This is a genomic window from Nostoc sp., from assembly GCF_036917515.1.
In the GTDB taxonomy this organism is placed as follows: domain Bacteria; phylum Cyanobacteriota; class Cyanobacteriia; order Cyanobacteriales; family Nostocaceae; genus Nostoc.
Map to the genome: position 1 here is coordinate 1 of NZ_JBALDE010000171.1, position 57,671 is coordinate 57,671.

41 protein-coding genes (1 of these 41 running past the window's edge) are annotated in these 57,671 nt (G+C 41.6%); 24 read left to right on the forward strand and 17 right to left on the reverse strand.

Annotation, left to right across the window (positions count from 1 at the left end; genetic code table 11):
• Nucleotides 1-293: 293 nt before the first annotated feature.
• On the forward strand, nt 294-1,487 hold the full coding sequence (locus V7K89_RS21875; RefSeq protein WP_335190839.1) for a Coenzyme F420 hydrogenase/dehydrogenase, beta subunit C-terminal domain: 1,194 nt from the start codon (nt 294-296) through the stop codon (nt 1,485-1,487).
• Between the two features lie 143 nt (nt 1,488-1,630).
• Here the strand turns inward: V7K89_RS21875 and V7K89_RS21880 are convergent, their stop codons facing one another.
• The 3 genes from V7K89_RS21880 to V7K89_RS21890 form a co-directional block, all read right to left on the reverse strand.
• Nucleotides 1,631-1,990: a VOC family protein gene (locus V7K89_RS21880; RefSeq protein ID WP_335190841.1), complete on the reverse strand. Its 360-nt coding sequence runs from the start codon at nt 1,988-1,990 to the stop codon at nt 1,631-1,633.
• Nucleotides 1,991-2,111: 121 nt separating this feature from the next.
• Nucleotides 2,112-3,761: a hybrid sensor histidine kinase/response regulator gene (locus tag V7K89_RS21885; protein ID WP_335190843.1), complete on the reverse strand. Its 1,650-nt coding sequence runs from the start codon at nt 3,759-3,761 to the stop codon at nt 2,112-2,114.
• Nucleotides 3,758-8,869 (reverse strand): PAS domain S-box protein, encoded by a 5,112-nt coding sequence (locus tag V7K89_RS21890; protein ID WP_335190845.1) that lies wholly within the window; start codon nt 8,867-8,869, stop codon nt 3,758-3,760. Before V7K89_RS21890 ends, V7K89_RS21885 begins: the two co-directional genes overlap by 4 nt.
• Nucleotides 8,870-9,098: 229 nt before the next feature.
• Here V7K89_RS21890 and ldpA point away from each other — a divergent pair, with 229 nt between their 5' ends.
• From ldpA to aroF, 7 genes are all read left to right on the forward strand, one after another.
• Nucleotides 9,099-10,259 carry a circadian clock protein LdpA gene (gene ldpA, locus V7K89_RS21895; protein ID WP_335190847.1) on the forward strand — a complete coding sequence of 387 codons (1,161 nt, stop codon included), beginning with the start codon at nt 9,099-9,101 and terminating at the stop codon, nt 10,257-10,259.
• Between the two features lie 83 nt (nt 10,260-10,342).
• Entirely contained in the window at nt 10,343-12,076 is a 1,734-nt protein-coding gene (locus tag V7K89_RS21900) for a R3H domain-containing nucleic acid-binding protein (protein WP_335191031.1), read from the forward strand.
• A gap of 471 nt (nt 12,077-12,547) precedes the next feature.
• Nucleotides 12,548-12,727, forward strand: a complete 180-nt coding sequence (locus V7K89_RS21905; RefSeq protein ID WP_335190850.1) for a high light inducible protein — start codon at nt 12,548-12,550, stop codon at nt 12,725-12,727.
• Nucleotides 12,728-12,906: 179 nt separating this feature from the next.
• A complete protein-coding gene (locus V7K89_RS21910) occupies nt 12,907-13,230 on the forward strand; it encodes a hypothetical protein (RefSeq protein WP_335190852.1) in 324 nt (107 codons plus the stop codon).
• Between the two features lie 702 nt (nt 13,231-13,932).
• Nucleotides 13,933-14,202: a 30S ribosomal protein S15 gene (rpsO, locus tag V7K89_RS21915; RefSeq protein ID WP_041565894.1), complete on the forward strand. Its 270-nt coding sequence runs from the start codon at nt 13,933-13,935 to the stop codon at nt 14,200-14,202.
• An 11-nt stretch (nt 14,203-14,213) separates the two neighbouring features.
• Entirely contained in the window at nt 14,214-14,684 is a 471-nt protein-coding gene (locus tag V7K89_RS21920) for a PAM68 family protein (RefSeq protein ID WP_335190854.1), read from the forward strand.
• 336 nt (nt 14,685-15,020) lie between these two features.
• A complete protein-coding gene (gene aroF / locus V7K89_RS21925) occupies nt 15,021-16,079 on the forward strand; it encodes a 3-deoxy-7-phosphoheptulonate synthase (protein ID WP_335190856.1) in 1,059 nt (352 codons plus the stop codon).
• 390 nt (nt 16,080-16,469) lie between these two features.
• On the opposite strand, the gene V7K89_RS21930 is transcribed toward aroF, so the two are convergent.
• Nucleotides 16,470-16,721, reverse strand: a complete 252-nt coding sequence (locus V7K89_RS21930; protein ID WP_335190858.1) for a hypothetical protein — start codon at nt 16,719-16,721, stop codon at nt 16,470-16,472.
• Between the two features lie 453 nt (nt 16,722-17,174).
• Nucleotides 17,175-18,431: an HhoA/HhoB/HtrA family serine endopeptidase gene (locus tag V7K89_RS21935; RefSeq protein ID WP_335190860.1), complete on the reverse strand. Its 1,257-nt coding sequence runs from the start codon at nt 18,429-18,431 to the stop codon at nt 17,175-17,177.
• A 178-nt stretch (nt 18,432-18,609) separates the two neighbouring features.
• Between V7K89_RS21935 and V7K89_RS21940 the strand changes: the two genes are divergently transcribed.
• Nucleotides 18,610-19,506, forward strand: coding sequence for an ATP adenylyltransferase family protein (locus V7K89_RS21940; protein WP_335191033.1), 897 nt, complete (start codon nt 18,610-18,612; stop codon nt 19,504-19,506).
• 454 nt (nt 19,507-19,960) lie between these two features.
• Nucleotides 19,961-20,779, forward strand: coding sequence for a hypothetical protein (locus tag V7K89_RS21945; protein WP_335190862.1), 819 nt, complete (start codon nt 19,961-19,963; stop codon nt 20,777-20,779).
• A gap of 477 nt (nt 20,780-21,256) precedes the next feature.
• Here V7K89_RS21945 and bioD read toward each other — a convergent pair whose 3' ends face one another.
• A complete protein-coding gene (bioD, locus tag V7K89_RS21950) occupies nt 21,257-21,946 on the reverse strand; it encodes a dethiobiotin synthase (RefSeq protein WP_335190864.1) in 690 nt (229 codons plus the stop codon).
• A complete protein-coding gene (locus V7K89_RS21955) occupies nt 21,946-23,685 on the reverse strand; it encodes a protein kinase domain-containing protein (RefSeq protein WP_335190865.1) in 1,740 nt (579 codons plus the stop codon). Before V7K89_RS21955 ends, bioD begins: the two co-directional genes overlap by 1 nt.
• A gap of 1,064 nt (nt 23,686-24,749) precedes the next feature.
• Between V7K89_RS21955 and V7K89_RS21960 the strand changes: the two genes are divergently transcribed.
• Both V7K89_RS21960 and V7K89_RS21965 read left to right on the forward strand, forming a co-directional pair.
• Nucleotides 24,750-25,766: a ribose-phosphate pyrophosphokinase gene (locus tag V7K89_RS21960; protein WP_334916774.1), complete on the forward strand. Its 1,017-nt coding sequence runs from the start codon at nt 24,750-24,752 to the stop codon at nt 25,764-25,766.
• Nucleotides 25,767-25,992: 226 nt separating this feature from the next.
• Nucleotides 25,993-26,682 (forward strand): Uma2 family endonuclease, encoded by a 690-nt coding sequence (locus V7K89_RS21965; RefSeq protein WP_335190866.1) that lies wholly within the window; start codon nt 25,993-25,995, stop codon nt 26,680-26,682.
• Between the two features lie 242 nt (nt 26,683-26,924).
• On the opposite strand, the gene V7K89_RS21970 is transcribed toward V7K89_RS21965, so the two are convergent.
• The 5 genes from V7K89_RS21970 to V7K89_RS21990 all read right to left on the reverse strand — a co-directional run bounded on the left by V7K89_RS21970 (nt 26,925) and on the right by V7K89_RS21990 (nt 36,199).
• Complete coding sequence (locus V7K89_RS21970) at nt 26,925-30,548, reverse strand: response regulator (protein WP_335190868.1); 3,624 nt, start codon at nt 30,546-30,548, stop codon at nt 26,925-26,927.
• Between the two features lie 1,016 nt (nt 30,549-31,564).
• Nucleotides 31,565-32,476 carry a hypothetical protein gene (locus V7K89_RS21975; RefSeq protein WP_335190870.1) on the reverse strand — a complete coding sequence of 304 codons (912 nt, stop codon included), beginning with the start codon at nt 32,474-32,476 and terminating at the stop codon, nt 31,565-31,567.
• Nucleotides 32,477-32,534: 58 nt separating this feature from the next.
• On the reverse strand, nt 32,535-32,813 hold the full coding sequence (locus V7K89_RS21980; RefSeq protein ID WP_099101768.1) for a GlsB/YeaQ/YmgE family stress response membrane protein: 279 nt from the start codon (nt 32,811-32,813) through the stop codon (nt 32,535-32,537).
• A gap of 389 nt (nt 32,814-33,202) precedes the next feature.
• The gene (gene rsmI / locus V7K89_RS21985) at nt 33,203-34,063 is read right to left on the reverse strand and encodes a 16S rRNA (cytidine(1402)-2'-O)-methyltransferase (RefSeq protein ID WP_335190872.1); all 861 of its coding nucleotides are present in this window, start codon (nt 34,061-34,063) and stop codon (nt 33,203-33,205) included.
• Between the two features lie 228 nt (nt 34,064-34,291).
• Entirely contained in the window at nt 34,292-36,199 is a 1,908-nt protein-coding gene (locus tag V7K89_RS21990; RefSeq protein ID WP_335190874.1) for a heavy metal translocating P-type ATPase, read from the reverse strand.
• 148 nt (nt 36,200-36,347) lie between these two features.
• On the opposite strand from V7K89_RS21990, the gene V7K89_RS21995 reads away from it, so the two are divergent.
• The 4 genes from V7K89_RS21995 (at nt 36,348) to V7K89_RS22010 (ending at nt 46,169) form a co-directional block, all read left to right on the forward strand.
• Nucleotides 36,348-36,521: an AAA family ATPase gene (locus V7K89_RS21995; protein WP_335190876.1), complete on the forward strand. Its 174-nt coding sequence runs from the start codon at nt 36,348-36,350 to the stop codon at nt 36,519-36,521.
• Between the two features lie 27 nt (nt 36,522-36,548).
• Nucleotides 36,549-37,655, forward strand: coding sequence for a precorrin-8X methylmutase (locus V7K89_RS22000; protein WP_335190878.1), 1,107 nt, complete (start codon nt 36,549-36,551; stop codon nt 37,653-37,655).
• A gap of 438 nt (nt 37,656-38,093) precedes the next feature.
• Nucleotides 38,094-42,107, forward strand: a complete 4,014-nt coding sequence (locus tag V7K89_RS22005; RefSeq protein WP_335190880.1) for a DUF4912 domain-containing protein — start codon at nt 38,094-38,096, stop codon at nt 42,105-42,107.
• Between the two features lie 870 nt (nt 42,108-42,977).
• Nucleotides 42,978-46,169 (forward strand): beta strand repeat-containing protein, encoded by a 3,192-nt coding sequence (locus V7K89_RS22010; protein ID WP_335190883.1) that lies wholly within the window; start codon nt 42,978-42,980, stop codon nt 46,167-46,169.
• Nucleotides 46,170-46,220: 51 nt separating this feature from the next.
• Here the strand turns inward: V7K89_RS22010 and V7K89_RS22015 are convergent, their stop codons facing one another.
• Entirely contained in the window at nt 46,221-46,388 is a 168-nt protein-coding gene (locus V7K89_RS22015; protein ID WP_335190885.1) for a hypothetical protein, read from the reverse strand.
• Between the two features lie 258 nt (nt 46,389-46,646).
• Between V7K89_RS22015 and V7K89_RS22020 the strand changes: the two genes are divergently transcribed.
• The 3 genes from V7K89_RS22020 (at nt 46,647) to V7K89_RS22030 (ending at nt 49,613) form a co-directional block, all read left to right on the forward strand.
• Complete coding sequence (locus tag V7K89_RS22020; protein WP_335190887.1) at nt 46,647-48,677, forward strand: FAD-dependent oxidoreductase; 2,031 nt, start codon at nt 46,647-46,649, stop codon at nt 48,675-48,677.
• A gap of 280 nt (nt 48,678-48,957) precedes the next feature.
• On the forward strand, nt 48,958-49,284 hold the full coding sequence (gene clpS / locus V7K89_RS22025; protein ID WP_335190889.1) for an ATP-dependent Clp protease adapter ClpS: 327 nt from the start codon (nt 48,958-48,960) through the stop codon (nt 49,282-49,284).
• 5 nt (nt 49,285-49,289) lie between these two features.
• Nucleotides 49,290-49,613 carry a DUF2103 domain-containing protein gene (locus V7K89_RS22030; RefSeq protein ID WP_335190891.1) on the forward strand — a complete coding sequence of 108 codons (324 nt, stop codon included), beginning with the start codon at nt 49,290-49,292 and terminating at the stop codon, nt 49,611-49,613.
• Between the two features lie 27 nt (nt 49,614-49,640).
• Here the strand turns inward: V7K89_RS22030 and V7K89_RS22035 are convergent, their stop codons facing one another.
• From V7K89_RS22035 to V7K89_RS22045, 3 genes are all read right to left on the reverse strand, one after another.
• Nucleotides 49,641-49,961, reverse strand: coding sequence for a hypothetical protein (locus tag V7K89_RS22035; protein ID WP_335190893.1), 321 nt, complete (start codon nt 49,959-49,961; stop codon nt 49,641-49,643).
• A gap of 542 nt (nt 49,962-50,503) precedes the next feature.
• Complete coding sequence (locus tag V7K89_RS22040) at nt 50,504-50,932, reverse strand: hypothetical protein (RefSeq protein WP_335190896.1); 429 nt, start codon at nt 50,930-50,932, stop codon at nt 50,504-50,506.
• Complete coding sequence (locus tag V7K89_RS22045) at nt 50,929-51,783, reverse strand: FAD-binding domain-containing protein (protein ID WP_335190898.1); 855 nt, start codon at nt 51,781-51,783, stop codon at nt 50,929-50,931. Before V7K89_RS22045 ends, V7K89_RS22040 begins: the two co-directional genes overlap by 4 nt.
• Before the next feature lie 220 nt (nt 51,784-52,003).
• Here V7K89_RS22045 and V7K89_RS22050 point away from each other — a divergent pair, with 220 nt between their 5' ends.
• From V7K89_RS22050 to V7K89_RS22070, 5 genes are all read left to right on the forward strand, one after another.
• On the forward strand, nt 52,004-53,851 hold the full coding sequence (locus V7K89_RS22050; protein WP_335190900.1) for a serine/threonine-protein kinase: 1,848 nt from the start codon (nt 52,004-52,006) through the stop codon (nt 53,849-53,851).
• 153 nt (nt 53,852-54,004) lie between these two features.
• Entirely contained in the window at nt 54,005-54,484 is a 480-nt protein-coding gene (bcp, locus tag V7K89_RS22055; RefSeq protein WP_335191034.1) for a thioredoxin-dependent thiol peroxidase, read from the forward strand.
• 109 nt (nt 54,485-54,593) lie between these two features.
• A complete protein-coding gene (locus V7K89_RS22060; RefSeq protein ID WP_335190902.1) occupies nt 54,594-55,250 on the forward strand; it encodes a type I restriction endonuclease in 657 nt (218 codons plus the stop codon).
• A 75-nt stretch (nt 55,251-55,325) separates the two neighbouring features.
• On the forward strand, nt 55,326-55,952 hold the full coding sequence (locus tag V7K89_RS22065) for a type I restriction endonuclease (RefSeq protein ID WP_335190904.1): 627 nt from the start codon (nt 55,326-55,328) through the stop codon (nt 55,950-55,952).
• A gap of 3 nt (nt 55,953-55,955) precedes the next feature.
• A complete protein-coding gene (locus tag V7K89_RS22070; RefSeq protein WP_335190906.1) occupies nt 55,956-57,113 on the forward strand; it encodes an IscS subfamily cysteine desulfurase in 1,158 nt (385 codons plus the stop codon).
• Nucleotides 57,114-57,155: 42 nt separating this feature from the next.
• On the opposite strand, the gene V7K89_RS22075 is transcribed toward V7K89_RS22070, so the two are convergent.
• A protein-coding gene (locus V7K89_RS22075) for a hypothetical protein (protein ID WP_335190908.1) crosses the window boundary here: on the reverse strand, nt 57,156-57,671 show its 3' portion. Its footprint extends 420 nt past the window's final position; 516 of the gene's 936 nt are visible here — the last part of the coding sequence; the start codon falls outside the window, past its right edge; the stop codon is at nt 57,156-57,158.

Consider the following 57,671-nt stretch of genomic DNA (forward strand, 5'->3'; position numbering starts at 1 on the left):
TGCTGAAGTATTCAATTCGATTATTACTTCATTACTTGAAGTACGGGAAAATACCCGTGTTAACCTGATTCATCCCGCACTTATGCAACGCCGTATTTCTATAGTTCCTTATCAAAGCCTCAGTACAATATTTAATTAATTCGTAGCGAAATAAATTAGGCAAAACTCTGCATTACTTTGTGTCTCTGTGCGTTTCAAAACATTACAATGTCTTGTTTAATCTCTATCGTCAAGTTCATAGCCAGTGAAGGTATTGTAATAAAAGCGATTCCTGAATAAAACAAAAAGTTTATATGACCTCAGTTTCTCCTCACAAAAAAGCCAGAGCCTTAAAACCTACCAGTCGCCGCCCAGCCAAAGAACTTTGTAGCGAGTGCGGACTATGCGATACATATTATATTCACTATGTCAAGGAAGCCTGCGCTTTTATTAATCAGCAAATAGGCGAACTTGAAGAAGAAACGCACACGCGATCGCGCCATCTCGAAAACCCCGATGAACTCTACTTTGGTGTTCATCAAGACATGATAGCGGCGCAGAAACAACAACCCATAGAAGGCGCACAATGGACGGGTATTGTTAGCAGCATTGCCATTGAAATGCTTAATCGCGGTTTAGTTGAAGGTGTCGTCTGCGTGCAAAACACTAAAGAAGACCGCTTTCAACCCATGCCCATTATCGCCCGGACTCCAGCTGAAATACTAGCAGCACGAGTAAATAAACCAACGCTTTCTCCGAACCTTTCCATATTAGAACAGGTAGAAATATCAGGGATGAAGCGGCTGTTGGTAATTGGTGTTGGTTGCCAAATCCAGGCATTACGAGCCGTAGAAAAACAACTTGGTTTAGAAAAGCTGTATGTTTTGGGTACGCCCTGCGTAGATAACGTTAACCGCGCCGGACTGCAAAAATTCTTAGAAACCACCAGCCGATCGCCTGATACAGTTGTGCATTACGAATTCATGCAAGACTTCCGGGTTCACTTCAAACATGAAGATGGCTCATCAGAAACAGTGCCTTTCTTTGGTTTGAAAACCAACAAACTCAAAGATGTCTTTGCCCCATCTTGTATGAGTTGCTTTGATTACGTCAACTCCCTAGCTGATTTAGTTGTTGGTTATATGGGCGCACCCTTCGGTTGGCAATGGATTGTAGTTAGAAATGACATTGGTAAGGAAATGCTGGATTTAGTGAAAGACCAGTTAGATACTCAAGCAGTGATGTCTAAAGGCAACCGCAAAGAAGCCGTACAGCAAAGTATTCCTGCTTACGATAAAGGCGTTACCCTCCCAATGTGGGCAGCAAAACTGATGGGTGTGGTTATCGAAAAAATCGGCCCCAAGGGTCTAGAATATGCGCGATTTTCCATCGATTCTCACTTTACTCGCAATTATTTGTATGTGAAGCGGAATCATCCAGAGAAATTAGAGGCACACGTTCCAGAGTTTGCCAAGCGTATTATTGGGCAATATAAGTTACCAGAATAGAAGAGGGACTGAGGCATTGGCCAAACAGGGCATGAAGAAGAGACAAGGTAGACGAAGAAGAGGGGGAGGCAGAAGGCAGAAGTTCTTTAATTTTGAATTTTGAATTGTTTATCCCCCTTGTCCCCCTTGTCCCCTGCTCCCTCTCATTGCTGACTCAACTCGATAATATTCCCATCCGGGTCTTGAGTGAACAGGGCAGCGCGACCGGAGGCGCTAGCTTGAATGGGATAATTGTGATTAAGGAATTCTTGTTTGGCGGCGTTTAAGTCAGCTACTGTGAAGGCGACGTGGGGATTACGTCCCCATTTTTCGTTTGGGTTTTCCGTGGGGACAGTGGTTGCAACTATCAGGTGAATTTGATAGTCGCCGACTTGATACCATGCACCAGGGTAGTTTAGGGAACGATCTATTTTGGATAATCCCAATACTTTCCCATAAAAATGTTCAGAGCGTTCTAAGTCAGTCACAAGAATCGCTGTATGAAGACTTTGGGTAATCTGCATTGTCGGTAAGATGCGATCGCGTTTATTTAAATTTTGGCGTAGTTTGAACTCTTTCGGTGAGTGAGGGAGGCACGAGGAGAAGAATTAATAACCAACGCCTAATGACAAAGGACAAATACCATCACAGACTTAAAGGCAGCTGAACTGTAAACGTTGTCCAGCCCTGAGAACTGGTAACTTCAATCGTGCCTTGGAGATATTCTACTAACTTCTTAACTAATGTTAAACCTAATCCTGTGCCACTCTGTTGCCAGCGTTCCCGTTTCGGGTTGCTGTAGGCATCGCTTTCAGGAATCCGGTAAAACGGCTCAAAAATTCGAGATTGTTCTTTTTTCGGAATTATCACCCCAGAGTTACTAATTGTGATTTGAAAATAAGGAACTTGAAAACTATGTAATGAACCAAATTTAGCATCCTCATTTATCAGACTTTTTATGATGTAAATTAGCTGAACGTTTAACACAATCTGTCCATCAGGCGGAGTGTATTTACAAGCATTGTTGAGTAATTCTGAAATAATTTCAGTCAAACTAGCCAAGTCTGAAACTAAAGGTGGTAAATTTCGAGAAACACTAACTTGAAAAGACTGTTCTCTGGCTTGAGCGCGTTCCTGAAAATACTCGGCAACGTGAGGCAGCCAGTTTTGGAGTTGAATTGAAGTTAATTCCAATGGATAGACATCTGCATCAATCATTCGTAGATGCAGCAAATTATCTACCAAATCCAGTTCTTGTTCACACTGCTCGCGCAAAATAGTTAAGTAGCGAGCTACAGATTCAGATGAAGAAAGTGTGTTTGAATTTAAGATACCCTGCCGATCAAGAATATTTTCTAGCACGGAGATTGCCATTTTGATGTTTGACAAGGGCGTTCGCATTTCATGAGAAGTGGTTGCCAAAAAATCCTCTTTTAATTGGTTCAGGCGTTGAAATTCTGCCACTCGAACCTTTAGTTGTTGGGCACGTTCAGCTGCGAGATTACGTTCTTCGGTTAACCGTCGTTGCGTGTCATCCCGGAAAACAAATACAGCTCCTGTAATTACACCACTGTTATTTCTCAGAGAAGTAGCACTATCAGCTATTGGTATAGTTGTCCCGTCTCTAGCAATTAGTAGGACACCACTGCCTAAATATATAGTATTTTCTTGTTGGAGGGCTGTAATAATTGGATTCTCTATTGGTAGCTGAGTTTGTTCATCAATGATTTTGATAACTTCAGTTAACATCTTGTCTTTAGCTTCATTCCATTGCCACCTTGTTAGAGCTTCAGCTACCTGATTGATGTATTTAATATTTAATTCAGTATCGACTACAATTACTCCATCTCCCATTCCCCCAAGCACAGAACTCAAAAATTGCTCGCGATTGTAGCGATTTAGTGCTGTATGAATCGCAACGTAAAGTTCTTGCTCCTTAATGGGTTTGAGAATATATCCAAAGGGGGATGTCAGTGTTGCTCGCTCGACAGTATACCGATCGGAGTGACCTGTGACGTAGATAATTGGAATTTGCAAACGATGCCAAATTTGCTCTGCTGCCTGAATACCGTCCATTTCACCCCGTAACCTGATATCCATTAAAATCAAGTTTGGGCGTAATTCACTTGCTTTTGTAATTGCCCCTTCGGCAGAATCAGCAATATCTAAAACAACATATCCTAAAGACTCTAAACTTTCTTGTAAGTTGATGGCAAGGATATATTCATCTTCAACAACAAGGACTCGAATTGTCTCCTTTGTCTGCGTGTTTGATGAGATGCTAGTTATGTTCATACCCGGCTGTTTATAAAAGTAATTTCGAACTCTGTACCCTGTTGAGAGTTAATTTCAAGCTTTCCCCTTAGCTGCTTAACTAAACCCTGGACAAGGGTTATACCCAGCGTTTTAGTTTTTTTGCTATCAAAATTTTCAGGTAAGCCAACACCATTATCTCTAATAATGAGTGTCAAAGTAGATTCAAATTTTTGATAAAACTTAACCTCAATTTTGCCTTCATGATTACCAATAAAGGCGTATTTCAAAGCATTGGAAACCAGTTCGTTGATAATTAAGCCGCAAGGAATGGCGGTTTCGATGTCGAGACTAGCATTATCAACTTGAATATTTAGTTGAATTTGGCTGGAACTAACATTATAGGAATCAAATAAATGAGTTGTTAAATCTGGAATGTATTGAGCGAAATCAATATCAGCGAGGTCTTCAGAACGGTATAGTTTTTCATGAACTAGAGCAATGGAAGCAATGCGGTTTTGACTATCACGCAAAATAGCTGTCACCACAGGATCTTGTGTACGTCTGCATTGCATTTGCAGCAAACTGCTGACAATTCCTAAATTGTTCTTAACACGATGATGAATTTCTTTGAGTAATACTTCTTTTTCTTTTAGAGAGGCTTTAATTTTTTCTTCCGCTTGCTTTTGTTCGGTGATATCTTGTTGGATAGCGACAAGGACGCTTCCATACTCAGGATGTTCAAAAACGGAAGCGGTAGCGCTACACCAAAATGGAGTGCCATCTTTTTTAATATTATGGACTTCATAGGTTGCTTCACTGCGTTCCAAAATAGCAGTGCAAATCTCCTGACTAACATCTTTAGGTGTATTATTTTCATTACCGTAGTTGACAATCGATACATGCTGACCAATTAATTCACCAAGGTCATAGCCAAACATCTGCTCGAATTTAGGATTGGCATAGACAAATACGCCATCTATAGCACGAACTAGGCAAATTCCTTCTGCCATGTTGCGGGTGATGACTGCTTGCAACTCTAACATTTGTTCGGCGCGTTTGCGATCGCTAATTTCAACTACCACAACGCCTATGCTAATAGGTTGATTGGCTTCAGACTGAATTGGAAAGTAGGAAGCTAGCCAAGTCCTGATTACACCTGGAATTTTTGGGGTTTCTCCACTGATCTCCAAATCCAAAATCGGTTCACCCGTTGTTAAGATATGTCGAAAGACTTGCTCTTGCTTCTGTGCTATATCAGGGACAATCTCCCATGGTGTCTTGCCAATATGTGCCGCTGCGGGAATGCCATTAATTTCTGCTAATGCTTCATTAATTAATGAATAACGTAGTTCCCGATCCATAATCGTTATACCAACAGGTGCATTATTGATGAAGGTATCCAATAGCTTTTGCTTGTGAGCTAGTTCTCGCTCTAGAATCTTGCGTTCTGTAATGTCAATTGCCACCCTACCCACTAGCTTTTGTTCAGACAATCCCAGAATCAAAAACTTGTATACCAAGAACTCACCAAGAGTACCGTCTGGTCGAGGAGCAACGTCGATCGCCTCAATTACCTGATTTGTCTCTATGACTGTGCGAATGTGCTCGAAATGCTGCCGAGCAATTTCATCTGGGTAGAGGTCAGAAATGGATTGCCCAATCACCTGTTCGGGTTGTAATTTAAATGTCCGCAGGTATGTTTGATTTAAATAAAGTACACGCCCATCTGTATCAGTAATCCAAGCTAGCACTGGGCTGTTGTTCATAAATGCCTGGAACCGAGCTTCACTTTCTTGCAAGGCTGCTTCTGCTTGTTTACGCTCAGTTGTATTAATAATTACTCCTAACATCCGTACGGGATCACCTGCTTCGTTGTAAACGCCACGTCCTTTCCCCGTCAACCAGTGAATCCTGCCATCGGGAAAAATCACTCGATATTCACCTTGAAAATTAATATGTTGTGCCAGTGCATTTGATACAGCCTGTTCAATTCGGTCAACATCCTCTGGATGCACGCGATCGCGCCATAGTTGATAGCTGGCTGCTGATATTTCTGGCTCTAAACCTAACAAACGATAATGGTTGTCGTTCCAGGTAACTTCGCCTGTTTGAACATTCCAATCCCAAATACCAATGTGGTTAAATTCCAACGTTAGTCTCAATTGTTCTTCACTTTTGGCTAAGGCTGCTTCGGCTTGTTTGCGTTCGCGTAGTGCGGCTTGTCGATCGCTGATATCCCGATGAGTACCAGTCATTCGCAGAGGATTACCATCTGCATGTCGCATCACAACCTTACCGTAGTTGGCAATCCATTTGCATTCACCCGACTTAGTTCGGAGTCGATAGTCAAATTTGTACTGTACTGAACTATCCTTGAGGTGAGCTGCCAAGATTTTCTCCACCCAAGGTAGATCGTCTGGATGAACTAATCCCTCCCAGGTACTAAAATCCTGTGGGAGTTCATCAAAGCGGTATCCAAGCATTTCTAAATAGCGAGGGCTGTAATAAACCTGTCTAGTCAAAATATTCCAGTCCCACAAAGCATCTCCAGAAGCCTCAAGGGCTAATTGTAGTCGTTCCTCACTTTCTCGGAGAGCAATTTCTGATCGTTTGCGCTCTTCTTCACCATACTTCCGTGCAGTAATATCCGTGATTCGCACCAGTCGCATCACAGTACCAGCGACTGTAATTTGTTTGACAGCAATGTTTCCCCAAAAGGGTTTGCCCTGCTTAGTAATATATTCAATTTCTCGACTCCAAAACCCTTGTTGGTTAATTTCTTCTACAAGGGTGGCGATTTCGTCGGAAGTAAACGGTTGCTTTTGCAGAGTATTACCTTCAATGTTAATCAGTTCAGCTTTACTAGAGGCTGCAAATAGTTTCACTGCTTGATCGTTACAGTCAGCGATCAGTAATGTTTCGACATCTACTAGAAAGAGTGCATCAGCGGATTCATTATAAACAGCTTCTAGCAGGTCACAACTACGAATGATTTCTAATTCGGTTTGTTTTCGTTCTGTAATATCTAAAATCGCTCCCAACAGTTTAACTGGCTGCCCTTGAGCGTCATAAGCTATCTCTGCTTTCGACTCAATGTAGCGCACCAAACCATCAGGTCGGATAATTCGATACTCATGATTGAAAGGGGTTATTTGAGTAATCGCCTGTTCGAGTCGGGTCTGAATCAAGGCGCGATCGTCTGGGTGAATTATTTGGAGAAATTCCGCTTGGTTGGGTTCGCCTTGAGTGGGATTTAGACCAAAAATGCGAAAGGTTTCCATTGACCAGCAGCGCTTTTTCGTTTCTAAATTCAATTCCCAACTGCCTACATGGGTGATTTGTTGAGTCGTGGCTAGCAGTGCTTCACTTTGTCGGAGTTTTTCCTCAGCCTCTTTTTGTTCGCTAATGTCCCCAACTGAACCGACCAATCGTACTGGATTTCCTTGCTGATTCCAGATTGCTTTTGCCCGCGATCGCACCCAGCGATAGCTGTGATTTTTGCACCGCAGACGATATTCAACGTTATAATCTGAAGCTTGTTGGAGCAAATAAGCTTCTTGTGCAGCCATTACTTTGGTATAGTCATCAGGATGAATGTGAGTAGTCCACTCATGATGATTGCTAATTTCGTTGGGTTCGTATCCCAATATTGTGAACCAACGCGCAGACCAGAAAGTTTGATTAGTAGAGATATCCCAATCCCAAATGGCTTCATTAGTACCTGCGATCGCTAATTGCCAACGTTCTTCATTTTGGCGCAAGGTTTCTTCAGCTTTTTGGCGCTCGCGTAGCGCAGCTTGTTGTTCGGTGATATCTCGTCCTTCTGGAATCAATAAGACAACTTGACCTGCCTCATCTAGCAGAGGACGCAGTGAAAAATCGATTGTTCCGACTCGGTTATTTGCACCGAGAACATCAACTTCATAACGGACAAATTCCCCTTGAGCTGCACGAGCGATCGCTTGTTTTAATTCTGCTTGAGTTTGTGGTGAAATCGTCCACCAGTGTGCTTCCCAAAAAGGGCGATCAATGACATCTTCCAGTTTCAGTCCGCCAAAACTTAGCGCCGTCTGGTTCGCCTCCAGTAAAATGCCAGATGGCGTTAGCAGTCCTGTGAATTGGAAAGTGTTATTAAAGATAGCGCAAAATCGGCGATCGCTTTGGTGCAATTTGGCAGTGCGTTCTTCTACTTTGGCTTCTAACTCCGTATTGAGGGTTTGAAGGTTGTGGTAGAGTTGGGCTTGTTGGATAGCGATCGCTAGTTGCACCGTCAGTTGGTTGAGCAACTCCACCTCAAATGTCTGCCATTGTCGGGGGGCAGAACATTGATGCACGATAAATAGCCCCCATTCAAGTGCTTGAGTCCCCTTATTTTCTAACAAAATGGGGACAACTAAATTCGCCTTCACCTGAAACTGTTCCAAAAGTTGAATATGGCTATCACTTAAACCCGCTTTGTAGATGTTCGTCGCCGCCCAGATTTTTCCTTGGTAGTATTCTTCCCGATGATTTTTCTGAAAACAGGTAGCTTCAATCTCCAGTCCCAAAATTGGTGTCCATTGGGGTAATATCGACTCCGCTACAACACAACCTTGTATCTGATGGGTAAATTGATACACCAATACGCGATCAGCCTTGAATAACTGGCAGACTTTTTTGACACTTGTGGCGAGGATATCTTGAAGCTTTAAGGATTGACGAATATTAAGAGCGATCGCTGCGACTAGGCGTTGTTGTTCTAGCTGTTGTTCTAGCTGCTGCATCAACTGCTTATGCTTGATCGCCCCATGAATCGTGCGGCAGAAATTTTCACGAGTCAGTTTTCCCTTAACTAGATAATCATCCGCCTTACTTTTAATCGCTTGGACTGTGCTCGTTTTGTCTCCCTGTGTAGTCAGCATAATTACTGTTACTTGGCTGTTGGAAGTTTGCCTCTGTAACTGAGTGAGAAATTCCAGCCCGCCTAAATCTGGTAATTGAAAGTCCAACAAAATCACATCTGGTATTTTCTCTTGACAAGCTTGTAACGCCTTATTTCCAGAGTCAAATTCGTAAATATCATAAGTGTAGCGATCGTCTTGCTCTAAAAAGCCTCGATACAAAGCTCTATCTTCAGCAGAGTCTTCTACAAAAAATACAGTTGTCATGTTGTTAGCCTCCTAAGACACCTGCGGGAGTGGGGAGCGGGGGAGCAGAGCAGCAGGGGAGCAGGGGAGAAGAGAAGTTGTAGTAAGTTTATATTGCCTCTGTACCTCTGCCTCTTGTGCCCTACGCCCCATGCCCAATGCCCAATTCAATAAACCCTAAATCAGCAAATTCGGACTTTTTCTTGATCGCAGACTACTATTTTTAGTCGCATAAACGCATAATAGAATAGTGACTGATCTGTTCGTACCTTTACAATCTCTCAAACAAGGTGACTGGTTCAAGCTGATCTGCGGAGCCAGTTTCCAGCATTTGCCGGCAGTCAGAAGTTTAACGTTAGCCTATACTTTGGCGGGCGCTGACTGTATAGATGTTGCAGCTGATCCAGCAGTAATTGCAGCAGCGCAATCAGGGCTACAAGCAGCCAAGTCTCTGGCTAGGGATGCCCAAAAGCGAGGCTTTGACTACAAAGGCAATTTACCCTTTTTGATGGTCAGCCTAAACGATGGAGAAGATCCCCATTTTCGCAAAGCAGAATTTAATCCTCATGAGTGTCCTACAGACTGTCCTAGACCCTGTGAAAGGATTTGTCCGGCACAAGCGATCGTGTTTGACAGTATCAAAGAAGACTTTTCAGGAGTAGTATCCGAAAAGTGTTATGGCTGCGGTCGTTGCATACCAATTTGCCCTTATGGTAGAATTTATACAGCTTCATACGTGACAACGCCGGAAGCGATCGCGCCATTGGTAATGTCAACGGGAGTAGATGCCGTAGAAATCCATACAAAAGTCGGGCGGTTAGCAGAATTTGAGCAATTATGGCAAGCAATTTCACCGTGGTCCGATCGACTAAAGTTACTAGCTATCAGCTGTCCCGATGGCGAAGGAATGATTGACTACTTGAAAGCGCTGTATGACTTGATTGCCCCAATCAAGGGTGCTTTAATTTGGCAAACCGACGGTCGTCCCATGAGTGGTGATATTGGCGATGGCACCACAATAGCCGCGGTGAAATTAGGGGAAAAAGTTTTGGCAGCTAAGTTACCGGGATATGTGCAGTTAGCAGGCGGCACAAATAGGTATACTGTTGCGAAGTTAAAGGCAATGGGACTACTTAAAGAGGCAGAGGGGGAGGGGGCAGGGGGCAGAGGAGAAAACTTTTCTCCCTTGCTCCCTGCTCCCTGCTCCCCTGCTTCCATCGCTGGAGTTGCCTATGGTAGCTACGCCCGTGTACTGCTGTCACCAATTCTCGAACAGTTAGAGAATAAGGAGGTAAGTAACACCAATGTGAAGGCGACTGTTCGCCTAGAAGAAGATGAGGTATTACTTTGGCAAGCTGTAGAACTTGCCCATTCTCTCGTTTCCCAGATCAAGTCACAGCAGGAGCGTTAATTGCTCGTTCGGAAATATACCCAGGGCGGGTTCTCCTGCACGCAAATGTCCTCGCTATCTCTAAAAACGTCACCATAGAAAGCATGACGATTACAGACGATCTCCAAAAGTTATTAGACATTTTGCCCCAAGACCTGCAACAAGTACTAGAGAGTCATCCCAAACGAGATAGTTTAGTAGAAGTGGTCTTGGATTTGGGTCGTCGCCCAGAGGCTCGCTTTCCTAATCAAGCTGAGTATCTGAGCGAAGTACCTGTTACTCAAGAACAAATAGATGATTGCATTCAACGAGTCGGAATCTTTGGCGGAGATAATCGGGCAGGAATTGAGCAAACTTTGCATCGGATTAGCGCTATTCGCAACCGTACTGGTAAGATTATTGGCTTGACCTGTCGCGTTGGTCGAGCCGTATTCGGAACCATTGGCATGATCCGCGATTTGGTAGAAACTGGTAAATCGATTCTCATGCTGGGACGTCCAGGCGTGGGTAAAACTACCGCCTTACGGGAAATAGCCCGTGTTTTAGCTGACGATTTGCAAAAGCGAGTGGTGATTATTGACACCTCCAACGAAATCGCTGGAGATGGTGATGTTGCTCACCCTGCCATTGGTCGCGCCCGGCGGATGCAAGTGGCTCATCCAAATGAACAGCATCAGGTGATGATTGAGGCAGTAGAAAACCACATGCCAGAAGTCATTGTCATTGATGAAATTGGCACGGAACTGGAAGCTTTAGCAGCTCGTACCATTGCGGAACGGGGTGTACAGTTGGTAGGTACTGCCCACGGTAATCAGATCGAAAATCTGATAAAAAACCCCACTCTAGCTGATTTAGTTGGGGGTATCCAAGCTGTGACGCTGGGAGACGATGAAGCCAGACGGCGAGGTTCTCAAAAAACTGTTTTGGAGCGGAAAGCCCCACCAACCTTTGAAATTGCTGTGGAAATGTTGGAACGCCAACGCTGGACAGTACACGAAAGTGTTGCTGACACCGTAGATAATTTGCTGCGAGGGCGTCAGCCTACTCCACAAACGAGAACCGTTGATGACTACGGCAAAATTGCGGTTACACGTCAGTTAGCTGTTGTCAACGGTCGTGGTGGACAGCTAGGAACAGTGGAGGATTCTTTCCCACCAGCGCGACCGTCTAATGGCTGGCGTTCATCTGGACAAATGGTAGCACTGCCCCAATTGCCTGTAGAGCGCGTAACTGGGCGCAGCGAGTTTGACCGTTTGCTGGATGAATCCTTCAATTATTCTGAGAGTATTGATTTTGATGCTGTTACTAGACAGCCAGGCCCAAATGGTGAAGATTTACCATTGCACGTTTACCCTTATGGAGTTAGCCGCCACCAATTAGAACAGGTGATTAGTGTGCTAACTTTGCCCGTGGTATTGACAAAAGATATAGATAGTGCAGATGCAATTTTAGCACTGCGATCGCACGTCAAAAACCACGCCAAATTACGCCAAATCGCCAAAGCTCGTCATGTACCCATCCACATGATTAAGTCCAGCACCATTCCGCAAATTACCCGTGGTTTGCGGCGGTTGCTGAACATTGACGACCCAGAGATGGCCGATGATAGAGAACTACAATTGTTTTTGCACAATGGTAGCGATGATGAGATGGATGCTCTTGAAGAAGCTAGACTTGCCGTTGAGCAAATTGTAATTCCTAAAGGACAGCCAGTCGAGTTATTGCCACGTTCTCCCCAAGTTCGCAAAATGCAACATGAGTTGGTAGAACATTATCGCCTCAAGTCGCATAGTTTTGGCGAAGAACCAAATAGAAGATTACGGATTTATCCAGCGTAACTTTAAGAACCATACTAAAGAGCCAAAGCTATGCATTGTCTCCCCTAAGAGCTTATCTACGGTGTACACACAAGTCCTTGTCAAAGCAATTTACGGTTAGTTTCATAGCGCCTAATATACCTCAAGAAAGGTTTTGCTATACAAAACCTCTCCCTCTAAGGTTTTGGAGGACTTTTGGGTAATCGGATAACTTATGTGTACACCATAGCCTTTTAGGAGAAATAGTTTATGCATTTGAAAAGCACTTTAACCATTAAAAATCATCAAAATCATTAATCTATACTCAAGCTAATAGTTCATTCTCGCACCCATTTGCTGGCATCATCAGCATCACACAATGTCTAATAGAGAATAATTTGTACAGAGTGCGTAAGTCCTAATTCACTCAATCTTGCATTTTTTTACACATCTGTTACATTACTTTACAGACAGTTACAACTGCAACAACATTTGAACTTTGGAGTTATGCTGATGTCAGATTTTAAAAATACTGCGCCTATTGTTTCAGAAGATCCTAATGCTGTGCGTTTTGGCTTCACTCCTCAGAGTGAAAATTGGAACGGTCGTCTTGCAATGATTGGTTTTGTATCTGCAATTTTAATTGAAGCTTTTTCTGGTCAAGGGATACTCCATTTCTGGGGTATTCTCTAAATTGATGATAGTAGGGTAGAACGACTGTACTACCCTATGTAACTCTTTATATTCTACACAAATCATTCGTTTCTAACTGATGGTGGCTGTTGCCATTAGTGCAAAATTTAAAATTTTTCCGGTTGAGCCAAAATATAAGTGAATAATGACTTTACATTGAATATGTATAGCTAAAACTCATGGATATACCTCAACGCGTATTAGTCCGCTACAAAGACGCGTCATACAACACCAATGAAATCCGCTTGAGAACTTTTCGGCTTGGGTTGCAAATATGGGATGAACAGACCAAACCCAGAAAAACAGAGCTTTATCAGTTTATCTTGTCTTGTTTGAAACAAGTTGACCGCCAAGATCGTTTTATGTTTTCTCTGTTATTCATAGAATTAACAGACCTCATACGCAATTCTTCCCTGGAAAGAGGAACGAAAGAGATGCTGATTAAAACAGCTTTTAGAGAATTTGCTTGTGCAATAACAGACTTTGAAGATGTTGCAAAATAGGGTTAGTCATGGGAATGCTGGAATTGCGTAGGCATAGGCATCACCCTAAAGTCAGCTGACTTAATTGAGTAGGATATGTATAGTAAACAGCTTTCCGATGGGATTAGTTTTTTGCTAAATGCGCGGATGGGTAGGTGTTGAGGAAGGGGGGAATACAAAAATGTCTGAATTGCTGTATATGTCATGATTTGGGGGCCGTAGCATTTTGAAACCATCCGCGTACCTTATGTAGACTGACTTTCAGCTATTTACAGTTAGCACAATTGTCACTCCTTATGTTATGATTTTGCATTTGCGCTATTGAACCTTGAAAATCAAATAATACAAGTCTTTCAGACGCCTGCGATCGCAATCAACTAAAATCCCTATTACAGATTGAAACTTCTAACCATTTTTGGTAAAAGTGCTCCTCACAACGAATCACAATCAACTAAAATCCCTATTACAGATTGAAACAACTTCATGGCTGACTCAGTTGAGGTTAACCAGGAATCGCAATCAACTAAAATACTTATTAGGAATTCGCAATCAATTAAAATCCCTATCGGGGATTGGAACGAAGTATACTGAAAGTTAGCCTTTAAAAAATAGTATTAAAAAGTACAAATATTACTTCAAAGTCATCCCACATCTAGCTTGAGGGCTGTGATATTATAGGAGACTGCTGCATACATTTTAGAAAAACTAGAAACTGAATCGACCATGGCCCTCACGCAACTGCGAAAACAAGAAATAATCTCCAACTACCAAGTTCACGAAACTGACACTGGCTCGGCTGATGTACAAGTAGCGATGCTAACCGAGCGCATTAACCGCCTCAGCGAACATCTTCAGGCAAATAAAAAAGACCATTCTTCCCGGCGGGGACTGTTGAAGCTAATCGGCCAGCGCAAGCGTCTTCTAGCTTATATATCGCAAGAAAGCCGGGAAAAATATCAAGCTTTGATTGCTCGTCTCGGTATTCGTGGATAGGACTACTGCTTATGTCTGCTGAAGAATCTGAACGTAGCCGTTTGCCCTTTGAACCAAACAAAAAGCGCCAAAAACCTGCAAAAACTCCAAGTAAACCAGCAGCACAGTCCCAAGAATCCGTCAAACAGGCTGATAAAAAAGTGGTTTACAGCAAACAAGAGATGGCAATTCCCCAAGTAGTCAGCCAGCGGATGATCCGACGGGTAGCTGGGTTTTCTGGTATACCAACAGCTTTGGGCATTAGCGCCTTGGTTGCTAGCTATCTGCTTGCTACCTACTCTGACATCCGACTACCTCCCATCGCGGTGTTATTGGTGAACATGGGATTATTTGGTTTGGGGGTTTTAGGGATAACTTATGGCGTTCTCTCTGCCTCTTGGGATGAAGAAAAAGTTGGAAGTTTTCTGGGTTTGGGTGAGTTCAACACCAATTGGGGACGAATGGTGGCAGCTTGGCGCGAAACTCGGCAAAAAAACTTATAATGAACGGCGCTCAGGTATTAAGTAACTGTGGTATTGGGTAAATGAAGAAGTGAGGCACTCCGTTGGGCGGGTTTCCCGACTTGAAGGAAGTGCCGAACCAGTAAATGTTGAAGTTGAAATTTTATCACTTCAACATTGCTAATTAAAATATTATAATTTTTTTATACCCTATATCTAGTTATTTAATAGTAAAACTACTGACTGAGCGCGACATTTTGTCTATTTATTGTGTAAACAAATTTTATTTTTAACTATTTGTAATTAGGCCAATAGGCAACAATAAAGTTAGTCTATTGACAAATAATTTTACTCAATTAATTAATCAGGAATTTTCAGATGATTATAGTAATGAAAAGTGGTTCTCCAGAGGCGGAAATAAACCGCATTGATGAAGAACTAACTAGCTGGGGGCTAACTCCAGAAAAAATTGTAGGTCAACACAAAGTAGTTATTGGTCTAGTAGGTGAAACTGCCAGCTTAGATCCACTACAAATTCAGGAACTTAGCCCTTGGATTGAGCAGGTGTTACGGGTAGAACAGCCTTACAAACGAGCCAGCCGTCAGTACCGCCACGGCGAAGCTTCGGAAGTGGTGGTTAATACTCCTGATGGAGCAGTAGTATTTGGCGAACATCAGCCTTTGGTAGTCGTTGCTGGCCCCTGCTCTGTAGAAAATGAAGAAATGATTGTGGAGACGGCGCGGCGTGTCAAGGCTGCTGGAGCTGCATTTTTGCGTGGAGGGGCATACAAACCCCGGACTTCACCTTATGCCTTCCAAGGACACGGTGAGAGTGCTTTGGATTTGTTGGCGAGAGCGCGGCAAGTTAGCGGACTAGGTATTATTACAGAAGTGATGGATGCCGTAGACCTGGATAAAATTGCCGAAGTTGCTGACGTGATTCAGGTGGGGGCAAGAAATATGCAAAATTTCTCCTTGCTCAAAAAAGTGGGAGCGCAGCCGAAACCAGTTCTGTTGAAGCGGGGAATGGCAGCTACTATTGAAGATTGGTTGATGGCAGCAGAGTATATTCTGGCATCTGGCAATCCCAACGTAATTTTGTGTGAAAGGGGAATACGCACCTTTGACCGTCAGTATACGCGAAATACACTGGATTTATCGGTAGTGCCAGTGTTGCGAAAGCTGACTCACCTGCCAATTATGATTGACCCCAGCCACGGCGTAGGTTGGTCTGAGTTTGTGCCTTCAATGGCAATGGCTGCGATCGCAGCTGGTACAGATTCCCTGATGATAGAGGTTCACCCTAATCCTGCCAAAGCTTTATCCGACGGGCCCCAATCTCTGACACCAGACCGTTTTGATAACTTAATGCAAGAATTGGCAATAATTGGTAAGGCAGTGGGACGCTGGCAGCAACCAGCAGTAGCTCTAGCTTAAAATTCAGTTACAACTTATTGCTAGGCATAAATAAATTAAATGTAGTGAGTTAGCGCGGTCTTCTCCCAAAGAGAGAGGCTAGCGCCTTCTCTACGAGACGCTTCGCGAACGCGGAGCGTCTCGTAGAGAAGGGGGTTTCCTTCATGAGCGACTAACTTTCCTGTTGGGTCAGGACTTGAGTTTTGAGAAATCTGAATAAACGATAAATTATTTACTACAAACTAGGATTTTTTTGTATATCTAATTATGCCTACCTATTTACTGTAAATATGAAATAATGCCCCTTTATAATACTTATAAAGGGGATTTTTAAACACTAATTAAAGCTATGAAAAAATAAATCTGCAATCAAGATTGATGAACAATATTTTTTTGCAATTGTAAGACTTTTTATCGATATACATAGCGAGCAGGTATCCAGTGGCGACCACGATTTCTTTGCACCCAACGTCCAGGAACCAATATTCTCCTTCTCGCTTGAACAGGGGTATGAACTCTAAATCGCACTGGTCTTCTGATTATTCTAACTGGAACCGATCGCCTAACTGGTCGTCTGATCTGAGCATCGGCTTGAAAAGGAATAAAGGTAACAGCAATTGGTAATATCAGCGCTGCACTAGCAAGCATTCTTTTAATACTCATTCGCAAACTTCCCTTTTATAATATTGACATCAAAGAAATTAATTTTTCATAAAATATCAATTCCTTTAACTAATAAATACTAGGGCTGAAAAAAGCTATACACTAGTGATAAAGGTCATTAGTTGAACCGTGACTAATGTCATGGATAAAAAATGTAAACATGACTCTGCTATTGAATAAAACTATTTTTAGAGGGTGGCACTATTAATTAAGACTTACGCAAAAATCGCCCAAAAGCTTAATTTGTCGAACCGCCAAGATGCCAAGAACGCCAAGAATTCGTAGAGTGTGTGTAAGTCCTATTAATACCGAAAACTTCGATTTTGATGTTTGTGGCAGTGTTTACCTGACGGCAATACGCTTATTACAACTCAATTTTGCCACCTGAAAAAAAAGGGACGGGCAAAATACCCATCCAGAAAATTCACTTTTACTCAATTGATAGTAAAATTTTTATTGCACTTGTACGGGGAAAGCACCAGGTTGCACAGCGATGTTAAGATTCTGCCCATTGCGACGTAATTCCATACGTAAGTCACTTCCGACTTGACTATTTTCTACTGCCTTTTGGACACTGCTGGCATCTGTGACTGCTTGATTACCAAGCTTTTGAATTACATCACCAGCACGTATCCCTGCTTTAGCAGCTGGTGAATTTGGTATAACTTTTACAACTAATACACCTTTATCTTCATTCACACTCAAACCGCTATTGGGATCTGAGTTGATATTTTGTTTTAGCTGAGGTGTTAACCCCACCATCTGAATTCCCAAGTAAGGATGTTGTACTTTACCTGTAGCTATTAATTGACTAGAAATACGTTGTGCTGTGTTGATAGGAATAGCAAAGCCTAATCCTTGTGCCCCTTGAATAATGGCTGTATTCATGGCAATTACTTGGCCACGAGAATTTAGCAAAGGCCCGCCAGAGTTACCAGGATTAATTGCTGCGTCGGTTTGAATATACTCTACTCGCTTATCAGGAGCGCCGATTAGATTGCTACTGCGTCCAGTGGCACTGATGATTCCGGTAGTTACTGTATTATCTAATCCAAGGGGGTTGCCGATCGCGATCGCCCATTCTCCAGGTTGTAGTTGATCTGAGTTACCCAAGGCTACTAACGGGAGATTATCTGCTTGAATCTTCACAACAGCAACATCGGTCAACTCGTCTTTTCCTAACACTTTACCTTTAAAGCTACGTCCATCCTTAAGTGTTACTGTTACGGTATCAGCACCATCGACTACGTGAGCATTGGTGAGAATACGACCATCAGCACTAATAATAAAACCGGAACCAGTACCCCGTTCTACCCGATTCTGTTGTTCTGGTAGTTGAGAACCAAAAAAGCGTTGGAAAAGTGGATCGTTAAATTCATCTGGTATCTGGGTTTTTACGGTTCGGGAAGAGTCAATTCGCACCACAGCAGGCCCTACCTTTTGCACCACTTGGGTAACAAAATTAGGATCTGTGCCTGCTGGTATTGGGGGAGCAGCATTTACTCGACTTACTGCCAAATTAGATGCACTTTCAGACACCTGCTGAGAGTGTCCAGCCATATAGCCGCCTGCCAATGTCATACCTGATCCCAGCAGCACCAGCGATAGAGAGGCGGCAGCCTTTCTCCAGGGTTTATGATATTTGGCATCAGCAGTGTTATGTGAAATGCTATTTGATGGGTGTTCTCTGTCGCGAGATTGGTTTTGCATTGCTGTCTGGAAGGATATTTAGATGTATTACTAATGTAGATATAATTTGTGACAGTTTTGTTGCAGAGGTATTGCGTTGTTGTGAAAGCTTTGGTATTTTATTGAACTGTATTGGAATATAGTCATTCGTAGAGACGTACATCGCTGCGTACTCTTTACCATGCCTGAAGGAATAGAAATGGTACAGGGGAAAATCTTACTTAAACCTAGCACTTTATGGACAAGTGTTAAAGAACGGACTGAACATGCTTTACAATGCGGTGCCCTACTGTCGATTCCGACAGAATTTGAATTTGTTGAACAGGATGGCGTGCGCTTTTTAGTGAGGATTTTGTCTAACCTGAATCGCAAAAAAGCAGCTAAGGATAAACAGGAAAAACAATCTGCTACTTCTGGTGAAGAGTTTAATCCTTTTTTGCCCTACGAAGAAAATTTATTTGTGGCGAATATCTCCGATACCCATGTATGTATTTTAAACAAATTCAATGTTGTTGATTATCATCTGTTAATCATCACTCGTGGTTTCGAGGAACAAGAAAGCTTACTCACCCTAGAAGATTTTACGGCTATGTGGGCGTGTTTGGCTGGTTTCGATGGTTTAGCATTTTACAACAGTAGCAAAACCGCAGGTGCTAGTCAGCGACATAAGCACTTACAATTAGTACCCCTACCACTTGCCCCTTCAGGGTTGCAAATACCGATTGAACCTTTACTAACATCAGCACAATTTCAAAACTCAAATGCAACTTTAGCAAAGCTTCCTTTTGTACATGCTTTCGCATCACTAAATTCTAATTGGGTGCGATCGCCATTGGCAGGGGCCCAAGCAACACTGGAAATTTATCACACTTTGCGTCACGCTGTAGGTTTAGATGCAAAGCAATCTGGTGCTTACAATCTGCTAGCGACACGAGAATGGATGTTAATCGTACCGCGATCGCAAGAGCATTTCCAATCTATCTCTGTGAATTCATTAGGATTCGCTGGTGCGCTGCTGGTGCGGAACGCGGCAGAAATGGAGATTCTCAAAACCCAAGGGCCGATGACTATTCTCAAAAATGTTGCTGTATCCTAATTGAGTTGGTGCGATGTCTACACCTGTGCTGGCAATAAAATCCTCTTCTCTGACTGGCTATGATTTCATTTTGAATGCTTTATCTGTCGCAAACATTTTTTGAATTGGTATAAATTTACTGCCTGCTAAAACTCTGATTTTACTTGACAGAGGTTTTTATCACTTCCAATTTTTGCAACAGCTTCTTAACCAATAAGGCCATTTTATCACTCGTTTAAAAGCTAAAGCATCTATTAAATACTTAAAGATTTCTAGCTATGACCATTCTTTAAAAGACCGATTGATTCAACTTGGTACTGGGTGTGGTGGCACACCAGTACTGACTATGCGTGAGAGATTAAGATAAATCTTGAGAATTTATTAAGTTTTTTAACTAATTTGTTCAACAGTTTCGCACCGCGAACTAATTTAAACTCCAGTTATTACCCACCAAAATCATATTTGAGGAATTTTTATGAAGTTAAATGTACATTTACGATACAGCACTTATGTCCTCAAACTAGTTACAATTGCTCTCTTTATAGTGATCACTTTGATAGTCACACTCTCCTTTGCCAACAATGGAGTTGCTGTCTCGGAAGTAATATGTAATAAATCTACTTCTAATGTAATTGCCAATCAAGCCAAGCAAATAGTCGATGAACTGCGCCTTGAGTTGGCTGGGGTAGAGAATCAGATCCGCAACCATCCCTATCTAACGGCTCTAGAAAACGGACAAGTGTCCCTGGAAAACCTAAAAGCCTTTGCCGGAGAGGAATACAACATAGTTAAGAGTGATATTAAGAGCGATAGCCTTTTAGTGCAACGCTTTGGTGGAACTCGTAATGGGAAATTCTTTCGAGATATTCTCTCTGGTGAGGTTCAATCCCTCAATTTGCTGTTAGATTTTGCCAAAGCCTTCAACCTCAATGAAGATGACCTGAAAAAGTACGAACCATTACCCGGGGCGCAAGCATATCCCGCCTATGTAGTTTCCCTTGCTCTATACGGTTCGGAGGCTGAAGTTGGAGCCGCCTTTTTATTCAACTTCCCTATATTCGGTGAAAATCTTGGAAGGATGAGTGCTGCACTCCAAAAACAATATCATCTCACTCCTAAAGATACAGCATTTTTCGATTTCTTTGCCAGCCCTATACCAAACTTTGAATGTAATTCTTTAAGTGTAATTGAAGCAGGCTTAAAGCATGGTGCAGAACCGCTCTTAATCAAGCGTGCAGCGCGGTTGCTGCAAGCCTATGAGAAGTTGTTCTGGGATACAGTTGCGTCTGAATAAATATTCAGCCTTCGGGATTGAACTGTAGGCTTCGGAGGTTATTCGTTTTAACAGAAAATCAAGACTTAGGTGTGGTTAAATCTGTCCGAAAGCCAGTCCCTAAGCTGGATTTATCCCCTTTTCCTGCACCCTATTGACAAAAATGCAATTACCTTAACCTGTCAATGATGCGCTATTCATCCCCGGATTCAGCAACGCCGCTTTTTTAAGCTGAAATCCCCCCAGCAAATATCAGTAGATCGAAAAGTTTGGCGATCGCTCTGTGATGGATACTTATCTAAGTAAATTTTTATTATAAATTAGTAATTTTAAATACAAATTTTGAATTTCTTAGTCGGGCTTGTAACATGAGTAAGAGCAAATATCGCACCAAAATATGTGTATAAGTAAATCTAATTCTCCTAGAGGGTCAGCTATTAAGCTAATCGGCATTTAAATACCGATTAGCTTATCTATCAATATTAAAAGAATATCAATTTAATCATTCTCAAGTGTTAGTGTTTCCCAATCTAAACCTGATGCTATTTGAGCAAGTTTATCTAAATCAGTCAGGTTATCTAAATAGGGTAAGCAGCCTAAAACTGGCGTATTAGTGAGTGATTGAATCAATTGAAATGGTGCCCAGTCGGCTATTTCTGCATCCGTTCGGGGTTGTACGCAATTCAAAACAATGCCTTTGAGATTGAGGCGCGATTGTCTAGCTAATGCCACATTCGCCACTGCTTGAGCGATCGCACCCAATCTCACTGGTACTACCAATACTGTTGGTAAACGCCATTCTCCTGCTAAATCAGCTACCGTTAATTCCTCAGTTATTGGCGAACCTAACCCTCCCAAGGCTTCAACAAGTACAAAATCACGCTGCGATCGCAACTTAGACAAAGCTTGCCACACAAGTGCTAAATCTACTCGGCGATTTTCCCGTGCTGCTGCTATAGGAGGAGCAAGAGGTGCTTGAAAGTATAAAGGTGTAATTTCTTCAGCAGATTGTTCTAGTACAAATAGCTTTTGATACCACTCGCGATCGCCAACCCCCGATTGAATCGGTTTCATGATTCCCCAGCGACGCTGCGGGTAATATTTTTGCCAATAAGCTGCTAACGCTGTTGTTAAAACAGTTTTACCAGCTTCCGTATCAGTTCCAGTAATTAGTAGTGTGTTTAACATTAATTTCTTTGGCCAGAAAATGGTTGTGTTCCATCAGTCGGCGGCAAAGTCGGCGCTTCAGTAATGGTCGGAATTGGCAAGGGTGTCTCTGTGGGAATTGGCAAAGGTGTCTCTGTGGGAATTGGCAAGGGTGTCTCTGTGGGAATTGGCAAGGGTGTCTCTGTGGGAAGTGACAAGGGTGCTTCTGTTGGTGTTGGTTTGACTGGTTTTTCTAATGCAACATTGAGGTTGTAATTGCTTTCGGCAACTCCTGAAAGCAGAGTTAACTCAATAGTATATCTACCAGTAACCAACAATGTGCCTTGATAAAATGTGACTTGTTGGGCAGTATTCTCAATTGGTTGTCCATTGGGACTTAAGACTGTTAGCAGAATGGTGCTTCCTGGATCAATAAACGTGTTTAATTTAGCACCTTCTCGCCCAAAAAAGCTGTATTGGATGATTTGATTTGCTTTGAGAGTACCTTGAACCGTGGTTGGCTTAGACGCTGTAAGCTTGAGGCGCTTAGTAGATACAACAGGTTGATCGTTGTTAGTAGGTGTGGCTGTTGGTGTTGGTGTGGGCGTCGGTGTTGGTGTCGGTGTGAGTGTCGGTATCGGTGTGAATGTAGTACCACCAGAAATTACTGGTGAAGGGAAATTTTGTGGAAGCGTCTCATCTGATGTTTTTGACTGACTGCGGATGGAACTTACTAGTGCCCAAGAACTAAATCCTGCTACGATCACTACAGCAATGGCAATTGCAGCGATCGCTAACGGATTATCCAAAATTGAGCTACTGGGACTTGGTGGAATCACAGGATTGGGTTTTTTGGGTGAAGCTGCTGGTGATACTAGGTCAGGACGGCGACCAACTGCCATTGTCTGCAAGTTAGACACATTTGGGTTAGGGACAGTAGGTTGGGTCAGAGATTGCAGTGCTTGAGATACACTAGCAGCACTTTGATAGCGATCACTCGGTATATGATTCAACATTCGATTCAAAACCTGGGCAAATCGCGGGTTCACTTTTACCCACCGCTGCCAATTCCAAGTTAGTTGGTTTTGATCGAATAGATCTTTTGGTTCTTTACCAGTCAACAAAACAATCGCGCTTACTGCTAATGCATACAAATCACTACTAGGATAAGCTCCCCCTGTTTGCATTTGTTCGCTGGGAGAGTAGCCTAGTTTTCCTACGGTGGTTCCTGGCAGCGGATTATCTGGCGATTGTAAACGTGTTGCCAGTTCCTTTACCACCCCAAAGTCAATTAACACAGGTTTAGCGTCACTATCTCGCAAAATAATATTTTCTGGCGAGATATCTCTATGAATAATCCCTCGACTGTGAATATGCTCTAAAACAGGCAACAACATTTGTATCAGTTGCAATACTTCAGCCTCTGTGAAAGTTTGATCTATAGCTTGACGTTCAGTCAGCAAAGTTCGGTACGTCTGACCTGCAACGTAGTCCTCCACCAAAAATAAGCGTTGGTCTTGCTCAAATCTTTCCCGGAATTTCGGTACTTGTGGGTGTTCGATTTGATATAAAATGGCAGCTTCTCGATGAAAAAGCTCTTGTGCCCTCTCCCAATCCAAAGCTGACCTTGCTGTTAAATTCAATTCTTTGATCGCGCAAAGTTCGTTAAAGCGCCTCTGGTCTTCTGCCAGATAGGTTCTACCAAATCCTCCTTGTCCGAGAATTTGAATTATGCGGTAACGGTTTTGCAAGACAGTGCCAACTGTAATCGGTGGTTGCATGATCGATTGATTGAGTGTAGTAGCAACTGAGGAGGAAGTCACCTACAGAGATTAAGTCCAAGAGGCGACGGCACAGTTACCTGCGGCAATATTCTACTGTAAAATTCCAAAAATTCTGCCATTGGGCTATTTCCCAAATTTATTCGAGTGGCGATCGCCCCAACATCTAAAATTACAGCAGTTCCCGCTATTGTAAGGTACGTTCTCAGTCCCGAAAGGGTACAGGAGATAGCGGGGAGGGGAGAAACTGTACTTCATAACAGCAGGAAGCGCTGTATTATCCGTTTGAGTTGCAGGACGGATGCAGTTATTGCTGCACCCAAGTGGAGCGATCACAACCACCCAAAAATCAGAGTATACACAATAGTATTAATTTTATCTCAGCAAAAATATGGGTACTAACTAATTTATCGGTGATTGGTAGCTTACAGTTGACAGAATGTTCGCGGATAGATTCAACATCTAGGATATTTATTGATTAACTAAAAACTTTTAAGTAAAAATATTTACAACACTTTGCTTATGTAGAATTTCTTTTGTTAAGTAATGTTTTAGGAGCAAAAAAATCTCTTTATTTAATCTTTATTTAATCTTTATCTAAAAACTTGCCAGTGCGTGGATAAATTTTGTCCACACCTAGCGTCTTCTAAGTTCTATATTGTCATTTTTGTCAATGCGTAGACTACAGAGTAATAAGCTACTATAATCTACCTAGAAAGAGGTGCTATACTGTGTGAGCACAAACTCTTTAATATCACTAAAGTTGTCAATCCTTTACTTTCTAGCTATCAATGAGGTAATTAGAAGAACCTACCACACCAAATAATGTTTAAGCGATTAGGGTTATTTACCTCAACCAAAAAATTGAACTATAGACCTAGTGGATGGACTTGATGTCAGTTAAGCTATCAATAGCTTGTTTGCCAAGAAGACTAGATAATTAGCGAATAATAAATTTATGCAAAAATGTTTAAATTTTGTATGGAAGCTTCAACAAAGCTTACAGATGTTTTTTTAGGCTATTTCTTGGTTAAATCTATTAAATCTCTAATGATAATATTGCTATGAACGCACATAGAGGATCTGCTGTGCTCAGTTCTGCAACTTTCAAAGTGCAACCATCTGCAACAGGACTGAACGATAATCATCGCCTGCGGCTGTTTTCTGGCTCTGCCAATGTACAATTGTCTCAAGAAGTTGCTCGTTATTTGGGCATGGACTTGGGGCCAATGATTCGCAAAAGATTTGCGGATGGAGAACTTTACGTTCAAATCCAAGAATCGATTCGGGGTTGTGATGTCTATTTAATCCAGCCATGTTGTCAACCTGTAAACGATAATTTGATGGAATTATTGATTATGGTTGATGCTTGTCGTCGAGCTTCTGCGCGACAGGTGACGGCAGTAATTCCCTACTATGGCTATGCTCGTGCCGATCGCAAAACGGCAGGACGAGAGTCAATAACCGCCAAGCTGGTTGCTAACTTGATTACCGAAGCTGGTGCCAACCGCGTTCTCGCAATGGATTTACACTCGGCTCAGATTCAAGGCTATTTCGATATACCCTTTGACCATGTTTACGGTTCACCAGTATTGCTGGATTATCTAGCCAGCAAACAACTGCCAGACGTGGTAGTTGTTTCTCCTGATGTTGGTGGTGTAGCACGAGCTAGGGCATTTGCGAAAAAACTGGATGATGCTCCACTGGCGATTATTGACAAACGGCGTCAGGCACATAATGTTGCTGAAGTGTTAAATGTTATCGGCGATGTTAAAGGCAAAACGGCAGTGTTAGTGGATGACATGATTGACACTGGAGGAACAATCGCAGAAGGAGCGCGATTACTGCGTGAAGAAGGAGCGCGTCAGGTATATGCCTGTGCAACTCATGCGGTATTCTCTCCACCAGCGATGGAGCGGTTGTCTAGTGGCTTGTTTGAGGAAGTCATTGTCACCAATACCATTCCCATACCAGAAAACAATCGTTTTCCACAACTAGTGGTGCTGTCAGTAGCTAATCTGTTGGGAGAAACTATCTGGCGAATTCATGAAGATACTTCAGTCAGTAGCATGTTCCGCTAACTACATTCCCATTACAGGGATAAATTACCCACATTGACCCCTTGATCGGGTGCAGTGTGGGCTTTTGCTTTTAGTTATTACGCCAACACTAACGTCCCTTGTGAGCGAAAGCACCCCTAATCGCTGCACAATAGCTTTTTTATATGTGGTAGTAAAATGGATGCAGCACTCCCAAATTAGAATATTTTGATTCAGTTTGGACAATTTGGGTAAAGAGGAAAAAAGGATGGTTACAACTCCTAAAAAAGTGATTTCAGTTTTACCTCTGGAAAATGGCGATCGCTTATCTCGCTGCGAATTTGAGCGGCGCTATCAGGCAATGCCGCATCTCAGAAAAGCTGAACTGGTTGAGGGAGTTGTGTATATCATGGCATCGCCACTGAGAATTAAAAGTCATGGGGAACCACATGGAAACCTGATCGGGTGGTTGTGGAACTATAAAACGGCAACCCCTGGCGTTGTTCTGGGAATTGAACCGACAGTGCGTTTAGATCCAGATAATGAACCACAGCCTGACGCGGTACTATTCATTCCGGGCAGACAGGCATTGATTAGTGAGGATGATTATATCCAAGGCGCACCCGAACTGGTGATAGAAGTGGCAGCAAGCAGTGCAGCCATCGATTTACATGATAAAAAACGCACCTATCGACGCAATGGAGTACAGGAGTATATTGTCTGGCGAACATTAGATAATCAGTTGGATTGGTTTAGGCTGCAAGCAGACGAGTATGTTTCGCTACCAACCGATGAGCAGGGAATTATTCGCAGTCGGGTGTTTCCGGGGTTGTGGTTGGCCGTATCTGCCTTGCTCTCAGGAGAAATGGCAACAGTGTTATCTGTGTTACAAGCAGGTTTAGCTGCCATTGAACATCAAGAATTTATGCAAAAGTTACAGCAGTTTTCAGGTGAATGACCGTGCGATAGGGGTAAAGCGCATTGCTCATTGGTGTCAACTTAAGCCCAAACTCTTTTAAAACCTTGTTTCCAGCCTCTGGTTGGAAATGCTGTGACTAAAACTCTCTTTAATGCGTGAATTTTGAATTGTTAACATTCTTATACAGATTTATTTCTATACTTATACGTATGATTAAAACTGTTTTTACCTCCCCTCATAACTTTTCAAGACGAATTTTGAATTGATTTTTCCCCACTCCCTTACCTATACAGCCAAACCCGGAGTAGTGAAAGCAACTGCTCAGTATCTACAGGTTTGGTAATGTAGTCAGAGGCTCCAGCTTCAATGCATTTTTCCTTGTCGCCTGGCATGGCTTTGGCAGTTAAAGCAATGATTGGTAGTGAGCGAAACTGTTGTAGCTGGCGGATGGCGCGGGTGGTTTCATAACCATCCATTTCCGGCATCATGATATCCATTAATACTATATTAATCTCAGGATTAGCTTGCAGTCTCTCTATGCCATCTCTGCCATTTTCGGCAAACAGCACTTGCATCTGATAGCTTTCTAAAAAGCTGGTCAAGGCAAAAATATTTCTGAGGTCATCATCTACAATCAAAATTTTCCGATTAGCCAGTACCGGGTCAGTTTGATGTAGTTGCTCTAGCATTTGCCGCTTTGGTGTGGGCAAATTTGCTTGCACCCGATGCAAAAAGAGAGCAGTTTCGTCTAACAACCGCTCTGGCGATCGCACATTTTTAATAATAATTGTCTCTGCAAGTCCCCGCAGCTGAGTTTCTTCCTGTCGGCTGAGTTCTTTACCGGTGTAAACAATTATCGGCAGTTTCACAAGCTTGGGTTCAAGTTTTATCTGTTCAATTAGGGCAAACCCGCTCATATCGGGCAGACCGAGATCCAGTACCATACAATCAAAGTGATGCGATCGTAAAATCGAGAGGGCTTCTGCCCCCGTACCTACTGCTGTACTCTGGACATCGCCGTTACCAATCAGTTCGATAATACTTTGGGCTTGTACGGGGTCATCTTCTACAATTAGGAGATTTTTTACTTGACGCTCAATAAAACCTTTAATCTCAGTCAATACCTGAGTTAGCGCTTCTGGAGACACGGGTTTTTGTAGATAGGTAATCGCTCCTAGCTGTAATCCCCGTTGTTGTCTTTCATCAACAGAAAGTATGTGTACTGGTATATGTCTGGTATCTGGTTTATGCTTCAGACGATCCAGCACCGTCCAACCATCCATCTCTGGCATGTGGATATCTAGCATAATCGCATTGGGCTTAAACTGTTTTGCTAGTGCTAGACCTTGTTTGCTCTGTAAAGCAACAATAGTTTTAAAGCCCTGCTCACGTGCCATATCTAGTAAGATACGGGCAAATTTATCGTCATCCTCGATAATTAGCAAAATGCGATCGCCTGGTTGAATTATTTCCCGGTCATCTGGAATATCGTTGGGTAAGCTGGGAAGCACTTTCACTGATGGAGAGATGTCCACAGTTGTGGGTCTGCTTTCCACGATTGGCAGCTCTTTGATGGTCAATGCTGTAGGAATAGAGGTGATTGGCTCAAGGGGTGGTGTGCTGATATTTTGACCATTGTTTTCCTTTCGCCTAGGCAAGTAAAGGGTGAAGGTGCTTCCCTGTCCTGGTTGGCTGAGTAGTTCAATTCTCCCTCCCAACAGTTGAGCTAATTCACGGCTGATGGACAAGCCCAATCCAGTCCCGCCGTACTTGCGGCTGGTAGTACCATCTGCTTGCTGAAATGCCTCGAAAATAATCTTTTGCTTTTCGGCTGGAATGCCTATGCCCGTGTCGCTGACGGCAAAAGCAATCATGGAATTATCAACTTGAAATATTTGTAATTTCACACCTCCCTGTTCTGTAAATTTAAAGGCGTTAGCTAGGAGATTTTTCAGCACTTGTTGCAGACGTTTGGAGTCATTATAAATTGTTGGGGGTAACTTCTCATCCTGTTCAATAGTAAAACTGAGTTCTTTATTGTGGGCAACTTGCCGGAAAGTCTGCTCTAGAGATGTCTGCAAATCTGCAAGAGCAATTTGCTCAATATCGAGCGACATAGTACCCGACTCAATTTTTGCCAAATCTAGAATGTCATTGATCAATTCCAGCAAATCAGTCCCTGCTGAGTAAATAGTCCGGCTGTACTCTATCTGTTTGTCGGTCAAGTTGTTAAGAGAGTTATCTGCTAGCAGCCTTGCTAAAATTAATAGACTATTTAACGGTGTCCGCAGCTCGTGGGACATATTCGCCAGAAATTCTGACTTATATTTGGAAGACAACGCCAGTTGTTCAGCTTTTTCTTCAAAAGACTGCCTTGCTCGCTCAACTTCCTGGTTTTTGCGAGCCACTTCCTGATTTTGAACCTCTAATAATTCTGCCTTTTCTTCTAGCTCCTCATTTAATTGTTGTAATTCTTCGTTAGATTGCTTGACAAGAAATTGTGATTCTTCTAACTCATGCGCCTGTTCTTCCAGGCGTTGATTGCTTTGCTGTAGTTCTTCTTGCTGGGTTTGCAGTTCTTCTGTTAAAGCAACAGACTCTTCAAGTAGTTGCTGTGTTTGCAATTGTGAGGCGATGTTATTTAAAAATACACCCAGATTTTCACTCAATTGCTCTAAAAATGTTAGATGCAACGGGTTAAAAGATCCAAAAGAGGCAAGTTCAATTACAGCATTTACCTGGGTTTCAAATAGTATGGGCAATACAATAATATTTAGCGGTGGTGCTTCTCCCAAACCGGAAGTGATGCGGATATAGTCACTGGGAACTTCCGTAAGGAGGATTCTTTGTTTTTCTAGGGCGCATTGTCCCACTAATCCCTCGCCCAAGCGAAACTGATTTGCTAGATTTTTCCGCTCTTTGTAAGCATAACTACTCAACAACTTTAGTACAGACTGGTTGTCTATAGATTCCATTACATAAAAAACGCCCTGTGATGCTCCAACCAGTGGTGCTAAATTCGACAAGATCAGCCGAGATGAACTTTCCAAATTTCGTTGCCCTTGGAGCATCTGGGTAAATTCAGCTAAGTTAGATTTTAGCCAGTTTTGCTCGTCATTTTTTTGAGTTGTGTTTCGCAGATTAACGATCATTTGGTTGCAGGTGCGTATCAACACACCAATTTCATCTTGGCGATCGCTATCTGGTAAACTCACAGATAAATCCCCATCTGCAACCTTTTGAGCCAAATCAGAAACTCGCTTTAGCGGTGCTGATATATGTTTGGTCAGGGCGAATCCGATCAAAGCTAAGAGCAATGAATATAAGGGAATACTATAACCAATACTGGCAAGTGTTTGCCGAGCAGCAGCTTGTGCCTTGTCAGAGCGCTGTTTTAGCAGTGTATTCTCCTCATATTCCATCGTCTGGATAACTTTACGGATTTCACTCATTAGCTGCTTACCTCGGTCTGTCAGAACGACCTTTTGAGAAGCTTCAAAACCTTGGTTCTGGCGCAAATCAATAGTTTCTTTAAGTTCGTCCAGCTTCTGAGTGATTAATGGCTGTAAAATATCCAGCTGCTGTTGCTGCTTGGGATTATCTGTTGTTAAATTCTGAAGATCCTTAACTTTTTGATCCAGTACTTGAATGGCTGCATTATATGGTTCTAAATAGCGCTGTTCTCCAGTCAGAACGTAACCACGTTGCCCAGTCTCAGCATTTGTCAGTTGCAAGTTGAGTTCTTCAAGCTGACTTAACACCTTGTAAGTATGGCTTTCTTTGCTCGAAGTTTCAATTAGCTGATTGGTGCTTTGGTAGGAGATTAGACCAATGGTGGCCAGAGTTGCCAAACTCAAGGCAAAACTTGCTCCAATCTTGGCTCTAATCTTCAAACGGTTCAACATTCTTCCAGGCAGGTATTCAAATTATTTCTGTTTTTGAGACTATTTTAATTATCTTTTGGCTATCCAAAATAAATGGGGCATATTTAGTTTATGTAGGATATATCTAGTTGTTTCGGACTAACTATTATTTGTATCCTCATTTTCTTAAGAATATAACGTTACTTTAAATAATTACTTAAAGATTATATAAATAATTATATTTTTATTTAACATCCTGCCCCTTTTATTAAAAATAAATCATTAAATAAATAATATAACTAACTTATTTCAAAACAAGCATTTACCTGATTTTACAATTGCATCTTGCGATAAATAATTAAACACTTATTTTTAGATTATAAATTTAATATTAGACTTTACTGTAAAATGGTGGTTCTTATGAGTGCAGTAATTAACCTAGTAAGACCTAAATTTTGCAAAGGTCAAAAGGTAGAATTTATTGGTGGATTGGCAACCATAATATAATGCTGTCGTAACTCTGGTCACTGGTCTTATCTTATATAAATAAATAGAAATGGGTTCAGAATTGGATATGGGTAGGATTGGTTATGAAACCACTCTTTTACTATTTGAAACAGATATTATTTTACTTGAAGATTACCTTCTTGTTGCTTAGGTTTAATGAGGAATACTAAATAATTCAATACTTATTTAATATTCTATCATGATGGTTAAATAACTCTCAAGTTTGAAAAAAAAGGTCAGATAGTAAAATTAAGTAGCCGGATAATGAAAATTAAATTCATCAAAACACAATTTATATGAACGCTAAATACAGTGGCTTTTAGAGTTGGATATGATATCTATGCCATTGTACATCACTTTACACAGCAACCGTAACATTAAGTTATCGCAAGCAGTATTCATTCCACAGAAAATTTAAGGTTTCAAAAGGCAACCTATACCCATAGAAGTATGAAATTTATTTATAGTACAAGGGTATTGCTTGGACTTATTGCTTGAACTATATAATTACAGTGTGTCGTAAAATCTCTTGATATTAACTTGACGTTTAATTAGAAGTTGGTAATAACTTGGCGATCACTTCTAGCCGCATCAAGTTCAGATTGGCTATAGATACTAAAATGTTGAATCTTGTTACCCTCTAAAATAGCTCTTGCACCTGCTACATAAATATCAGTGCCTTTTAATACCAATAAATAATGACCAAGATTCAGATGATGCTCATAATATCTAGCTAGCTCATCAGAAATTCCTAAATTAGTATAGTTATTTTGAGAACTGCTGATGTCTACCTCTGAAATATCATTTAGACTGCTTATGTTTTTAACAACTATTGAGACTTGACTCATTGGGAAGCCAGCGGTTCTCAATTCAGTAAGCGCTCCTTCTGCATCTTGACGCCGATAAAAAACCCCAAGTGCGTGTCTATAGCGATTATTTGGGGTCGAGTATGGCTCATAAACCCCCCATTGTTGAATATCACGGCGATTAAAAATCCTCTTGGCAAGACGAATCTCTATGTCTATACCGGTCACTATCACCAAATAGTAACCTTTACAGACAAGATCGCTATAACCCTGTGCTTGCTTTTCAGAAATTCCTAAATTTAGGAATAAAGAAGACAAACCACCTGCTAAAGTGGTAGCGATCGCAATTACTTCCGCTCCGGCTAAGATGACTGGACCTACACCAAGAATTACCAAGAGGACTAGACCGACTGATAAGTCTGTAAGACCACTTAAAGCATCACTAGTAGTGGCTCCAGCAGCATCTTCTGAGAATGTATTGCCAGTGTATTCTTTAATTTTAACACCAGCAATATCATTTTGTTCTTCTGTATTCCGTGCAATAACAGAAACTTTGTGCATTGGAAAATTAGAAGCTTTTAGTTCCTGAAGTACAAATTGTGCATCGGAATATCCAGCGAAAACTCCTATAGTTCTTCGCTCTTTTTCTAATGTCATTTTATCGGTTTATTGCAGTTAGAAGTGATTCCCAAGATTGTTAATTAATTTGAAGTAATTACACAGCTCGACGAGTTAGTAAACCCCAAAGGAAAATTAGTATCATTGCGCCAATAACAGCAAATAAAATGCTACCTAGAGACAAAGCTCCTACAGATGCAGCTGCGGCCGAACTACTTCCTAGCAATACTTGACCCAAATATCCACCGAATACGGCTCCAAGGATTCCTAATACAATGGTAGAGATAATACCGCCACCTTGGGTTCCAGGATAAAATAACTTAGCTAACGCACCTGCAATTAAACCCAAAACCAACCAAGCAATAATGTTAGTCATAGAATTTCTCCTTCACTGAAAATCTGCTTTGTTTGCATTTGACTATTTCATATTAAAGTTTTTCTCCAAAATTTTCGATCTATCTAGAGAACTAATATCAGAAATCTTTAGATATCATTTGAATATTTGCCAAGTCATCTTTGAGGATGAATATACAAGTTAGTCACATTGTGTACATTTAAGTATTTGTATAGCAGTCCTATTTGACATCATACAAGATGTAGATAAGGAAGCTAACCGCATTCTATATGAGACACGATGTGTAGCTAGCTTCACTGTATGGGTAAGTGTAGTATTTCGTAGAAAAGGACACAAAAAGAAGAAAGAATAAAGAAATATATACATTTCACATCTAGATTTTTGATTTTTAAAAAAGCGATATCAGCCGTTCAAGGCTCAGGACTGGAGACTATAGAAAGAGCTAGTTGATATAGTTGGCGACGGGGAAGGGAAGTAAATTTTGCTAACTGACGGCTAGCTTGCGATCGCGATATTCCTTGACTAATTAACTGTTTCAATTCGGCTTTCAATTCTTCTTCTGTCAGTTGGGGCTGACTTGGTGGAATTCCCGCTAATACTAATGTATATTCACCTTGGGGTTCTCGTTGGGTGTAGTAAGCGATCGCTTCAGCAATTGTCCCCCGCCAAAATTCTTCATACAATTTAGTTAACTCCCGTCCTAGCACAATTTGGCGATCACTTCCCCAAATTTCTGCTAAATCTTGCAAAGTATCTCGCAAGCGGTGGGGCGATTCATAGAAAATCAATGTGCGAGATTCTGTTTGCAGAGATTCTAAATGTTCTTGTCTGTGTTGAGTTTTCGCTGGGAGAAAGCCTTCAAAGACAAATCGATCTGTTGGTAGTCCAGCTGCACTCAAAGCAGTAATTGCTGCACTAGCGCCAGGAATCGGAACTACTGGAATTCCCGCTTCAATACAGGCTTTCACCAGTTCATATCCAGGATCAGAAATACCTGGCATTCCAGCATCGCTCACCAGAGCGATCGCTTTATTATTAATTAAATGCTCTAATAATTCTGGAATACGGCTGGTACGATTGTGTTCGTGGTAACTCATCTGGGGTGTTTTAACTTGAAAATGCTGTAGCAGTTTCCCAGTATGACGCGTGTCTTCCGCAGCAATGATATCCACAGTTTGCAAAATTCGTACCGCCCGAAAGGTAATATCTTCCAGGTTGCCAATTGGTGTGCCGACAATGTAAAGTGTTCCTGGTTTTGGATCGGTTTGCATGAGCAAGAATTAAGAGTTAGGAGTTAAAAGTTCAAAATAATAATTTACGTCTAATGCGAATTGAGTATTAGCCACACTCCATACCCAAATTTTGTTTTTTTGACCTGACGAAAGTTTCTAATTCATCAATTTCAATGATTTTGGGTATTTCTGGTCTTATAAGACGCGATAAATCACATCTCTACATCTGGGTTTTGTTGCTCATTCTGAACTGTATTGCGTCCTATCTTATTTCAATAATCTTAGTCCACTCAGGGTAACTAACACTGTAGAACCTTCATGGCCAATGACGCCGATGGGTAAGTTAATATTTCCGAGAAAGTTGCCGACTAAAAGCAACATAATGAAACTCAACGCTACAACTATATTTTGTTTTACTATGAGTTGCGATCGCCTGCCCAAATGTATCGCTACAGCAATTTTTTCTAACCTGTCTGCCATCAGTATGATATCTGCGGTTTCTAATGCTACATCGCTACCAGATACTCCCATCGCTATACCCACAGATGCTTGTGCTAAGGCTGGTGCATCATTTATTCCATCACCTACCATTGCAACCGTTTGATATTGTTGCTGTAGACGACGGATAACATCTAGCTTATCTTCTGGTAGAAGTTGGGCATATACCCGATCAATTCCGACTGCTTGGGCAACACTGCGAGCAGTTTGTTGATTATCCCCAGTTAACATGACAACTTGTTCAACTCCCAGTTTTTTTAACCGGGTAATAGTTGCGGCTGCTGGCAATCTTACTTCATCTGCGATCGCAATTACACCCATCACCTCTACTCCTCGTGCTACCCAAACCACTGTTTTACCCTCTTGCTCCCAAGATTGAACTATTTCTTGCAATTCTTCAGGTAAATTTTTCACATACTGTTGTACAAAAACAGCATTCCCAACAATTATTTGTTGTTCTTGGGAAATTCCGACAATTCCTTGTCCAGGTGAGGCTTGCACTTCGATTGCACCAACCCAATTTAAATCACTAGCTGCCTGCACAATTGCTTTACCGATGGGATGTTCGGAAGATGATTCTATACAAGCAGCAGTTTTTAATACATCATTAGTAGTGTATTCACTAACTGAAATTATCTGAAATACCTGTACCTGTCCTGTTGTGAGAGTACCAGTTTTATCAAATGCGATCACTCGGACTTTGGCAATTTTATCCAACTGCGCCCCATTTTTAAACAAAATCCCCTGTCTTGCACCATTGGCGATTCCTGAAAGCAGGGTGGGCATAATTGCAGCCATCAGCGCACAGGGAGAAGCCACCACTAGGAAAGTAAGGGCACGATAAATTGTTGTTTCCCAATCCCAACCCCAAAAAAATGGCGGTAAAGTTGCCAGTAATATCCCAGCTACTACAATGACTTTGGCATATCCTTTTTCAAAGCGATCAATAAACTCTTGCGAAGGAGGTACTTGAGTCTTTGCTTGTTCTACCAAACGAATTACACGCTGGATTAAACTGCTTTGGGCTGGTTTATGTACTTTAATTTGCAATGCACCATAGCCGTTGAGTGTGCCGGCAAATACTTCTGCATCGACTGTTTTTTCTACAGGTAAAGACTCGCCTGTAATCGCAGCTTGATTGAGGGTGCTGTAACCGGATAAAATTATCCCATCGGTAGGAATTAACTCTCCAGGTTTGACGACAATCTGATCACCCACTTTTAGCTGACTAATAGGAATTTCCTCTTCTCTTCCCTGAAGCAAAACCCTAGCTGTATCTGGTGTCAGGCTCATCAAACTACGGATACTCCGCTCAGTTCGCTGCATAGCATAGCCTTCTAATGCGCCACTGATGGCAAAGATCAGAATCAGAATAGCCCCATCAATAATTAGATGGTATTCTCTTCGCCATAAGCCGAGACTAGCAGCACCAATGGCGGCGACAATCATCAGCAAATCTACATCAAGTTCTTTTTCTTTGAAGAGAGTAGTCAATCCCTCCCGCGCACTTTCGTAACCACCAATTACATAAGCAGCAGGTAGCAGCAAGAATGCCAATCCCAAAGCGCCGAGATGCAAGGCGAACCATCCGAGAAATAGTAGTAATCCACACAAAAGTGCGGCTACGGTATCTGCGTGTTCTCTGGTGAATTGGTTCAAACGTTGCGAGTAGAGCATGAGAAGTGAATTAACAGGACTCTTTCACGCTAAACCTTAACATTAATGTTAATGTCAATAGTGTAGGAGTTAGGAATGAAAACTTACATAGTGTTAGTAAATTGTAATTTTTGTAATCTATGGCAATACATTGTAAGGATAAAACTTGATGCTAAAGCGAATCTATATTGATAACTTTCGTGGCTTAGGAAATTTTGAACTTAATTTTTACTCAATTAATTTGTTTATCGGTGAAAATGGTTCAGGTAAATCAACTGTTTTTGAGTCTTTGAGAAAAGTTCAAGACTTTTTAACTGTGAAGAAAAACTACAAGCTTTGCTAATTTCTCATCATCCTGAACTAGTAAATTATGAACACTGGTTGCTTAACTATTAAAGAACTCACTGATGCAGTGGGTGGCAGTTTAACTCCGCGGATGGTGCGTCATTATCATCAATTGGGACTGCTACCGCAACCAGTGCGATCGCGCAGCAATTACCGTCTCTATACCCAAAAAGATGTCCTCCGGTTGCAACGGATTGTTGCACTCAAGCAGCAAGGATTCCAGCTAAACCACATCCGCAATATTTTGGAAGTCGAACCAGAAGCTGACACAACTGTTAACCTCATGGGACAACTTCAGCAGCAATATCGGGCGGTGATGCAACAAATTTCCCAACTGCGGCAAACTGCATCAGCATTAGAAGGATTATTGGGGCGCGATCGCCATTGTCAAATTATCCAGGCGGAAGTTTTAGCGCAACTGAAGTTACTCGATGTTGAAACCCAAGCCGGATTGGGGGGATTGGAAAATCTCTGGAGTGGCTTGGATGCCGAAATTCATAACCATTCAGAAGCTTTTACCGAATCGCTACAACGCTTACTTCCTGATTTGTCTCAGCGTTCGGAAATTGAACAGCATTTAATTTCTCAGTTAGTTTTGGCTTGTGGTGATGTGAGTTTAGTGTCCTTTGTCAAATTGAGTCGAGATGCGATCGCAGCTAGTCGAAAAGCCCTATCTTCAAGTTGTCAAATTGTTGTCGATACTCAAACGGTTGCTGCTGCTTTAGATCAAACCCGATTGCTTCACTTAGGATGTTGCACCCAAACTTTGATTAATAACCCCCATATTACCACTGCCACAGAGGCGGAACTCGCTTTTTGGCAACATCAAGAATGGCGAACAAAATTGCTGCAAGTAAGTAATGGATGTGTGCTGGTAGTTGGTTATGCTCCCTCAGTACTTCTAGAAGCTTGTGAAGCGATTGCTAACCAAAAAATTCAACCTGCATTAGTAATTGGAATGCCCATTGGCTTTAGCCATGCTCCCGCAGCCAAGCGACAACTGATGCAACAAGGGATACCTTATATTACAGTTGAAGGGACTTTGGGAGGTGGCGCATTAGCTGCAACTGCCTTAAATGCTTTGGTTGAGTCACTGATTGATAAGCCAGATTGTCATTGTTATCTCAAATAAGTGCTGAACAATGAGTATTCACTTAAGACAGTCTCAATGAAACGAGTTTCAAAAGCCTTGCATGAAAATGTTCTAGGAACTGGGATTTTTTACTCAGCACTTAGCACTACTGAAAATAATATTGTTAAATAATATTGAATTTGCTACACTTTACCAGTTTTAGTAATTCAATAATTCATAATTGTGACCATAAGTTACCAATTCGGTATAAGTTGCAATCTAACTTAGAAAAATTTATAGTAAACAGACTTTGGCAATTAGAGTATAAATTATTATGCTATCCAAGCTAAAGCGAAGTATAAATCAGCATAAGTGCTTGGGATTAATTAGAACTAAAGATAACTCAGATGTATAATTAGCCCGTCTCCTCCATAATCTTTAAAAAGATCGCGATTTAGGACTGGCAGGCTTTCTATTTTTACTTTAATTAAGGGGCTTATGTGGCAACAAGAAAAAAAAGATACTTCGATAGTCAGGCTGATACTATGGGTTGCCTTAGCTACAACCCCGATGGCAGCATCTCTGGTGGTATCAGCACCGATGCTGGCACAATCTACACCGGAAGCTACCTCTTCGCCACTGCCACAAACAGGGCAAAATGAATCGATAGTGCGGATTGACGGTTCCAGTAGCTTAAGTGCAATCAACCAAAACCTGAAAGAAAGTTTTGAAAAACAGTTTGCTGGTAAAAAGGTTGAAGTTGCTGCTAACGGCACTGAGACGGCGCTGAAAGAATTGTTAGATGGCAAAATCGATATAGTCGCAATGGGGCGCGGGTTGACGCCGGCAGAAAAAGCTCAAGGACTAGAGCAAATTCGTTTGCAGCGTGAGAAGATTGCGATCGTAGTTGGTGCAGACAATCCTTTTAAAGAAAGCTTAACTAGTAAGCAATTCGCCCAGATTTTTCGGGGACAAATTACAAATTGGTCACAACTGGGAGGGCCTTCAGGAAAGATTCGATTCATCGATCACCCGAACACGAGTGAAACTCGCAATACTTTTCGTACTTATCCAGCCTTCAAAACTGCTGAATTTGCCACCGGGACTAATGCTACCCAAGTAACTGGCGATAATACCGCAGAAATCATTAAACAACTGGGCAAAGACGGCATCAGCTATGTGTTAGCTAATCAGGTGTCGAAGTTGAAAGGGGTGCGAGTTTTGCAATTACATCAAGCCTTACCAGATGATGCTAAATATCCTTTTTCGCAACCTTTAGTTTACGTTTACAAAAAAAATCAGAGTTTAACTACAGTAGATTTTCTTGGCTTTACTCTAGCACCCCCAGGACAGCAGGCTATAGAAAAAGGTAGAACTGCCGAAGCCGAGGCGATCGCAGCCAGCGTCTTACAACCTGCTGTTGCGGCTTCCCCTGCGCCTACGCCTTCTCCTAGTGCTACTAATTCTGTATTTGGCGAACAGCCTTTTGTGGCTGCTCCGGCACAAAGCACTCCAATTGTAGATAAAGAAACACCATTGTGGTTGCTGCTACCTGTCTTTTTTCTGACTGTAGGTGGATCTGTACTATGGTGGATTCTGAGAAAACGCCCATTGCCCCCTGAGACAACAGACAATTTCCCAGAATCAAATCCTCATCCACCCAATGGAGAAACAGCGGCGCTCGTCGGGGCCAGCACAGGTTCCTCCCTGAATGGAGCGACGCTAGAGGAGCAGGCAGTACCGCACTCATCAGAGCAAGAAACCCCCGATCGCACTCCTTTCAACATCTACGCTCAAACACAATCTGACCTGACCCAAAATGCTACTCAGGGGACAGCAAATTTAGTACAAGAGACAACTAATGGTACTTCTAACCTCTATGAAGGCAAGACATCGGGTGTCGCTAATGGATCGGAAAATAACACCTTAGGAGCCGCAGCTTTAGGTGGTGCGGCTATATCAACAGGCATCGGGGCGGCTACTTGGTCTACTTTTAATAACAAAGAAACAGAAACAGACGCAATTAATGAGACAGTCGAGCAAAACAATTATACTGAGACAAACACTCCTGAGTCTGATGACGTTGCATGGGATATAGAAGCCCCGGCGGCTGTAGTAAATAATTCATATCCTCACCTAGCGAATATTCCAAAAGAGGTATCTGATGTGGAACTGCCTTCATCTGAGGTGACAGCCCCACTCCCGGAATTACCAGATGTACCAGAAGTAACATCTGATTTTGGCTATTGGGACACAGCTATTAGTGAAGATGAGGCAGATGAGGAACTTCAGGCAGAATTGAACTGGCTAGAGAGTATCACCTCAACTGAAGATACAGCCTCAGTAGATGAATTGCCCTTAGCGGAGTCTGAGGAAGTGGCAGATGATGTGGAAGCATCAGCGATAGAAACATCCTCACTGCTTGATTTACCTGAATTTACAGAAGATTTATTGAGTGAAGATGCATTGAATGTGGTAGCGGACGCAGCCGAACCTACTTTCATTTTGCCAGAGGAAGAACTTCCAGCCGAGCCGACTGTTGGGGAAGGTGTTGCTGAAGCTAATTCCACAGATTTGGCGGCAGCGGGGGCTTTAGCAGCAGGTGCAGGAGTTGGTGCTTGGGCTAGCACTTTTGGATCGAATGCTCAAAATGAGACGACCGCAGCCGAAACAGCTACTGGTTTAGTTGATGCAGATGAAGAAAGCAGTATTGTGCTGACACCAGATACTCATACATCGGCTCATGTATCTTGGGAGATTTCCGAAGCCAAGAAAGCAGCACTGCGGCAACAAGGTGGCTCGCAATTAATAGTGCGGCTGTATGATGTGACTGGCATTGATTTGAGTTATCAAAGTCCACAGCTAGTAAAGCAGTATGAATCTGAGGAAACAGCAAACGACGGATCGATAGAAATTCCCCACAGCGATCGCGACTACACAGTTGAAATTGGCTATATTGCTGATGGCGATGCCTACGGCGGTAAACTACGCTGGTTATTTATCGCCCGTTCTGCAATTGTTCGTGTCTTCAGTCCTGTGAATCCAGATCCGATAGTTGATAATATCGCAATCGCAGATAAAACAGATGTTGGTTTGGTAGATACTCAAGAAGAGATCGGTGAAGAAGAAAGCAGTATTGTGCTCACACCACATACTTATACATCAGCTCATGTATCTTGGGAGATTTCCGCAGCTAAGAAAGCAGAACTGTGGCAACAAGGCGGGTCGCAATTGGTAGTGCGGCTGTATGATGTGACTGGCATTGACTTGAGTTATCAAAGTCCACAGCTAGTAAAGCAATATGAATGTAAGGAAACAGCACATGATCGCTTTGTGGAAATTCCCCTCAATGATCGCGACTACCTAGCTGAAATTGGCTATATCGCTTATGGCGAACACTGGTTATTCATCGCCCGTTCTGCGATCGTTCGTGTCTTTAGTCCTATAAATCCAGATCCCGTAGTTGATGATGTTGCAATCGCCGATCAAACAGATGTTGATTTGGTAGATGTTCAAGAAGAAACCAGTATTGTCCTCACACCCCGCACTTCCCAATGGGCTGATGTCTCTTGGGAGATTTCCGCAGCTAAGAAAGCAGCACTGCGACAACAGGGCGCCTCTCAATTGGTAGTGCGGCTGTATGATGTGACTGGCATTGATTTGAGTTATCAAACTCCGCAGCTGGTACAGCAGTATGAATGTGAAGAGACGGCACACGATCGCTTTGTGGAAATTCCCATCAGCGATCGCGATTACATAGCTGAAATTGGCTATGTCGCTGATGGCGGTCGCTGGTTATTCATTGCCCGTTCTGCGATCGTTCGTATCTTTAGTCCAGTGCCTACAGATTCGACAACAGATCCCACTGTTGAAAATGTAGCTTTAGTAAGCGAAGCAGCTGTTGGCTTGGCAAATGTAGAAGCAGAAACTGCCCCAGAAGAGAGCAGTATTGTCCTCACACCCCGCACTCCCAAGTGGGCTTATGTCTCTTGGCACATTTCCAAAGCTCAGGCGGAAGCACTGCGACAGCAGGGCGGTTCCCAATTAGCAGTGCGGCTCTATGATGTCACCGGGATTGACTTGAATTATCAAAGTCCCCAGCTTGTCCAGCAGTATGAATCTGAAGAAGTAGCACGCGATCGCTTTGTGGCGATTCCCGTGAGTGATCGCGATTATATGGTTGAAATTGGCTATATTGCTGATGGCGATGCCTACGGCGGTAAACTACGTTGGTTACTCATCGCCCGTTCCGCTAACGTCCGGGTATTCAGTCGTTCCTACGGAGATTTCTGGTTTGTGGCTGATGCTGAGTTAATTATTCACGGAGCAACTCAACCAAATACCAGCGTAAACATTGGTGGACATGCCATCAAAATCAAACCCGATGGTACTTTCCACTTACGTCTTCCCTTTTCAGATGGTTTAATTGACTATCTGATAACGGTAGCTGCTGATGGGGAATCCCCAAGAACTATCCATAAGAAGTTCTCTCAGGAAACTTCCGAAAGCTAACATTACCTAAGTTATCCCCTCTAACCCAATTCTCCCTTTTTAGGGAATGTAGGAAGGGGGGATTTTATTATATAGCAGTTTTCAGATGGATAAAATACACTACTCTAATCTTTAAGCGCATGTTCTAAGTGGGTAAGTCTTGTAGAGGCAATTGGGAAAGATGAAGTAATTTCTGAAGTAGCACTCCCAGATTTTTCACTTGTGAGAAATCCGGGTTTATTGCCTAGAAACTAGAATAATATGAAGAATACACAAAGCTCAATAGTTGTACATACATTTATCGGCAAATAATGTAAAAAGTTTGCCAAGATAAGTATTTCAGTATAAATATGTAAGTAAAATATTGACTGTAATTTCCTGTAGTGTTATTGTAAGGTTATTAAGATGTTCTCTAGTTTCAAGCTAAACACTCACATAGAATAGCCCACAAGGAGGGTATCAAAATCTTTTTACCGGGTGAGAGTCAACTGTTGACTATTTTCAAGGTAGCAAGACTTAGGCGCTGGCAAAAACCAAATATGAAGGGTGGATTTTAGGTATTAAAGCTGAATTTTTCAATGCTTATTCAGTGATTTGTACTGAATAAAGATGATTAAAAAAGCCTGAAATGACCGATTATCCTGAATGCACACCTTCATTAATTTGTAGAGTGCTTAAGACTTAGATTAATCTGAGATAGTTAGATAAGTGATACGTACAAGCCTTTTTATCTGGTAAATCTTCAATAAATTTACTGATGAGCTTCAATGGTGAAGTATAAAGTATCCCGAAAACGTCAAATTTCGGTAGATTGTCGTCGTCGAAAACAGCAATAAACTCAAGATTGAGAACTGAAGTTACTAAAAAAATTGATTTAGTCAGGTAAAAGTTATGGCAAATATCATTGGAACCAGCGGTAACGATACCCTATTGGGTAGTGATGACGCGGACACGATTAAGGGTCTTGCAGGTAACGATACCATCACAGGTAATGATGGCAACGATACCTTAATTGGTGGTGGCGGTAAGGATCAATTTGTTTACAACCTCAGTAACGGAATTGATACAATCACTGATTTCGGTGGCATAGGTAAAGGTGTAAATACCTCAGCAGCAGTCATTGCCGAAGTGGACACCTTAAAATTCCCCGACTTTGACTTTTTCAGTGCCAAAAACTTGCTCCTTACCCAGAATGGCAGCAATCTGGAAATCAGCTTTGAAGGGATAGGTCAGACCATAGTCATCCTGCAAAACTTCAAATTAGAAAACTTCAAGAATCTGAAAGCTTCTGGGACAACACCAGCGATTGGCAATATCTTGTTTGCATACCAAACTAGTATCACCGACAGCTTTAATGTCCTGGATGCCAACTCCACAGATACCAAGCTGGGCATCAAGAACACGGTGACTTTTCTTAATGACCTCGACAACAACATTACGGGTTTAGACGACTCAGATGATGTCATCAATGGTCAGGCGGGTAATGACAAAATTGACGGCAAGAGTGGCAATGACTTGCTGCGGGGTGGCGCGGGCAATGATACTCTCATTGGTGGCACGGGGAATGACACTCTTATTGGTAATACGGGCAATAACTCTCTCGTTGGTGGTGCTGGTGACGATGAATTGAATGTTGATTCATCAACAGGCAATAATACCCTTAATGGTGGTGCTGGTAACGATTACTTGATTGCTGACAGTTCAACAGGCGATAACCTGCTCTCTGGAGGGGATGGCAATGACAGCTTCTCTTTGAGAACCCCATCTACTACCTCCTCTTCTTTAGTAACTCAAACGGTAGATGGAGGTATAGGTGAAGATTTCTTGTCCGGCAATTACTACTTTGCTACGGCGGGGATCACCTCGACTTTCAATGCTGCTACTAACATTGGCTCGATTACAGCGGGCACGGATCGGGTTAACTACAAGAATATCGAACGATTAGAGATCAGAGGTACACTCAAAAATGACTTGATTGTGGGGACTAATGGCAACGATTTACTCTTTGGGGGTAGTAGTGGAAATGATCCGACCTATGGCAATGATACGATTTTTGGCGGTGAAGGTAACGATGAGTTGAGTGTTGATTATTCAACAAGCGATAATATCCTCAACGGTGGCGCTGGTAGCGATCGCTTGAGTGCTAGCTCTTCAAAAGGCAATAACCTGCTCTCTGGTGGCGATGGCAATGATTCTCTTGACATCTCTGGGTATTTCGACTTCTTGCAGAGCAAATATACCAATCCCACCTCTGGCAATAACACCCTTAACGGTGGCGCTGGTGACGATTCCTTAAGTGCTGACGGTTCAACAGGTAATAACCTACTCGCTGGTGGCGATGGCAATGATTCTCTTAATGCCTATGCTGCCTCTGGTAATAACACCCTCAATGGTGGCACTGGTAACGATGAATTGAATACTGATTCAACAGGTAATAACCTGCTCTCTGGGGGGGATGGCAATGACAGCTTCTCTTTTACGTCCCCATCTACAGCCTCCTCTTCCTTAGTAACTCAAACGGTAGATGGAGGGATAGGTAAAGATTCTTTATCCATCAATTACTACAATACTACTCAAGGAATCACTTCGACATTCAATGCCACTACTAATGTTGGCTCAATTACATCGGGCACAAATCGGATTAACTACAAGAATATCGAACAACTATCTATCAGAACTACAGCCTATGATGACAATATTGTCGGGACTAGTGGCAATGATACAATAGGTGGGGTCAATGGGATCAATGGGGACGATGGTGGCAATGATACAATAGATGGGGGCAGTGGTGACGATTACTTGTCGTTCGGTAATGGTGCTACTCAAGGAATCACTTCGACATTCAATGCCACTACTAATATCGGCTCGATTACATCAGGCACGAATCGGGTTAGCTACAAGAATATCGAACGATTAAATATTTCTAATACGGCTTACAATGACTTGATTGTGGGGAGCAATGGCAACGATACGATAGGTGGGGTCAATGGGGTCAATGGGGTCGATGGTGGCAATGATACAATAGACGGGGGCAGTGGTGAGGACTTGTTGTCGTTTGGTAGCTATTATGCTACTGAGGTAATCACTTCGACATTCAATGCCACTAATAATACTGGCACGATTACATCGGGCACGAATCAAGTTAACTATAAGAATATCGAACGTTTAAATATTTTTGGTACAGATTACGATGACTTGATTGTGGGGAGCAATGGTAACGATACGATAAATGGGGCAGGTGGAAATAACACGATTCTCGGCGGTGCAGGTAAGGATTATCTGAGTGCTAACGCTTCAAATGATTTAAATTTAAATGTTAATAATCTGCTCTCTGGAGACGATGGCAATGATTCTCTTGACGTCTCTGGTTTTTACGACGACTATCGCGGCAATTTCTCTCTCATTGCTATTTTGGGCAAAAACACCCTCAATGGTGGTGCGGGAGACGATAACTTAGTTACTAATTATTCATCAGGCAATAACTTACTCTCTGGGGGCGATGGCAATGATACTCTGACAGCCGCTGGTTCAGCCTCCTTATACTCCCTATATAAAGTTTATACTGTCTCTGGCAATAACACGCTCAACGGTGGTGCTGGTAACGATCGCTTGATTGTTGATTATTCATCAGGCGATAATCTACTGGATGGAGGCGATGGCAATGACTACCTTACAGCCTCTAGCGCTACTGGTAAGAACACCCTCAAAGGTGGTAATGGTAATGACTACCTCACAGGTGGCAATGGTAATGATAGCCTCTATGGAGGAGCTGGTACTGATACTTTTGCTTTCAATAGTTACAATCAAGGCGTTGATAATATTTATGACTTCAACGCCACGAATGAACTGATTCAGATATCGGCTGTTGATTTTGGTGGCGGATTATCAACACCTTCACTTAAGACAAGTCAGTTTACCCTCGGAACATCTGCAACCACAAGCAATCAACGATTTATCTATGACAATATTACTGGTGCATTGTTCTTTGATGGAGATGGCAGTGCGTCTGGGTTTACTCAGGTAAAATTTGCACAAATGTCTGCTGGATTGTCACTAACAGAAAAGAATTTTGTGGTTGTTTAATCGTAATTAGCGCTATTGTCTAACTTTAGGTACGGAATGGGAGGTTATATTTTAAGCACCTCCCATTAAATTTTTCAATAGAGACGTAGCAGTGCTACGTTTCCATAATGGTTCTGGATGCATATTTAATTTCACCAGATGTTTAATGGTTTCCACCAATTTGCGCCAAATCGACGCATCTGTAGGAAAACCGGAAAAAACTTTTCCAAATCTCTGCATTTTGCAGCCTGAAAACATTACTGCATAAGGCATTAACGTATCTAAACGAAGTTATGCGGTTTTCAAGGTTCAGGCGAGATGCGTCGATGAGCTTCAACACACTTCCTAAAAGTAAAATATATTACTTAAAATTGTTAAGGTTTTAACAAAAACTTAGCATTGGGCATCTGTTGCTCTGGAAAAATTGCTTGAGTTAGACATTTCCTAAATGTTAACGTCTACAAGGTGACACAGGATTTGGAGTGGTTTTTTTTAACTATGAAGCACAGACACAAAGTAGCTTTTAGCTTGACATCGTTAATCGGTCTCAATTTAATATCTAGCTTAGTTGTATTTGATGAGGCGAAAGCCGCACCGCCGAGAACCCCAGACAAAACTGTAAATTGCGAGATTTTAGTTGTGGGTGGTGGACTTTCTGGTGTAGCCACAGCTTACGAGGGGTTGCTAGCAGGGCGAACAGTTTGTCTCACAGAAATTACTGACTGGCTAGGAGGACAAATTTCTGCTCAAGGGACATCTGCGTTAGACGAACGCCCAACTCAACGAGCTTTGAAATTCTATTCTCGCGGCTATCTGGAATTGCGAAACCGCATTGGGCGTAAATACGGTAAGCTTAACCCCGGTGACTGCTGGGTAAGTGAATCGTGTTTTCTTCCCCGCGATGCTCACACTATTTTGACCCAGATGCTTAAAGATGCCGAAAAGCAAGGCAAAGGGAAATTGCAATGGTTTCCCAACACAGTAATTAAGGATTTGGAAATCGCTGCTGATGGCAAAATAATTAATAGTGCGATCGCAATTCAACATCAACCACCAAAAGGCGCGCCACCTCTCAATACTTTTACGTTATCTCAAAGCATTGAAGATGCTTATAGCTACGAAAACTCATCTCGGTTTACTAAAACTATTCTCCGTTTCATCCCCAAAGCAACGGAAGAGAATGCTCCTAAATGGTATGTCGTAGACGCTAGCGAAACTGGAGAAATTATCGCCCTTGCTGATGTCCCTTACCGATTAGGTATTGATGCCCGTTCCTACCTAGAACCTTCTGCTTCCAGCGCCAACAACGACCCATATTGTCCTCAAGGCTTTACCTACACCTTTACAATGGAGGCCACTAAGGAACCGCAACCGCAGACAATGCCTACATTTTATCCACAATATGCGCCATATTTCAGTTATGAATTGAAGCGACTGGCTAACTTTGATTTAGTTTTTACTTATCGTCGCATTTGGAGTCCAAACAAAGGGAAATCAGAAAAATTCGGCGGAGTCAGTTTTACTGCACCTACACCAGGGGACATCTCAATGCAAAACTGGACTTGGGGTAACGACTATCGCCCCGGAACAGCCCAGGATAACCTAATTTATAACCGCCAACAGTTACAAGCGACTGGACAGTTAGAGCCAGGAGGGTGGATGGGAGGACTGCGGACAGAAGCCCTGCGCAAGGCTGAGGAAAACGCTTTATCTTTCTATTACTGGTTGGTAGCTGGGACTACAGATTCTCAACTTGGGGATGGTGTCAAGCAGCAGCAACCCAATAACCGCTTTGTTTCCGGTTTAAATTCCCCAATGGGGACAATACATGGTTTATCAAAATATCCCTATATGCGAGAAGGACGGCGGATTATTGGTCGCCCCAGTTGGGGACAATCCGAAGGCTTTAGTATTGGGGAAATTGATATTTCCCGCCGAGATTATAATGATGAGTATTACCCAAAGACTCTGCCAGCAGATATGTATCGTCGTCTACGAGCAGCAGTTGCAGGTTTAGAAGCAATATCAGTAATTGACGGTAAAGTTCCGCCAGACAAAGCAATGCGACGGACTCGTTCTACCATTTTCCCTGATGCTGTGGGTATTGGTCACTACGCCATAGATTTCCATCCTTGCATGGTGAATAGTCCCCCAGAAGCACCTGGGAACATAGAACGTCCAGGCGAAAGACGTGGTGCTGGTCAAGCTTATCCCTTCCAAATTGCTCTGAGGGCGATGATTCCTCAGAAAATTGATAATTTGCTAGTAGGTGGTAAAAGTATTGCGACTAGTCATATTGCTGCTGCTGCCTATCGAGTACACTCCTTTGAATGGTCATCTGGCGCAGCTGCGGGAACTGTGGCTAGTTTTGCACTCAAAAATGCGATCGCACCTTACCAACTAGTCGATGATTTACCTAAACAAGAGCTACAACTAGAAGCACTCAAACGGCTTTTGCAACAAAATGGCAACCCTACCGCCTTCCCAGATACATCTATTTTTAACGAAAACTGGGATAATTGGAAATAAATAGTCATTTGTCATTGGTCATTGGTCATATCAAGTCCGGTTAATCACTTATGATTACCGAATCTGTGCAAAAATCCTAAAAGCCTCTTTACCCCTGCCCCCAGCAAGAACTGCGGTCTAAATGATAAGTCTTTAGCCGGACACGATATCATTGGTCATTGATTAAAGACAACGAACAAATAACAAATGACAAAGGACAAATGACAACGGACAATTAAACAATGAACTAAACTAATTGCTTGTAGTGTAGTTTTGTAAAATTATCTTGACCAATTGTTTTATGGTTATGACAATTTCAGCAGACGTTTACGGGATGTCCACAGCACCAACTATAGCTCCTGAACGGTCTAATCAAGTTACCCGTAAGACTTATCCGAATTACAAAGTGATTGTATTAAACGATGATTTTAATACATTCCAACACGTGTCTGAATGTTTAATGAAATATATTCCAGGAATGAGCGGCGATCGCGCGTGGGATCTGACTAATCAGGTACACTATGAAGGTCAAGCGATCGTCTGGGTTGGGCCCCAAGAACCTGCGGAACTCTATCACCAGCAGCTGCGCCGAGCAGGTTTGACAATGGCACCTCTAGAAGCAGCTTAATTATTATGGGCAAACCCACCGTAGATCCCCTCCGCACGGCTTCACAAAAAGCCGCCAGACTGGTTTGGAATCACTCAACACACCTTTCTGGTCTTATCCCCATTTTAGAACGTCTTTGTCAGCAAGATGGTATCCAAACTGTGACGCCGGGAGTAATTGGGCGGTCAAAAGGTCACTGTCCAAAAATGCAACTGCGCATTTCAGTACCCATTCGTGGCGGCTATAAAGTCATTGCCCGGCAGGGGAAAACGGTACAAGAGGTATTTATTTTGACAACTTTGCCCCAGGAGCAACTAGAAGCTGCATTAGCGATCGCCATGAAATGTTAATCATGCCCCATGCCTCATACCCAATCACTATTCCTCAACCCGATGTACTGCAAATTTGTGTAGCGGCAGACTAACAATACAAGAAAAAGTTAAGAAATATGACAGAGCCGTAGTTATTTTCAAAGTCATGACTACAGATTCCCAGTCGGGTAAAACTATTTTTTCTATGCCAAAAGCTACACAGTAAACTAGCCAGTAACTAAAGCTCATTCTAAACAGAATCCGCTCTGTTTCTTCCATATCATTTGTTTGCTGCTTACTGTCCCACAGTAACAACAGTCCAATAATGCAAGCTACAAAGGAAACAGCAACTACAGATTCGTGACAAAATATATTTAACGAATGCATTTGTGTTTATTCCCATATTTTTCTAGGTGAAACTCAGTCTAAAGGAATATTCCTTGTAGAGATACAAATTATTTACAAACCTCAATAGATTCAATACTGCTGAGTGAAAAATCTCACTTGCAACTCAGCATTCATAACTCAATTAACCTTCATGACTGGTTGTCAAAATTGAAGCGTTTGCAACAATTGCTTCTTTATGTATAAGAAAGGTTTAAGTATTTCCAAGAAATGTATAACCAATTCCTAAAAATACTTAATAATTTGCAACAATTGCTTCTTTATGTATAAGAAAGGTTTAAGTATTTCCAAGAAATGTATAAGCAATTGCTAAAAATGCTTAATAATTTGCAACAATTGCTTCTTTATGTATAAGAAACGTTTAAATAATTGCAGGATTTGTTGTAATTAACTTATGAGTTAATCTTGCTTAAAAAATCAAAATCTTTTAAGTAAAATTAACTACCCTCATCCCTAACCCTTCTTCCAATTTGGGAGAAGGGGAGCCAATTTCAAAGTCCCTCTCCCAAATTTGGGAGAGGGATTTAGGGTGAGGGCTTTCGATAAACATAATTTTGAGCCACTTTCCAATAGCGCGAGAAGCGTTTCAAGTCAATATAGCCGTCATAGTTAAAAAACGGTTCTACCTCTAAAACTTCTACTGCTATAGAACGCTCAATTTGATTACAGATATCATCAAATCGGGGACTGGGACTATTGGCTGTGACAACTAAATTAGCATCATGTTCTTGAGCAAAAGTTAAAATTTCTTGTGCCACATTGCCACGGCGAATAACAACAGGTAACTCTAGCAAACATTCGTAGATAAAAGTCAGACGTTTAAGACTCAATTGCCATTCCTCTATCAAAGCCTCATCCCAAACCCAGATAGCTGGGGCATCGGGATATTTTTGCAATGTAGGATTATTTGGACTGAGGCAATCTCCATGTACCCAAACAATTGGTTTATTCATTTTTTACCTTTCTTTCCACGTTGCCAACTTTGGCTATTAGGTTGTTTGCTAAATTCGCCTTTGGGAAAAAGTCGCTGTTCTAATTCTTCATAGCTGCCTTCAAAATCACAATGGCCGTAAAGGGAGCATTTCTGACAATAAATGCTTTTGGTGTAGCGTTCTAAGTTTTCACGGTTGAAAAAATATGGTTTCTGACTAAAAGTGCTAGTAACCCACTGCCATGACATATTATTACTAGCAGGATCTCCATCTAAAAGATGTTCCAGAAACCATTTGGCTCCTGCTTGCCAACAAATACGCCGCCAATGGACAATATAAGCCGCTAGCCACATTCGTCCGTGGTTATGTAAATAGCCAGTTTCTCTCAAATCACCACTGAAACTGTCAATGCAAACTCTGCCTGTAGTTCCTTCTTTAATATCTTGCGGCAATTTCGGTGCATATTCGCTCACAGTATAACCAGTTTTGTACTCTTCTTGGTCTTTCCAGATTTCATTCCCTAGCTTCATATACAACCGTTGCCAGTAGTCGCGCCAACCTAACTCATTAATTATTTTCGTAGCTTCATCTTGGTTTTGTACCTGGTCAAGGACATAATCTCGAATTTCTCGCAAACTCAAAACGCCATAGCGGATATAAGGCGAAAGACGCGTGACTGCACCTGTAAAGAAATTACGTGTTTGAGCGTAGCGAAGTGGGTCGATTTTTTGCAGCGCTTCTTGTGCTGCTTTGTGTCCCCCTACAGTTTCGCTGATGTGGTCATCGCGTTGTACTGCATCTGGGAATTGTTCGTGCAGGTAGGCTACCAACTCATCGCGGTTGGTAAATTGGCGTTGCATATCTTTAGTCATGTGAACTTTGAAGTGTGGAATAAATAAAATATTTGTAGGCTAAGTCATTATTATGGTGGATAAATATAAGTGATCGCTCTCACCCTGATGAGAGAACTTAAGCAAAGATGAATGAGTGCGTAGGCATAGTTCGCTGCAAGCATCGCTTTGATACCGATTTTCTCCAGGTTCTCAGTAAGTAAAGCTAAAATATTAGATAAATCTGTCACTTTTCAAGACGATGAGCCTGTGTATCAATCCTAACTGCCAAAATGCTGACAACCCAGATAATCCACTACGCTGTCAAAGCTGTGGCTCTGAATTGCTACTAGAAGGATGTTATCGAATAACACGACCTATAGGCAAAGGTGGCTTTGCTAGAACATTTGAGGTAAGCCACAGTGGCAAGCTAAAAATTTTGAAGGTTCTTATACTAAATCAAGCTAAAGCGGTATCACTTTTTCAGCAAGAAGCTGAAGTTTTAAAGCGACTAAATCATCCAGGAATTCCTAATGCTGAGGAATATTTCAAGTTTTTTCCTCAAAATAGCCAAGAGCCAGTTCACTGTTTAGTAATGGACAAAATTGATGGAGAAAATTTATACGAATGGTTAGAAAAACGTGGTAATCGTCCCATCAGTGAAAAGCAAGCAGTCTTTTGGTTAACGCAGTTGACGAATATTTTACACAAAGTACATCAGCAGCAGTTTTTCCATCGGGATATAAAACCTTCAAACATTATGCTAACTGCTGATGGACAGTTGGTATTAATCGACTTTGGTATAGCACGGGAAATTACCGGAACCTATGAGAAAAAACAAGCAGCAGGTCAAATCACAAAATTTGTTTCTGATGGCTATGCTCCATTAGAGCAAATCAATGGTCATGCTGTTCCGCAATCAGATTTCTTTGCTTTGGGTCGTACTTTTGTCCATTTTCTGACAGGAAAATATCCTCTTGATCTGATGGATGACCCCTATGACGATCCATATACTGCTGATCTAAACTGGCGTGTTGAGGCTAATCAAATATCTCCTTTATTAGCAGATTTTATTGATCATCTGATGATGCGACCAGTAAAGGAGCGTCCAGCCAATACCCAGGTAATTTTGGAAAGATTGCTAGAAATTAATGAGACTTTATATCCCACGAAATTAACGAAACCAGAGTCAGTAAAACCATTACCAACAGTCAATGGGCAAACATTTTTTTTAGAACGCACTCTTGGTAGTTGGTACTCTGGACATTCTGACATTGTTCGGACTTTAGCAATTATTCCAGATGGGCAGACTTTGGTTAGTGGAGGTGATGACGAGACAATTAAAATATGGAACCTGTATAGTGCTGAGGAAATTAAAACAATTACACCGCATTCAACAAAAGTATTTGCTCTAGCAATTAGCCCAGATGGGCAAACTTTAGTTAGTGATAGTGATGATAGTGATGACCCAGAAATTATATTGTTTAGCATGACAACGGGTCAACAAATTCGCACAATAACTGGGCATTCAGAATATGTCAATTCTTTAGCAATTAGTCCAGATGGACAAAAGTTGGTTAGTGGCAGTCATGATAAAACAGTAAAAGTTTGGAATTTGCATAATGGAAAAGAAATTAGTACTTTAGCTACATATTCAGATCGTGTAACTTGTGTGGCAATCAGCCCTGATGGTCGTACTGTGGCTAGTGGTAGTGCAGACACAACAATACAGATATGGCCAAAACGCATTTTAAGCGGGCATTCAGCGTGTGTTAATTGTATTGCCATTAGCCCAGATTCTCAAATACTAGTCAGTGGTAGCGATGACAAAACAATAAATGTATGGAACCTCAATACTGGGGAGAAAATTTGTACTCTTGTAGGACATACAGGATTAGTTTTGAGCGTAGCATTCAGTTCCAACGGTAAGAATTTAGTGAGTGGCGGTGATGACGGAAAAATTAAACTTTGGGATCTCAGTACCAAAGAAGATATTTGCACTCGCAATGGGCATTCTGGTAGCGTGAATGCACTTGTATTTAGCCTTGATGGACAAATTTTTATCAGCGGTGGTGAGGACAATATGATCAAGATATGGCGAATATATTAGCTTAAGACTAGAGTAACAGACCTATTTATATGAATTGAGAAGCTGCAAATTAATTTTAGACACTGATAAATAAGAATGATTGCTCAATCTATGTACAATTCTAAAGCGATGTCTACGACGAGCTACGCTTACGCAATTTCTCCTACCTTCATCATGAGCAACATTCCCCAAGTTGGACAACCAGCGCCAGATTTCTCTACACCTGACCAAAATGGTAATGCAGTTACTCTCAACGACCTCAGCAGTCAGTGGGTTGTCCTTTACTTCTATCCCAAAGATGATACACCTGGTTGTACCACCGAAGCGAAAGATTTCACCGAGTTGTATCAAGACTTCAGCGCACTGGGAGCAAAAATCTTAGGCGTAAGTCCAGATTTGGGTAAGTCTCATTGTAAATTTATCAGCAAACATAACTTGTCAATCACCCTTTTGAGTGACCCAGAACATATTTTGACAGAAGCCTACGGCGCTTGGCGCTTAAAAAAATTTATGGGCAAAGAATATATGGGTGTTGTTCGCTCAACCTTTCTAATTTCACCTAATAAAATTATTGTCTATACTTGGCCTAATGTGAAAACCAAAGGTCACGCTCAGGCAGTTTTAACTCAATTACGGGAATTAGCAGCCACCTAACGCAACTGAATGCAAGTATAGTTACGGCAATGCTACGTAATATTGCTCTAGAAACTGTTAGCGTGATGATTAAAGTAAATAATTAGATTTTTTGCAATTTGAAATAAATATGATTCAAGTCATCCAAGCCCAAAATATCACTCTTGCCTACTTAAAGAAAAAATTTGCTCTGTATAAATCTGAAGATGAGCAATTTTTTACAGAGTGGTTTGACTACATACCTGAAATGACTGAATTAGAAAAGCAATATTTAGACAGAATTAAAAATAACTATCTCAATGTCCTTGAAAATGCTCCTCTTTTAGAAGAAGCAGTAAAACTGGTAGTATTATCTCCGTTGCTAGATTTAGCTGGTTTTTATCGTCCTCCTTTTTATATTGCAACAGAAGAAAGTATAGAAATTTGCGAACAAGCTATCATTGATAATGAATTAAATACCGAAGATGCTAAAGAAGTTATTAAAGGTCAAATTGATGTCCTAGTTCTCCAAGATCAGCTATGGTTACTTATAATTGAATCTAAAAGGTCTAGTTTTTCCTTGGCAAAGGCAATTCCGCAAGCTTTGACTTATATGTTGGCAAATCCTCAACCTGAGCATCCTGCATATTCTTTAGTAATGAATGGAGAAGATTTCCAATTTATTAAATTGATAAAACAAGATAAACCAATTTATGCTTTATCTGATCGATTCACTTTATATAAACGCGAAAATGAATTATATAAAGTTTTGAATATATTAAAAAAAATAGGTCAACTTTTAAGTTAATTCTTTTTGCTATTTGTATCTAGGTTAATACTGGAATAGTATCATAATAATTATATTGCATTTTTTTATTAAATTATGGTTCAATTTATCCAAGCACAAAATATCGGGCTTGCCTATTTGGAAGAAAGATTTAGTCTACAGCTAGCCGAAGATGAGGCATTCTTCACAGAATGGTTTGAAAATTTACCGGAAATTACAGATTTAGAAAAGCAAGATTTAAACAAAGTAAAACTTCATTATCTCCGTTTAGTCAAGCATCCTCCTTTGTCAGAAGAAACGGTAAAATTAGTAGTTTTATCTCCTTTACTCAATTTAGCTGGATTTTATGATGAGCCTTTTTATATCAGAGGCGAACAATCAATAGAAATTTCTGCGGAAGATGAAGGAGAAATTATTAGAGGTAGAATTGATATTTTAGTTATTCAAGAACAATTATGGTTGTTAGTAATTGAATCTAAAAGGTCTAGCTTTTCTCTTTTGGAAGCCGTACCTCAAACAATTGCTTATATGCTGGCTAATCCCAATCAAGACAAACCTAATTTTGGATTAGTAACAAATGGTAGTGATTTTATTTTCTTGAAACTGACCAAAGAAAATCAGCCAAAGTATGCTATATCTGATCAATTTACACTATTGAAACGAAAAAGTGAACTGTATCAGGTTCTAAGTGTATTAAAAAATTTGAGTCAAATTTTGAGTTAATTTATGTCTATTCGCCCTATCTACCTTGATTGTCACGCTACCACACCTGTAGATGAACGGGTATTAGCAGTAATGCTTCCTTATTTTACAGAACACTTTGGCAACCCAGCTAGTATTAGTCATGTTTACGGTTGGGAAGCAGAAGCTGCTGTGAAGCAAACGCGAGAAATTTTAGCAGCAGCAATCAACGCCACACCAGAAGAAATTGTTTTTACGAGTGGGGCAACAGAAGCAAATAATCTAGCTATTAAAGGTGTTGCCGAAGCTTATTTTAAAAAAGGTCAGCATATTATTACTATTGTCACTGAACATAGTGCAGTAATTGACCCTTGTAATTATTTAAAAAGTCTTGGTTTTGAAATTACTATTCTCCCTGTCCAAAAAGATGGATTGATTGATTTAACTGAGTTAAAAAAAGCTCTACGTCCTGAGACTATTTTAGTATCAGTGATGGCTGCAAATAACGAAATTGGTGTGTTACAGCCTTTGGCAAAAATTGGGGAAATGTGCCATGAACACCAAATCCTATTCCACACCGATGCCGCCCAAGCTATTGGTAAAATTCCCTTGGATGTGCAAGCGATGAAAATTGACTTGATGTCGCTAACAGCACATAAAGTATATGGTCCCAAAGGTATTGGAGCGCTGTACGTCCGCAGACGCAATCCTAGAGTGCAACTAGCTCCTCAGCAGCATGGTGGCGGACATGAACGGGGGATGCGTTCTGGTACATTGTATACACCGCAAATTGTCGGCTTTGGCAAAGCTGTAGAAATCGCTTTGGCTCAACAAGAGACAGAAACCCAACGCCTCACCCAATTAAAACAAAGATTGTGGGAACAGCTTTCGGAAGTTGAAGGAATTCATCTTAACGGACATCCTCAACAGCGATTGGCAGGAAACTTGAATATCAGTGTTGAGGGAGTGGATGGAGCCGCACTTTTGCTAGGATTGCAGCCAGTAATGGCAGTTTCTTCTGGATCTGCTTGTTCATCGGCAACTACTGCACCTTCCCATGTTCTCACAGCATTGGGACATTCAGAAAAGCTAGCTTATGCCTCGGTGCGGTTTGGTATTGGCAGGTTTACTACAGAAGAAGAGATTGATATTGTGGCAAAACATGCGAGCGCTACCATTCAAAGTTTACAAAATAAACGGTAAGCATGAAAATCAGCAATGCCTCTTGTTTGGAAAATCGCTTTTCTATAAATTGATATTATCTGTGGGATTACTCATATCAAAAACCTTAAATTCAATTCCTTCTAACTTCAGCCTCAAAGCCTCTAATAAGAGATTTACCCTTTCTTCAATAAAAATGGTTAGGGCATTTTCTGGAAGTGCATCGCCTCTTGACCATTCAAGAATGATTGTCGGTATAAGATGAGAGCGTAACACTGTCTCTAAACCAGAGTCGTCATATTCTTTGAGATAATGTAATGGATTTCTATCGCTAATTTTCAAATTAGTTATTTGAGACAGATAGGCTATATTCATCAAGCTGTCACATTCTATTTGACTAGCAATACCACTCTGTTTAATAAAATTAACTGGAAATATGTGGTGCAAGTTAGGTTTATCTGTTAGTAAATAATAAACATCGGATAAAACATCTCTATGGGGTTTTGCCCAATCTTGCGGCTTATGGTTTGCATAAAGTGATAGTATCGCTCTGGATAAGCGACCTCTATAACTGTAGAAAGATTTTCTCAGCGAATTTTT

Coding starts and splice junctions, on each gene's coding strand:
- V7K89_RS21875 (WP_335190839.1), top strand. CDS start 294: ATGACCTCAGTTTCTCCTCACAAAAAAGCCAGAGCCTTAAAACCTACC.
- V7K89_RS21880 (WP_335190841.1), bottom strand. CDS start 1,990: ATGCAGATTACCCAAAGTCTTCATACAGCGATTCTTGTGACTGACTTA.
- V7K89_RS21885 (WP_335190843.1), bottom strand. CDS start 3,761: ATGAACATAACTAGCATCTCATCAAACACGCAGACAAAGGAGACAATT.
- V7K89_RS21890 (WP_335190845.1), bottom strand. CDS start 8,869: ATGACAACTGTATTTTTTGTAGAAGACTCTGCTGAAGATAGAGCTTTG.
- V7K89_RS21900 (WP_335191031.1), top strand. CDS start 10,343: ATGACGATTACAGACGATCTCCAAAAGTTATTAGACATTTTGCCCCAA.
- V7K89_RS21905 (WP_335190850.1), top strand. CDS start 12,548: ATGTCAGATTTTAAAAATACTGCGCCTATTGTTTCAGAAGATCCTAAT.
- V7K89_RS21910 (WP_335190852.1), top strand. CDS start 12,907: ATGGATATACCTCAACGCGTATTAGTCCGCTACAAAGACGCGTCATAC.
- rpsO (WP_041565894.1), top strand. CDS start 13,933: ATGGCCCTCACGCAACTGCGAAAACAAGAAATAATCTCCAACTACCAA.
- V7K89_RS21920 (WP_335190854.1), top strand. CDS start 14,214: ATGTCTGCTGAAGAATCTGAACGTAGCCGTTTGCCCTTTGAACCAAAC.
- aroF (WP_335190856.1), top strand. CDS start 15,021: ATGATTATAGTAATGAAAAGTGGTTCTCCAGAGGCGGAAATAAACCGC.
- V7K89_RS21930 (WP_335190858.1), bottom strand. CDS start 16,721: ATGAGTATTAAAAGAATGCTTGCTAGTGCAGCGCTGATATTACCAATT.
- V7K89_RS21935 (WP_335190860.1), bottom strand. CDS start 18,431: ATGCAAAACCAATCTCGCGACAGAGAACACCCATCAAATAGCATTTCA.
- V7K89_RS21940 (WP_335191033.1), top strand. CDS start 18,610: ATGGTACAGGGGAAAATCTTACTTAAACCTAGCACTTTATGGACAAGT.
- V7K89_RS21945 (WP_335190862.1), top strand. CDS start 19,961: ATGAAGTTAAATGTACATTTACGATACAGCACTTATGTCCTCAAACTA.
- bioD (WP_335190864.1), bottom strand. CDS start 21,946: ATGTTAAACACACTACTAATTACTGGAACTGATACGGAAGCTGGTAAA.
- V7K89_RS21955 (WP_335190865.1), bottom strand. CDS start 23,685: ATGCAACCACCGATTACAGTTGGCACTGTCTTGCAAAACCGTTACCGC.
- V7K89_RS21960 (WP_334916774.1), top strand. CDS start 24,750: ATGAACGCACATAGAGGATCTGCTGTGCTCAGTTCTGCAACTTTCAAA.
- V7K89_RS21965 (WP_335190866.1), top strand. CDS start 25,993: ATGGTTACAACTCCTAAAAAAGTGATTTCAGTTTTACCTCTGGAAAAT.
- V7K89_RS21970 (WP_335190868.1), bottom strand. CDS start 30,548: ATGTTGAACCGTTTGAAGATTAGAGCCAAGATTGGAGCAAGTTTTGCC.
- V7K89_RS21975 (WP_335190870.1), bottom strand. CDS start 32,476: ATGACATTAGAAAAAGAGCGAAGAACTATAGGAGTTTTCGCTGGATAT.
- V7K89_RS21980 (WP_099101768.1), bottom strand. CDS start 32,813: ATGACTAACATTATTGCTTGGTTGGTTTTGGGTTTAATTGCAGGTGCG.
- rsmI (WP_335190872.1), bottom strand. CDS start 34,063: ATGCAAACCGATCCAAAACCAGGAACACTTTACATTGTCGGCACACCA.
- V7K89_RS21990 (WP_335190874.1), bottom strand. CDS start 36,199: ATGCTCTACTCGCAACGTTTGAACCAATTCACCAGAGAACACGCAGAT.
- V7K89_RS21995 (WP_335190876.1), top strand. CDS start 36,348: ATGCTAAAGCGAATCTATATTGATAACTTTCGTGGCTTAGGAAATTTT.
- V7K89_RS22000 (WP_335190878.1), top strand. CDS start 36,549: ATGAACACTGGTTGCTTAACTATTAAAGAACTCACTGATGCAGTGGGT.
- V7K89_RS22005 (WP_335190880.1), top strand. CDS start 38,094: ATGTGGCAACAAGAAAAAAAAGATACTTCGATAGTCAGGCTGATACTA.
- V7K89_RS22010 (WP_335190883.1), top strand. CDS start 42,978: ATGGCAAATATCATTGGAACCAGCGGTAACGATACCCTATTGGGTAGT.
- V7K89_RS22015 (WP_335190885.1), bottom strand. CDS start 46,388: ATGCAGAGATTTGGAAAAGTTTTTTCCGGTTTTCCTACAGATGCGTCG.
- V7K89_RS22020 (WP_335190887.1), top strand. CDS start 46,647: ATGAAGCACAGACACAAAGTAGCTTTTAGCTTGACATCGTTAATCGGT.
- clpS (WP_335190889.1), top strand. CDS start 48,958: ATGGTTATGACAATTTCAGCAGACGTTTACGGGATGTCCACAGCACCA.
- V7K89_RS22030 (WP_335190891.1), top strand. CDS start 49,290: ATGGGCAAACCCACCGTAGATCCCCTCCGCACGGCTTCACAAAAAGCC.
- V7K89_RS22035 (WP_335190893.1), bottom strand. CDS start 49,961: ATGCATTCGTTAAATATATTTTGTCACGAATCTGTAGTTGCTGTTTCC.
- V7K89_RS22040 (WP_335190896.1), bottom strand. CDS start 50,932: ATGAATAAACCAATTGTTTGGGTACATGGAGATTGCCTCAGTCCAAAT.
- V7K89_RS22045 (WP_335190898.1), bottom strand. CDS start 51,783: ATGACTAAAGATATGCAACGCCAATTTACCAACCGCGATGAGTTGGTA.
- V7K89_RS22050 (WP_335190900.1), top strand. CDS start 52,004: ATGAGCCTGTGTATCAATCCTAACTGCCAAAATGCTGACAACCCAGAT.
- bcp (WP_335191034.1), top strand. CDS start 54,005: ATGAGCAACATTCCCCAAGTTGGACAACCAGCGCCAGATTTCTCTACA.
- V7K89_RS22060 (WP_335190902.1), top strand. CDS start 54,594: ATGATTCAAGTCATCCAAGCCCAAAATATCACTCTTGCCTACTTAAAG.
- V7K89_RS22065 (WP_335190904.1), top strand. CDS start 55,326: ATGGTTCAATTTATCCAAGCACAAAATATCGGGCTTGCCTATTTGGAA.
- V7K89_RS22070 (WP_335190906.1), top strand. CDS start 55,956: ATGTCTATTCGCCCTATCTACCTTGATTGTCACGCTACCACACCTGTA.